At 66.2% G+C, this 54,120-nt stretch carries 59 protein-coding genes, 3 tRNA genes and 1 riboswitch (2 of these 63 cut by a window edge); of the genes, 28 read left to right on the top strand and 34 right to left on the bottom strand.

The genetic code is table 11. From position 1 onward, the window contains the following. Positions 1–278 carry the 3' portion of a DUF6434 domain-containing protein gene (locus ITX31_RS11660; RefSeq protein ID WP_194783497.1) on the top strand. It extends 274 nt beyond the left edge of the window, so only the last 278 of its 552 coding nucleotides appear in the window; its start codon lies beyond the left edge, outside the window; the stop codon is at positions 276–278. Positions 279–299: 21 nt separating this feature from the next. On the opposite strand, the gene ITX31_RS11655 is transcribed toward ITX31_RS11660, so the two are convergent. The 4 genes from ITX31_RS11655 to ITX31_RS11640 all read right to left on the bottom strand — a co-directional run bounded on the left by ITX31_RS11655 (position 300) and on the right by ITX31_RS11640 (position 3,437). Beyond that, positions 300–716, bottom strand: a complete 417-nt coding sequence (locus ITX31_RS11655; protein WP_194783496.1) for a CoA-binding protein — start codon at positions 714–716, stop codon at positions 300–302. Positions 717–800: 84 nt separating this feature from the next. Next, entirely contained in the window at positions 801–1,574 is a 774-nt protein-coding gene (locus ITX31_RS11650; protein ID WP_194783495.1) for an alpha/beta fold hydrolase, read from the bottom strand. Positions 1,575–1,655: 81 nt separating this feature from the next. Then, on the bottom strand, positions 1,656–2,018 hold the full coding sequence (locus tag ITX31_RS11645) for a hypothetical protein (RefSeq protein ID WP_194783494.1): 363 nt from the start codon (positions 2,016–2,018) through the stop codon (positions 1,656–1,658). A 27-nt stretch (positions 2,019–2,045) separates the two neighbouring features. Further along, the gene (locus tag ITX31_RS11640; RefSeq protein ID WP_194783493.1) at positions 2,046–3,437 is read right to left on the bottom strand and encodes an LLM class flavin-dependent oxidoreductase; all 1,392 of its coding nucleotides are present in this window, start codon (positions 3,435–3,437) and stop codon (positions 2,046–2,048) included. A 33-nt stretch (positions 3,438–3,470) separates the two neighbouring features. Further along, a riboswitch (SAM riboswitch) is annotated at positions 3,471–3,586 on the bottom strand. A gap of 398 nt (positions 3,587–3,984) precedes the next feature. Here ITX31_RS11640 and ITX31_RS11635 point away from each other — a divergent pair. The 4 genes from ITX31_RS11635 to acs all read left to right on the top strand — a co-directional run bounded on the left by ITX31_RS11635 (position 3,985) and on the right by acs (position 8,815). After that, complete coding sequence (locus ITX31_RS11635) at positions 3,985–4,812, top strand: ABC transporter ATP-binding protein (RefSeq protein ID WP_194783492.1); 828 nt, start codon at positions 3,985–3,987, stop codon at positions 4,810–4,812. A gap of 117 nt (positions 4,813–4,929) precedes the next feature. Beyond that, positions 4,930–5,976, top strand: coding sequence for an aliphatic sulfonate ABC transporter substrate-binding protein (locus tag ITX31_RS11630; RefSeq protein WP_194783491.1), 1,047 nt, complete (start codon positions 4,930–4,932; stop codon positions 5,974–5,976). Further along, positions 5,976–6,845 (top strand): ABC transporter permease, encoded by an 870-nt coding sequence (locus tag ITX31_RS11625; RefSeq protein ID WP_194783490.1) that lies wholly within the window; start codon positions 5,976–5,978, stop codon positions 6,843–6,845. The genes ITX31_RS11630 and ITX31_RS11625 overlap by 1 nt, the downstream gene beginning before the upstream one ends. Beyond that, a complete protein-coding gene (acs, locus tag ITX31_RS11620; protein ID WP_323745662.1) occupies positions 6,836–8,815 on the top strand; it encodes an acetate--CoA ligase in 1,980 nt (659 codons plus the stop codon). The genes ITX31_RS11625 and acs overlap by 10 nt, the downstream gene beginning before the upstream one ends. Here the strand turns inward: acs and ITX31_RS11615 are convergent. Then, positions 8,812–9,141: a hypothetical protein gene (locus ITX31_RS11615; RefSeq protein ID WP_194783488.1), complete on the bottom strand. Its 330-nt coding sequence runs from the start codon at positions 9,139–9,141 to the stop codon at positions 8,812–8,814. The two genes, acs and ITX31_RS11615, sit on opposite strands and share 4 nt — an antisense overlap. 64 nt (positions 9,142–9,205) lie before the next feature. Here ITX31_RS11615 and ITX31_RS11610 point away from each other — a divergent pair, with 64 nt between their 5' ends. Together ITX31_RS11610 and ITX31_RS11605 are read left to right on the top strand one after the other, a co-directional pair. Next, on the top strand, positions 9,206–10,567 hold the full coding sequence (locus ITX31_RS11610; protein WP_194783487.1) for an O-acetylhomoserine aminocarboxypropyltransferase/cysteine synthase family protein: 1,362 nt from the start codon (positions 9,206–9,208) through the stop codon (positions 10,565–10,567). Further along, positions 10,560–11,051 (top strand): CoA-binding protein, encoded by a 492-nt coding sequence (locus ITX31_RS11605; RefSeq protein ID WP_194783486.1) that lies wholly within the window; start codon positions 10,560–10,562, stop codon positions 11,049–11,051. The genes ITX31_RS11610 and ITX31_RS11605 overlap by 8 nt, the downstream gene beginning before the upstream one ends. Before the next feature lie 99 nt (positions 11,052–11,150). Here ITX31_RS11605 and ITX31_RS11600 read toward each other — a convergent pair whose 3' ends face one another. Together ITX31_RS11600 and ITX31_RS11595 are read right to left on the bottom strand one after the other, a co-directional pair. Beyond that, a complete protein-coding gene (locus ITX31_RS11600; protein WP_194783485.1) occupies positions 11,151–11,906 on the bottom strand; it encodes a hypothetical protein in 756 nt (251 codons plus the stop codon). Further along, positions 11,866–12,450: an RNA polymerase sigma factor gene (locus tag ITX31_RS11595; RefSeq protein WP_194783484.1), complete on the bottom strand. Its 585-nt coding sequence runs from the start codon at positions 12,448–12,450 to the stop codon at positions 11,866–11,868. The genes ITX31_RS11600 and ITX31_RS11595 overlap by 41 nt, the downstream gene beginning before the upstream one ends. 331 nt (positions 12,451–12,781) lie before the next feature. On the opposite strand from ITX31_RS11595, the gene ITX31_RS11590 reads away from it, so the two are divergent. Next, positions 12,782–14,203, top strand: coding sequence for an amino acid permease (locus ITX31_RS11590; protein WP_194783483.1), 1,422 nt, complete (start codon positions 12,782–12,784; stop codon positions 14,201–14,203). Here the strand turns inward: ITX31_RS11590 and ITX31_RS11585 are convergent. The 3 genes from ITX31_RS11585 to ITX31_RS11575 all read right to left on the bottom strand — a co-directional run bounded on the left by ITX31_RS11585 (position 14,200) and on the right by ITX31_RS11575 (position 16,712). Then, on the bottom strand, positions 14,200–15,000 hold the full coding sequence (locus tag ITX31_RS11585; RefSeq protein WP_194783482.1) for a carbon-nitrogen hydrolase family protein: 801 nt from the start codon (positions 14,998–15,000) through the stop codon (positions 14,200–14,202). The genes ITX31_RS11590 and ITX31_RS11585 overlap by 4 nt on opposite strands. Before the next feature lie 40 nt (positions 15,001–15,040). Then, the gene (locus ITX31_RS11580; RefSeq protein ID WP_194783481.1) at positions 15,041–16,159 is read right to left on the bottom strand and encodes an NAD(P)-dependent alcohol dehydrogenase; all 1,119 of its coding nucleotides are present in this window, start codon (positions 16,157–16,159) and stop codon (positions 15,041–15,043) included. Between the two features lie 103 nt (positions 16,160–16,262). Then, a complete protein-coding gene (locus ITX31_RS11575) occupies positions 16,263–16,712 on the bottom strand; it encodes an Hsp20/alpha crystallin family protein (RefSeq protein ID WP_194783480.1) in 450 nt (149 codons plus the stop codon). Positions 16,713–16,902: 190 nt separating this feature from the next. Here ITX31_RS11575 and ITX31_RS11570 point away from each other — a divergent pair, with 190 nt between their 5' ends. The 3 genes from ITX31_RS11570 (at position 16,903) to ITX31_RS11560 (ending at position 19,101) form a co-directional block, all read left to right on the top strand. Further along, positions 16,903–17,544 (top strand): hypothetical protein, encoded by a 642-nt coding sequence (locus ITX31_RS11570; protein ID WP_194783479.1) that lies wholly within the window; start codon positions 16,903–16,905, stop codon positions 17,542–17,544. A gap of 11 nt (positions 17,545–17,555) precedes the next feature. Then, positions 17,556–18,548 (top strand): DUF2804 domain-containing protein, encoded by a 993-nt coding sequence (locus ITX31_RS11565; RefSeq protein WP_194783478.1) that lies wholly within the window; start codon positions 17,556–17,558, stop codon positions 18,546–18,548. Positions 18,549–18,738: 190 nt separating this feature from the next. Further along, the gene (locus tag ITX31_RS11560) at positions 18,739–19,101 is read left to right on the top strand and encodes a VOC family protein (protein WP_194783477.1); all 363 of its coding nucleotides are present in this window, start codon (positions 18,739–18,741) and stop codon (positions 19,099–19,101) included. A gap of 73 nt (positions 19,102–19,174) precedes the next feature. On the opposite strand, the gene ITX31_RS11555 is transcribed toward ITX31_RS11560, so the two are convergent. After that, positions 19,175–20,464 carry an adenylosuccinate synthase gene (locus ITX31_RS11555; RefSeq protein WP_194783476.1) on the bottom strand — a complete coding sequence of 430 codons (1,290 nt, stop codon included), beginning with the start codon at positions 20,462–20,464 and terminating at the stop codon, positions 19,175–19,177. A gap of 197 nt (positions 20,465–20,661) precedes the next feature. Between ITX31_RS11555 and ITX31_RS11550 the strand changes: the two genes are divergently transcribed. Beyond that, complete coding sequence (locus ITX31_RS11550) at positions 20,662–21,390, top strand: hypothetical protein (RefSeq protein WP_323745661.1); 729 nt, start codon at positions 20,662–20,664, stop codon at positions 21,388–21,390. Then, positions 21,282–21,767, top strand: coding sequence for a DUF427 domain-containing protein (locus tag ITX31_RS11545; RefSeq protein ID WP_194783475.1), 486 nt, complete (start codon positions 21,282–21,284; stop codon positions 21,765–21,767). The genes ITX31_RS11550 and ITX31_RS11545 overlap by 109 nt, the downstream gene beginning before the upstream one ends. Before the next feature lie 68 nt (positions 21,768–21,835). On the opposite strand, the gene ITX31_RS11540 is transcribed toward ITX31_RS11545, so the two are convergent. The 3 genes from ITX31_RS11540 to ITX31_RS11530 all read right to left on the bottom strand — a co-directional run bounded on the left by ITX31_RS11540 (position 21,836) and on the right by ITX31_RS11530 (position 24,026). Beyond that, positions 21,836–22,255, bottom strand: coding sequence for a DUF3151 domain-containing protein (locus tag ITX31_RS11540; RefSeq protein ID WP_194783474.1), 420 nt, complete (start codon positions 22,253–22,255; stop codon positions 21,836–21,838). After that, a complete protein-coding gene (fbaA, locus tag ITX31_RS11535) occupies positions 22,255–23,274 on the bottom strand; it encodes a class II fructose-bisphosphate aldolase (RefSeq protein WP_194783473.1) in 1,020 nt (339 codons plus the stop codon). The genes ITX31_RS11540 and fbaA overlap by 1 nt, the downstream gene beginning before the upstream one ends. Positions 23,275–23,411: 137 nt before the next feature. Beyond that, positions 23,412–24,026, bottom strand: coding sequence for a TrmH family RNA methyltransferase (locus ITX31_RS11530; protein WP_194783646.1), 615 nt, complete (start codon positions 24,024–24,026; stop codon positions 23,412–23,414). 208 nt (positions 24,027–24,234) lie between these two features. Here ITX31_RS11530 and ITX31_RS11525 point away from each other — a divergent pair, with 208 nt between their 5' ends. Further along, on the top strand, positions 24,235–24,987 hold the full coding sequence (locus ITX31_RS11525; RefSeq protein WP_228529316.1) for an HAD-IIA family hydrolase: 753 nt from the start codon (positions 24,235–24,237) through the stop codon (positions 24,985–24,987). 9 nt (positions 24,988–24,996) lie between these two features. On the opposite strand, the gene ITX31_RS11520 is transcribed toward ITX31_RS11525, so the two are convergent. Together ITX31_RS11520 and pyrE are read right to left on the bottom strand one after the other, a co-directional pair. Beyond that, a complete protein-coding gene (locus ITX31_RS11520) occupies positions 24,997–26,004 on the bottom strand; it encodes an alpha/beta fold hydrolase (RefSeq protein WP_194783471.1) in 1,008 nt (335 codons plus the stop codon). Between the two features lie 24 nt (positions 26,005–26,028). After that, positions 26,029–26,598, bottom strand: a complete 570-nt coding sequence (gene pyrE, locus ITX31_RS11515; RefSeq protein WP_194783470.1) for an orotate phosphoribosyltransferase — start codon at positions 26,596–26,598, stop codon at positions 26,029–26,031. A 114-nt stretch (positions 26,599–26,712) separates the two neighbouring features. Between pyrE and nadE the strand changes: the two genes are divergently transcribed. After that, a complete protein-coding gene (gene nadE, locus ITX31_RS11510; RefSeq protein WP_194783469.1) occupies positions 26,713–27,534 on the top strand; it encodes an ammonia-dependent NAD(+) synthetase in 822 nt (273 codons plus the stop codon). Positions 27,535–28,036: 502 nt separating this feature from the next. Here the strand turns inward: nadE and ITX31_RS11505 are convergent. Together ITX31_RS11505 and ITX31_RS11500 are read right to left on the bottom strand one after the other, a co-directional pair. After that, entirely contained in the window at positions 28,037–28,717 is a 681-nt protein-coding gene (locus ITX31_RS11505; protein ID WP_194783468.1) for a CoA transferase subunit B, read from the bottom strand. 4 nt (positions 28,718–28,721) lie between these two features. Then, on the bottom strand, positions 28,722–29,369 hold the full coding sequence (locus ITX31_RS11500; RefSeq protein WP_416354815.1) for a CoA transferase subunit A: 648 nt from the start codon (positions 29,367–29,369) through the stop codon (positions 28,722–28,724). A 201-nt stretch (positions 29,370–29,570) separates the two neighbouring features. Between ITX31_RS11500 and ITX31_RS11495 the strand changes: the two genes are divergently transcribed. The 3 genes from ITX31_RS11495 to ITX31_RS11485 all read left to right on the top strand — a co-directional run bounded on the left by ITX31_RS11495 (position 29,571) and on the right by ITX31_RS11485 (position 32,504). After that, the gene (locus ITX31_RS11495) at positions 29,571–30,350 is read left to right on the top strand and encodes an IclR family transcriptional regulator (protein ID WP_194783466.1); all 780 of its coding nucleotides are present in this window, start codon (positions 29,571–29,573) and stop codon (positions 30,348–30,350) included. A gap of 493 nt (positions 30,351–30,843) precedes the next feature. Next, a complete protein-coding gene (locus ITX31_RS11490) occupies positions 30,844–31,647 on the top strand; it encodes an exodeoxyribonuclease III (RefSeq protein ID WP_194783465.1) in 804 nt (267 codons plus the stop codon). Positions 31,648–31,649: 2 nt separating this feature from the next. Continuing rightward, complete coding sequence (locus ITX31_RS11485; protein ID WP_323745660.1) at positions 31,650–32,504, top strand: hypothetical protein; 855 nt, start codon at positions 31,650–31,652, stop codon at positions 32,502–32,504. 60 nt (positions 32,505–32,564) lie between these two features. Here the strand turns inward: ITX31_RS11485 and ITX31_RS11480 are convergent, their stop codons facing one another. The 6 genes from ITX31_RS11480 to ITX31_RS11455 form a co-directional block, all read right to left on the bottom strand. Next, a complete protein-coding gene (locus ITX31_RS11480; RefSeq protein WP_194783464.1) occupies positions 32,565–33,176 on the bottom strand; it encodes a hypothetical protein in 612 nt (203 codons plus the stop codon). Continuing rightward, positions 33,173–33,775 (bottom strand): DUF6286 domain-containing protein, encoded by a 603-nt coding sequence (locus ITX31_RS11475; protein ID WP_194783463.1) that lies wholly within the window; start codon positions 33,773–33,775, stop codon positions 33,173–33,175. Before ITX31_RS11475 ends, ITX31_RS11480 begins: the two co-directional genes overlap by 4 nt. Then, positions 33,772–34,167, bottom strand: a complete 396-nt coding sequence (locus ITX31_RS11470; RefSeq protein ID WP_194783462.1) for a hypothetical protein — start codon at positions 34,165–34,167, stop codon at positions 33,772–33,774. The genes ITX31_RS11475 and ITX31_RS11470 overlap by 4 nt, the downstream gene beginning before the upstream one ends. After that, the gene (locus tag ITX31_RS11465; protein ID WP_055242076.1) at positions 34,164–34,355 is read right to left on the bottom strand and encodes a DUF2273 domain-containing protein; all 192 of its coding nucleotides are present in this window, start codon (positions 34,353–34,355) and stop codon (positions 34,164–34,166) included. Before ITX31_RS11465 ends, ITX31_RS11470 begins: the two co-directional genes overlap by 4 nt. Before the next feature lie 80 nt (positions 34,356–34,435). After that, positions 34,436–34,972 (bottom strand): Asp23/Gls24 family envelope stress response protein, encoded by a 537-nt coding sequence (locus ITX31_RS11460; protein ID WP_416354814.1) that lies wholly within the window; start codon positions 34,970–34,972, stop codon positions 34,436–34,438. Between the two features lie 271 nt (positions 34,973–35,243). After that, complete coding sequence (locus tag ITX31_RS11455; RefSeq protein ID WP_194783460.1) at positions 35,244–36,200, bottom strand: ketopantoate reductase family protein; 957 nt, start codon at positions 36,198–36,200, stop codon at positions 35,244–35,246. 80 nt (positions 36,201–36,280) lie between these two features. Between ITX31_RS11455 and ITX31_RS11450 the strand changes: the two genes are divergently transcribed. Beyond that, positions 36,281–36,880: a TetR/AcrR family transcriptional regulator gene (locus ITX31_RS11450; protein ID WP_194783459.1), complete on the top strand. Its 600-nt coding sequence runs from the start codon at positions 36,281–36,283 to the stop codon at positions 36,878–36,880. 116 nt (positions 36,881–36,996) lie between these two features. On the opposite strand, the gene ITX31_RS11445 is transcribed toward ITX31_RS11450, so the two are convergent. The 3 genes from ITX31_RS11445 to ITX31_RS11435 form a co-directional block, all read right to left on the bottom strand. After that, a tRNA-Phe gene (locus ITX31_RS11445) sits at positions 36,997–37,072 on the bottom strand. Between the two features lie 57 nt (positions 37,073–37,129). After that, a tRNA-Asp gene (locus ITX31_RS11440) sits at positions 37,130–37,203 on the bottom strand. 61 nt (positions 37,204–37,264) lie between these two features. Continuing rightward, positions 37,265–37,337 (bottom strand) — tRNA-Glu (locus ITX31_RS11435). Positions 37,338–37,494: 157 nt separating this feature from the next. Between ITX31_RS11435 and ITX31_RS11430 the strand changes: the two genes are divergently transcribed. Next, a complete protein-coding gene (locus tag ITX31_RS11430) occupies positions 37,495–37,854 on the top strand; it encodes a metallopeptidase family protein (protein WP_194783644.1) in 360 nt (119 codons plus the stop codon). A gap of 13 nt (positions 37,855–37,867) precedes the next feature. Further along, entirely contained in the window at positions 37,868–38,797 is a 930-nt protein-coding gene (locus tag ITX31_RS11425; RefSeq protein ID WP_194783458.1) for a cation diffusion facilitator family transporter, read from the top strand. A gap of 8 nt (positions 38,798–38,805) precedes the next feature. On the opposite strand, the gene ITX31_RS11420 is transcribed toward ITX31_RS11425, so the two are convergent. Continuing rightward, positions 38,806–39,801: a universal stress protein gene (locus ITX31_RS11420; RefSeq protein ID WP_323745659.1), complete on the bottom strand. Its 996-nt coding sequence runs from the start codon at positions 39,799–39,801 to the stop codon at positions 38,806–38,808. A gap of 193 nt (positions 39,802–39,994) precedes the next feature. Here ITX31_RS11420 and ITX31_RS11415 point away from each other — a divergent pair, with 193 nt between their 5' ends. The 3 genes from ITX31_RS11415 to ITX31_RS11410 all read left to right on the top strand — a co-directional run bounded on the left by ITX31_RS11415 (position 39,995) and on the right by ITX31_RS11410 (position 42,882). Beyond that, positions 39,995–41,428 carry an NCS2 family permease gene (locus ITX31_RS11415; protein ID WP_194783457.1) on the top strand — a complete coding sequence of 478 codons (1,434 nt, stop codon included), beginning with the start codon at positions 39,995–39,997 and terminating at the stop codon, positions 41,426–41,428. Positions 41,429–41,542: 114 nt separating this feature from the next. Beyond that, entirely contained in the window at positions 41,543–42,031 is a 489-nt protein-coding gene (locus tag ITX31_RS15880; RefSeq protein WP_228529132.1) for a helix-turn-helix domain-containing protein, read from the top strand. Between the two features lie 44 nt (positions 42,032–42,075). Further along, positions 42,076–42,882: an IS3 family transposase gene (locus ITX31_RS11410; protein WP_228529133.1), complete on the top strand. Its 807-nt coding sequence runs from the start codon at positions 42,076–42,078 to the stop codon at positions 42,880–42,882. Positions 42,883–42,967: 85 nt separating this feature from the next. On the opposite strand, the gene ITX31_RS11405 is transcribed toward ITX31_RS11410, so the two are convergent. From ITX31_RS11405 to ITX31_RS11395, 3 genes are all read right to left on the bottom strand, one after another. After that, positions 42,968–43,861, bottom strand: a complete 894-nt coding sequence (locus tag ITX31_RS11405) for a spermidine synthase (RefSeq protein WP_194783456.1) — start codon at positions 43,859–43,861, stop codon at positions 42,968–42,970. Between the two features lie 146 nt (positions 43,862–44,007). Continuing rightward, positions 44,008–44,358 (bottom strand): thiamine-binding protein, encoded by a 351-nt coding sequence (locus tag ITX31_RS11400; protein ID WP_194783455.1) that lies wholly within the window; start codon positions 44,356–44,358, stop codon positions 44,008–44,010. A gap of 61 nt (positions 44,359–44,419) precedes the next feature. Further along, the gene (locus ITX31_RS11395; protein ID WP_194783454.1) at positions 44,420–45,952 is read right to left on the bottom strand and encodes an amino acid permease; all 1,533 of its coding nucleotides are present in this window, start codon (positions 45,950–45,952) and stop codon (positions 44,420–44,422) included. 157 nt (positions 45,953–46,109) lie between these two features. Between ITX31_RS11395 and pta the strand changes: the two genes are divergently transcribed. The 4 genes from pta to ITX31_RS11375 all read left to right on the top strand — a co-directional run bounded on the left by pta (position 46,110) and on the right by ITX31_RS11375 (position 51,195). Continuing rightward, the gene (pta, locus tag ITX31_RS11390; protein ID WP_194783453.1) at positions 46,110–48,182 is read left to right on the top strand and encodes a phosphate acetyltransferase; all 2,073 of its coding nucleotides are present in this window, start codon (positions 46,110–46,112) and stop codon (positions 48,180–48,182) included. After that, positions 48,183–49,319 carry an acetate/propionate family kinase gene (locus ITX31_RS11385; RefSeq protein ID WP_194783452.1) on the top strand — a complete coding sequence of 379 codons (1,137 nt, stop codon included), beginning with the start codon at positions 48,183–48,185 and terminating at the stop codon, positions 49,317–49,319. Between the two features lie 154 nt (positions 49,320–49,473). Next, positions 49,474–49,869, top strand: a complete 396-nt coding sequence (locus ITX31_RS11380; protein WP_194783451.1) for a hypothetical protein — start codon at positions 49,474–49,476, stop codon at positions 49,867–49,869. A 141-nt stretch (positions 49,870–50,010) separates the two neighbouring features. Next, positions 50,011–51,195, top strand: coding sequence for a zinc-dependent alcohol dehydrogenase (locus ITX31_RS11375; protein ID WP_194783450.1), 1,185 nt, complete (start codon positions 50,011–50,013; stop codon positions 51,193–51,195). Between the two features lie 112 nt (positions 51,196–51,307). Here ITX31_RS11375 and ITX31_RS11370 read toward each other — a convergent pair whose 3' ends face one another. The 3 genes in view from ITX31_RS11370 to ITX31_RS11360 are tightly spaced (at most 32 nt apart) and all read right to left on the bottom strand, a layout consistent with a single transcriptional unit that may run on beyond the window. After that, positions 51,308–51,703, bottom strand: a complete 396-nt coding sequence (locus tag ITX31_RS11370) for a hypothetical protein (RefSeq protein WP_228529146.1) — start codon at positions 51,701–51,703, stop codon at positions 51,308–51,310. A gap of 9 nt (positions 51,704–51,712) precedes the next feature. Further along, positions 51,713–53,527, bottom strand: coding sequence for a glycoside hydrolase family 15 protein (locus ITX31_RS11365; protein WP_194783448.1), 1,815 nt, complete (start codon positions 53,525–53,527; stop codon positions 51,713–51,715). Between the two features lie 32 nt (positions 53,528–53,559). After that, positions 53,560–54,120, bottom strand: partial view of a glycerophosphodiester phosphodiesterase gene (locus ITX31_RS11360; RefSeq protein ID WP_194783447.1) — the 3' portion only. The gene runs 339 nt beyond the window's last position; the window shows 561 of its 900 coding nt (coding positions 340–900); its start codon lies off the right edge, out of view — the gene reads right to left on this strand; its stop codon occupies positions 53,560–53,562.

Genomic DNA, 54,120 nt, shown 5'->3' with positions numbered 1-54,120 from the left:
TGCTGCGGGAATTCTTCGTCAATGCCCTGGGTCCCGGATTCAGGTTCGATGCGCCCATGCGGGAGTTCTTCGCTGCCAACGACGGAACGGCAACACTGGCCGCCGCGCTGGACCACTGGCACGCCACCCGGGACGCTGCCACGCGGCCGATCGGCCCGCAGTTTGAACTCAACCGCTTCTCGCGGGACTGGCATGCAGCCCATCCCGGCGGCACGAGGGACCAGATGCTCCATGCTTGGAAGACGCACCGGTCCCTTCCGGCGGACCTGCGAAACTAGCCCACCCGCGGGCTTCGGGCACTAGAGCCCGAAGCGCCCGGCCTCGATGACCGGGCAGGTATTCATGACGACGTCGAGTCCGGCACGCACGGCGCGCGCCGCGGCATCTTCGTCCACCACTCCCAGCTGCAGCCAGACGGCCTTGGCACCTATCGCCATGGCCTGGTCCACGATGCTGCCCACCTTGGCCGAGTTCACGAAGCAGTCCACAACGTCCACCTGGCCGGGGATCTCCGCCAGCTTCCGGTAGCCCTGCTGGCCGTCAAAGGCCTGGCCGGAGAGGTTCACGGGAATGATCTCCATGCCCAGGGAATCCCGGACAAACCGTGAAACGCCCACCGCGGGCCGGGCCGGGTTGTTCGAGAGACCCACTACCGCCCAGCGGCCTTTGGACGTGAGCAGCCGGGCAATAACCTCGGGATCGTTGCGGTGCGCCATGCGGTACCTCCTCAAGTCGATGCAGGGCTCCCAGCCTACGCTCTGGGGGAAACGCGCCCGGCGCCGGGCCTATTCCAGCCGCGCTTATTCCAGGAAAGCGTCGACGGCGGCGGCCAGGGTCTGGTCATCCAGGCCGTGCCAGCTTCCCTCCAGCAGCTGGAACGAGCCCCCGGGCAGCAGTTCGGCAGTCTCGCGCGCCCATTCACGCAGCCGGTCATCGCTTCCGGAACTCGCCAGCACCAGCACCGGCACGCGGATCCCGGTCAGGGACCGCACATCGGTTTCCAGCAGCAGGGTCAGGTCATAGGAGATGGTGTGCGCCGCCGGCTCGAACGGACCCGTGTCCGAGGACTCGATGATCTCCGCCGGCACTCCGATGGACTCCTGGAACAACCGGACGGCGGCGGCCCGGTCCCCTGCCGCAAGCAGCTCATCCAGCTCGGGGCGGATGTCCGGATCTTCGGCAGAGTCCTCGGTGAGCGGCGGCTCCACGGCGATCACGCTCGAAATGACGGCAGACTCCGAGGCTGCCCTCAGCGCCAGGACCGCACCGGAGGAGGTTCCCAGCAGGGCCGCCGTACCGCCCGCGGTCTCCACCACCGCCAGCAGGTCGTCCACCTCGGATTCGGGGGTGTACTGCTCCCCGTCCCCGCTCTCCCCCTTGCCCCGGCGGTCATAGGTGTAAACGGTGTGCCCGGCGGCCAGCAGTTCGGCAACACCGGCCATCCCCGAAGTGGTCCGGTCCAGCATCACAGGGTCCACCACCACCAGCGGCGGGCCTTCCCCACGGCGCTGCCACGCGATGGGTGTTCCGTCGGCGGAAAGCACACGTCCTGAAGCTTCGGCTGATGGATCCATGGGGTTCTCCTTAGCTGGAAGCTGCGGGTCCCTCAACGGTAGGAGCGCCGGGGAACCCGGTCAATGGCCGCCCGCCGGGGCTCACAGTTCAGCCGCAACAGCTGTGAGGACCGCCGTGATGTCTGCCTTGCCCTGCCCGTAGTCGAAGATGGTGGTGGCAACGTGCGGTTTGGACACGGCTACCACCCGGGTGGTGGACTCATCTGCAGGTTCAAACGTCAGCACGATGTCCTCGCCGAAGGTTTTCCACGTGGTGCCGGCCATCAGCTCGGCCCGTTCCTGCCACACCCCGGTCAGCGTCATGCGCGGGAGTCTGGCGACGGCCCTTTCCACGGCGGGCGGCAGCTGGAATACGGGGACCCCCACCACCATCTCACCGCGGGCGCGCGCCCGCTTGGCGGTGACGTTGAGGCTGAGGAGACGTGCGTTCGGCTTGTTCATCATGCAGACGAGGGTAGCCGCCCCTGGCTGCTAGCCGGTGACGGCGGCCAGCCGGAACTTCGCGCCGCGGTGATCTTCCGGCAGCTTGTCACCGGCACCGAAGAGCTTGTTCCGCAGCGTTCCCGGAGCGTACTCCGTGGGGTAGGCACCGCGTTTCTGCAGTTCGGGCACCACAAATTCCACCACGTCCTCGAAGGTGCCGGGTGTGACGGCGTAGGCGAGGTTGAAACCGTCCACGTCGGTTTCCTCCACCCAGCGGATCAGCTCCTCCGCGACCTCCGCGCCGGAGCCGACCAGGCGGGGACCCAGGCCGCCGATTCCCGCGCTGGCGGCGATGTCCCGCACCGTCCACGGCGCGCCGTCGTCGTTCACCTTCTGGAAGTTCGCAGCCGCTGACTGGATGGCATTGGACTGCACGGCTCCCAGGGGCTCGTCGAGGTTGTACGTGGAGAGGTCAACGCCCATCCAGCCGGACAGCAGCGCCAGGGCGCCTTCGTCGCTGGTGTAGCGCTGGTAGTCCTGGTGTTTGGCCTCTGCTTCCTCGGCCGTGGCGGCGGTGATGATGGTCAGCAGGGTGTAGATCCGGATTGAGTGCCGGTCCCGGCCGGCAGCCTCAGCGGCGTCCCGGATCCTGGTGACGGTCGCTTTCAGCTTCTCCGGGGTGGGAGCGCCCACGAACACCGCTTCGGCGTTCTCCGCTGCGAAGGCGACGCCCCGCGGCGAAGCGCCGGCCTGGTAGATCACCGGGGTGCGCTGCGGCGAGGGCTCGGAAATGTGGATTCCGGGGACCTTGAAGTATTTGCCCTCGTGGTTGATGCCGTGGACCTTGGCGGGATCGGTGAACACTCCGGCTTCCCGGTCCCGGACCACGGCGCCGTCTTCCCAGGAGCCCTCAAGCAGCTTGTAGACCACCTCAAGGTATTCGTCCGCGTGGTTGTAGCGCTCGTCGTGTTCCAGCTGGTCTTCCTGGCCCATGTTCCGTGCCGCGGACGGCAGGTAGCCGGTCACCACGTTCCAGCCCACCCGCCCGTCGGTGAGGTGGTCCAGCGTGGAGAGCCGGCGCGCGAACGGGTACGGATGCTCGTAGGCGGTGCCGGCGGTGACGCCGAAGCCGAGGTTTTCGGTCACCAGGGCCATCGCGGAGACCAGCAGCAGCGGATCGTTGACCGGCACCTGCGTGCCCTGGCGCAGCGTCGCGTCGTTGGAGGAGCCGTAGACGTCATAGGTGCCCAGCACGTCGGCGATGAAGATCCCGTCGAACAGGCCGCGTTCGCAGGTCTGCGCCAGGTGCGTCCAGTAGCTGAGCTTGGTGTAGTCCGCGGAGCGGTCTTCGGGGTGGCGCCAGAGTCCAGGTGACTGGTGGCCAACGCAGTTCATGTCGAAGGCATTGAAGCGGATCTGGCGGGCGGGCGTGGTGGCCATGAGTGTCCTTATGCGTGCGGGACGCCGCGCGGGGCGCCGTACTTGCCGCCGGCGGTCTTGCCGGTCGACCGGATCGTCATCTGGGGCACCCCGCTACGGGAGAGGGTTGCCGCCCAACCAGCCAGAGCTTCACGTTGGGACTCATGATCCTGCGCGCCCAGTATGCGCCGGGACCACGGGGTGAGCGCAACCCACACCCGTCACGGAGCGTAACGGCCGCCGTCGTGCATCCCTCCCCTCACCACCATCGAGATGACAGAAACTGCACGTTTCAGCGCTGTAACGTGCAGTTTCTGCTATCTCGATGGAAAAGGAGCGGGATTCGAAATGTTACGCCGGACTTGCCGGAAACGGGCTCCAGGGCGTTTAGTTGGGTCTTGACCATCCCGAGCGGCTGAGAGACCTGGATCAGTGAAGCCGCAGCAACCCTGGTCGTAGTGCTTCCTCCTTGAGGCACTGCGATAGCGAGGTGGACGTCGCAGGAGGCCGGCTTTCGGCACAGGACGTTTTCCGTAGGGTGCTACTGCCAGGACCGATGGAGTGTTCAATGACTGCTGTACTGTCCTCTGGGTCCCACGCCGTGTCCGCTGCTGCGCGCACCGCTCCGGACACCGCCCTGTCCGTGACGTTCGACGGCGTTGGCCGCAGCTTCGGCTCCGGCGCAGACGCCCACGTGGTGCTCCGCGACATCAACTTCGAAGTCCGTCCCGGCGAAGTCCTGGCGATCCTGGGCTCCAGCGGCTGCGGCAAGTCCACGCTGCTGCGCGCCACTGCGGGGCTCGACGCCGCTTCCACCGGCCGGGTGCTGATCGACGGGACCGCCGTCCACGGCATTGACGACCGCTGCGCCGTCGCCTTCCAGGAACCCCGGCTGCTGCCGTGGCAGACACTGCAGGCCAATGTGGCGATCGGCCTGCCGAAGGGCACCAGCGCCTCCGAGGGCAAGGCCAAGGTCTCCGAGCTGCTCAAGCTGGTGGAGCTGGACAGCTTCGCCAAGCACCAGCCGCGCGCCGTATCCGGCGGCATGGCCCAGCGGGCCTCGCTGGCCCGGGCGCTCGCCCGTAAACCGGGTGTCCTGCTGCTGGATGAGCCGTTCGGTGCCCTCGATGCCCTGACCCGTTTGAAGATGCAGGACCTGCTGCTGGATGTGCACCGCGCGGCTCCGGCCACCGTCCTGCTGGTCACGCACGACGTCGATGAAGCCCTGCAGCTGGCTGACCGGATCATTGTGCTGGGCCGCGAGACGGGCAAACCCGGCGCCACCATTACCCAGACCATCACCGTGCCCGGTGCCCGTCCGCGGGACCGTGCCTCTGCCGAGCTTGCCCGAATGCGCGGCGAGCTCCTGGCGAGCCTCGGCGTCGACCGCCACTAGAGCGCCCACGCCTCCCCCGTCCGGGCCACATCCCGTGCTAGTCCGCGGACGCATTGTGCCCGCACCAAGCTGCACCGACCCCACATTTTCTGTTCCACCCGTCTCGAAGGAATCCCCATGAACAGCCGTTCGCGTTTCTCCCGCCGCCCGCTCACCGCACTGGCAGCCACCGCCGCCGCCGTCTCGCTGGCCCTGACCGGCTGCGTGGCCGGCGAGGATTCCTCCGGCGCAGCCGCCAATGAGGCGGCCGACGGCGGCACCCTGAACATCGACTTCGCCACGTACAACCCGCTCTCCCTGGTCATCAAGGAGCAGGGCTGGCTCGAAGCCACCCTCGACGAGCAGGGCGTGGAGGTCAACTGGGTGCAGTCCGCCGGTTCCAACAAGGCCAACGAGGCCCTGCGGGCCGGAGCGATCGACGTCGGCTCCACCGCCGGTTCGGCAGCCCTGCTGGCCCGCTCCAACGGATCGCCGATCAAGACCATCAGCATCTACTCGCAGCCGGAATGGGCCGGACTCCTGGTCTCCCCGGACTCGGACATCACCTCCGCGGCGGACCTGGCCGGCAAGTCAGTGGCAGCCACCAAGGGCACCGACCCGTACTTCTTCCTGGTCCAGGCGCTGGAGGAAGCCGGTCTGAGCACCTCCGACGTGACGGTGGAGAACCTGCAGCACGCCGACGGCCGCACCGCCCTCGAGAATGGTTCGGTGGATGCCTGGTCAGGCCTGGATCCGATCATGGCCGGAGCCGAGCAGGCCGGGGCGAAGTTCCTCTACCGGAACCTGGACTTCAACACCTACGGCTTCCTGAACGCCACCGAGTCCTTCCTCGAGGAACAGCCGGAACTGGCCCAAACCGTTGTGGACGCCTATGAGAAGGCCCGTGCCTGGGCCGCGGAGAACCCCGAGGAAACCGCGCAGATCCTCGCCGACGTCGCCGGCCTTGACCTTGAGGTGGCGCGCACCGTCATCCTAGAACGCAGCAACCTAGACGTCGATCCCGCCCCGGGCGATGCGCAGCGCAAGGTCCTGGAGAAGGTTGGTCCGGTCTTCGTCGAAACCGGCGACGTCGCCAACCAGAAGGCGATCGACGACGCCGTGGCCTCCCTGCTAGATGACACCTTCGTGCAGAAGGCCAACGCGGAAACCATCAAGGACTCCTGATGAGCAGCTCCTACCTGACCGGCAGCTCTGCCGCTCCAGGCGGCGTGCAGGGCCCCCCGGCCACGCTGCCCGCGGCGCCGGCACCTGTCCGGAAGGCCGGCTCCGGCGGCATCCTGTCCCGGTCCTGGGCCCGTGTGGCGCTGGGGTTGGTGGTTCCCGTCCTGCTGCTGGGCCTCTGGCAGCTGGTGTCCGTCCTCGGCGTGTTCAGCGCCGTGCAGCTGCCCTCTCCCGGCGCCGTGCTGACCTCCGCGGCGGACCTGTTTGAGCGCGGCGAGCTCGGCACGCACATCGCCATTTCCACCCAGCGCGTCCTCACCGGCTTCGCACTCGGTGCCGTCCTGGGGCTGATCCTCGGCGCCCTGCTGGGCCTGTCCAAATTGGCCGACGTCCTGCTCGGCCCGCTGTTCGGCGCCGTGCGTGCCGTTCCGTCCCTGGCCCTGGTGCCGCTGCTGATCCTCTGGATGGGCATCGGCGAGGATTCAAAGGTCACGCTGATCACCATCGGCGCGTTCTTCCCGGTCTTCACCACGGTCTCCCTGGCCCTGCGGCATGTGGACAAGAACCTCGTGGAAGCCGCGAGAGCGTTCGGCCTCAAGGGCCTGAAGCTGCTCACCACCGTGCAGCTGCCCGCCGTCGTCCCGGCTGTCTTTTCCGGGCTGCGGCTGGCGCTGGCCCAGTCCTGGCTCTTCCTGGTAGCCGCGGAACTGATCGCGTCCTCCATGGGACTGGGCTTCCTGCTCACCGACTCGCAGAACAACGGCCGCACCGACCGCATGTTCCTGGCGATCGTGCTGCTGGCAGTAATTGGCAAGACAACTGATGCCCTGCTGGGCGTCGCAGAAAAGTGGGCAGTGAAGAAGTGGGCGTAGGCACAGCACTCCAGAGTCCGGCCGAACCGGAGTTCGCCTCCGAGGCTGAGCGGATAGCGTTCTGGGAGGACGCAGCCCGCCGCCTGCAGTGGGATCAGCCGTGGCACACGGCCCACACCTTCAGTGCCCCGCAGCGGCTCAGCGGCCCGGAGGTTCCGGAAGCCGACGCCGAATACACCGTCCCGGAAATCGAATGGTTCGCCGGCGGCAGGCTGAACGTCGCGGTGAACTGCGTGGACCGGCACGTGGCCGCCGGGCGCGGGGACAAGGTGGCGCTGCACTGCGAGGGCGAACCGGGCGACCGCCGCAGCATCACCTATGCCCAGCTGCAGAAGGAGATCTCCAAGGCGGCCAACGCCCTGCTGGCCCTCGGCATCGAAAAAGGCGACCGGGTGGTCATCTACCTCCCCGTCATCGCCGAAACCATCATCATCACGCTGGCCTGCGCACGGATTGGAGCCATCCATTCGCTGGTCTTCGGCGGCTTCTCCGCCGAGGCCCTGAAGTTCCGGGTGGAGAACACCCGCGCCAAGCTGCTGGTCACCACGGACGGCCAGTTCCGCCGCGGCGCCGCCGTCCCGGTCAAGGACAACGCGGATGAGGCGGTTTCCGGGGACAACGCTATCGAGCATGTGCTGGTCATCCGGCGCACCGGCTCGGACATCGCCTGGACCGAGGGCCGGGACATCTGGTGGCACGAGACGGTGGACACCGCTTCCGACGTCCACGAACCGGAGGCGTTCGACGCCGAGACTCCGCTGTTCATCATGTACACCTCCGGCACCACGGGAAAACCCAAGGGCCTGGTGCACACCATGGGCGGCTACCTCACCCAGGCGTCCTGGAGCTACGAGTTCCTGTTCGCCAACCCGGACGAATCCGCCCGCGAAGCTGACGTCCACTGGTGCACTGCGGACCTGGCCTGGGTCACTGCCCACACCTACGAAATCTACGGGCCGCTCTCCAACGGCGTCACCCAGGTGATCTTCGAGGGCACGCCCAACACCCCGCACCCGGGCCGGCACTTCGAAATCATCGAACGCTATCGGGTCACCAGCTATTACACCGCCCCCACCCTGGTGCGCTCCCTGATGGGGTGGTTCCCCGACGGCGTGCCGGACACCTGGGACCTGTCCTCCATCCGGCTGCTGGGCACCGTGGGCGAAGCCGTGAACCCGGAAGCCTGGCGCTGGATGCGGGAGAACATCGGCCGAGGCGAAGTTCCCGTAATCGACACCTGGTGGCAGTCCGAAACCGGCGCCACCATCCTCTCCCCGCGCCAGACGGACACCGTCTTCAAGCCCGGCTGCGCCTCCCGCGCCCTGCCCGGCGTTTCCACCCGGATCGTCGACGAGCACGGCGGGGACGTGCCCCCGAACGTGCAGGGTTTCATTGTGGTGGACCGGATCGGCCCGTCCATGGCCCGCACCTGCTGGGGCGATCCTCAGCGCTACCTCTCCTCCTACTGGCGGCAGTACGCGCAGCAGGGCTGGTTCCTGGCCGGGGACGGAGCCCGCTACGACGACGACGGCGACACCTGGATCCTGGGGCGGGTGGACGACGTCCTGAATGTCTCCGGACACCGGCTCTCCACAATCGAGATCGAGTCCGCGCTGGTCTCCCATCCCTGGGTGGTCGAAGCCGGGGTCTGCCCGGTGGCCGATCCGAAGACCGGGCACGCCATCGCCGCGTTCGTGGTCCTCACCGAGGCCGCACCGCAGGACGCAGAAACCGTGACCGCGCAGCTGCGCGCCCACGTCGCGAAGGAGATCGGCCCGATTGCCAAGCCTGCCGCCGTCGTCACGGTTCCGGATGTGCCCAAGACCCGCTCGGGAAAGATCATGCGGCGCCTGCTGACCCAGCTGTTCGAAGGAACCACGCTCGGGGACACCACCAGCCTGCAAAACGAACCCTGCATTCCCGCGATCCATGCCGTCTGCGAGGCGCGGCGGACCGGAAGCACAGCCTAGTGCGCAGCTCCGTGAACCCGGGCAAGGGTCACCCGGTCCAGTTCCACCGCGCCGCCCATGGCGCGGTGCAGCCGCAGGAACTCAATGGGAGAGACCTCCAGGAACGATGTGTCGTGCTTCTCGGGCAGCAGTTCGGGATGCCCGCCGTCCATCATCTCGGTGAACATCTGCTCGGCTTCAAGGCGGGTCATCGGTTCGGTGGGGGTGATCTTGTGGTTCGCGGACGCCAGTTTGTATCCGGTCTCAACCACAATGACGTACTCGTCCATGCCCGCTCCCAGGATTGCCTCGCCGCAACTGTCCTCAACATTGTTGGTATCCAGCACCCAATAAAGCAACCATTGGCGAACCGCTTACCCGCGGTTCCCCCAAGGAAGGAGCACTCAGTCCATGAGTGACCGCCAGTTCGGATTCCGTACCCGCGCCCTGCACGCCGGCGGAACGCCCGACGCCATCCACGGCGCCCGTGCCGTTCCCATCTACCAGTCGACGTCCTTCGTCTTCAAGGACACCGCCGACGCCGCCAACCTCTTCTCGCTGCAGAAGTACGGAAACATCTACTCCCGGATCGGCAATCCAACGGTCGCCGCGTTCGAGGAGCGCATCGCCTCCCTTGAGGGTGGAATCGGCGCGGTGGCAACGGCGTCGGGCATGTCCGCCGAATTCGTCACCTTCGCGGCCATCTGTTCCTCCGGCGATCACATTGTGGCCGCGTCGCAGCTGTACGGCGGCACTGTCACGCAGCTGGATGTGACGCTGCGCCGGTTCGGCATCGAAACCACGTTCGTTCCCGGCACGGACCCGGCGGACTACGCGGCGGCCATCCAGGAGAACACCAAGGCCGTGTACGCGGAAGTTGTCGCCAACCCGAGCGGCGAGGTCACCGACATCGAGGGCCTGGCAAAAGTGGCGCACGACGCCGGCGTGCCGCTCATCCTCGACGCCACCCTGAGCACGCCCTACCTGGTGCAGCCGTTCAAGCACGGTGCGGACATTGTGATCCACTCCGCCACCAAGTTCATCGGCGGGCACGGCACCACCCTGGGCGGCGTCGTCGTGGAAGCCGGTACCTTCGACTGGGGCAACGGCAAGTTCCCGGCCATGACCGAGCTGGTTGCCTCCTACGGCAACATCTCCTGGTGGGGGAACTTCGGCGAGTACGGGTTCCTGACCAAGCTGCGCTCCGAGCAGCTGCGGGACATCGGGCCCACGCTTTCCGCCCAGTCCGCGTTCCAGCTGCTGCAGGGCGTTGAAACCCTGGCCCAGCGCGTGGACGAGCACCTGCGCAACGCCCAGGCGGTGGCCAAATGGCTTCAGGCGGACAACCGCGTCGCCTGGGTGTCCTACGCGGGCCTGGCATCCCACCCGCACCACGGGCGCGCCAAGAAGTACCTGCCCAAGGGACCGGGATCCGTCTTCAGCTTCGGCGTGAAGGGCGGCCGTGCCGCCGGACAGGCGTTCATCGAGGCCCTGCAGCTCGCTTCCCACCTGGCCAACATTGGTGATTCCCGCACCCTGGTGATCCATCCGGCGTCGACTACCCACCAGCAGCTCTCACCGGAGCAGCTTGCGGCCGGCGGCGTGCCGGAGGACCTGGTGCGTATCTCCGTGGGGCTGGAGGACCTGGAGGATATTCTCTGGGACCTGGACCAGGCACTCACCGCGGCCGCGGCAGGAGCGGCGCCCGCCGCCGCCGAAGACGCTGCGTCCTGCAGCATTCCGCTCGAAACCGAGGAGTCAGCCAATGTCTGAGAACCGCACCTGGGTGGGGCCCAGCGCCCCGGAACGCCTTTCACTGCTGCGTTCGGCCAAGTCGATCGCGATTGTCGGGGCCTCGGACAAGCCGTCCCGCGCGTCCTACTTCGTGGCCACTTACCTGCTCTCCTCCTCGCCGTACAAGGTCTACTTCGTGAACCCGGTAGCCAAGGAAATCCTGGGCCAGCCGGTATACGCCTCACTGGCGGACCTCCCGGAGACCCCGGACATCGTGGACGTATTCCGCCGGCATGATGACCTGCCGACGGTACTGGAAGAGGCCAAAGCCGTGGGCGCCAAGACGCTCTGGCTGCAGCTGGGCTCCTGGCATGAAGAAGTTGCCCGGAACGCCGAAGCCGCGGGAATGAATGTGGTGATGGACCGCTGCGTAAAGATTGAGCACGCCCGGTTCCACGGCGGCCTGAACCTGGCGGGCTTCAACACCGGGGTGATTTCCTCCAAGCGCCAGCTCACCGCGTAGCCTTCTTCCCTGCCCCGGAACCATCGAGAGGCCAGTTACGGCTCGTTTCACGCGTGAAACCGGCCATAACTGGCCTCTCGTTTGTAGACGAAGCGGGTGCTAGCCGCGGCCGGAAGCGTTCGCGCCGCGGTTGCCGTCCTTACCGTCCTCGCCGGCATCACTGCGGCCCGGACCGTCCTGGCCTTTGTCCCGGCCGAATCCATGCCCGTTGTTGTTGCCGGGCCCCTGCCCCTCGTTGACATTCGAACGTCCCGGGCTGTCCTGGTCTTTGGATCCCTGAAAGGAACCGTCACGGCCTGGTTCGCTTCCACGGCCGGGGATGCCGCCGTCGTTGTTCCCGGGTTCGGCTGGCTGACCGGTCTGCTGTCCGGCTTCTTCACGCGCCGGCTCGGCCGGCACCGGGGTCACCGCCGGTGCCGGGGCAGTCTCCACAGGAGCTGAGGGAAGGGCAGGAGGCGGCGCAGGTTCAGGTTCAGCCGGTGGGGCCGGTTCCGCAGCGGGAACCTGCTCGTACTCCACGGGCGCAGGCACGTCGTGGGCGTCTTCGGCAGTGATCCACAGGCCGCCGTTGCTGGCCGCGACTCCGGTGGTGCCGGCGGCCATGGCCGCGATGATCGCGCCGCCAAGCAGATAGCCCCGCCGGCGTGAGATCTTCTTGAGGGGTGTCACCCCCCGCGTGAAGAATGCGGCCAGCTCCGGGGACGGCTCAGGGGCAGGTGCGCGGGCTTCACTCCGCAGGCGCAGCAGCGCGTCGCCCAGCTCACGGGCGTCCTCTGCGCCGGATTCCGCCAGGAGGCGCCGGACTGCTTCTGCGTCACCGGGGTTGCTGGACGTGCTGTTGATCTTCCTTGTCATCTTCCGCAGCCTCCTTCCCTGCGATCTGTTCCCGAAGCGCCAGGAGCGCCCGTCTCTGAAGCTGCTTGACGGTATTGACCGTCTTCCCCATGATTTCCGCCGATTCCTGCAGCGACAGGTCCGCCACTACCCGCAGCAGGAGGACTTCCCGCTGTGCGGCGGTTAGCCCGTCCAGCATCTGCGCCGCCACCAGCCCGGATTGAAGAACCGCGTCTTCTGCCGAACCGGTGGATCTGGTGTCGAGCTGCGGATCATACGGAGCAGGTGAGGGCTGGCGCTCACGCCGGCGGTGGTCATCCACCAGCCGGGCATGGGCTACCGAAAAAGCGAACGTGCGCAGCCCAGCGGCACCGCCCCTGACCGTGGAAATCCTTGAAAAAACCGTCAGAAAAACGTCCTGTGTCAGTGCCTCAGGATCCTCGCAGCCCTTGGCCCGGAGATAACCGAGGACTGCGGGCGCCAGCGACTCGTAAACCGCCCGCAGAGCCGCCGGGTCGTTTTTCCGCGCCGCAGAGACCAGTGGCTCTGTCAGCGGGTCAGCCAAGGCGGGATCCTTCGATCTGGGACGTTGGGGCGAACCAAATCGTACCGCGCCCAGGCTGGTCCTGCTCAGGAGATGGCCGCGCCGCAGCTCGTTGGGGGGATGAGCTCCGGCGCGGCCATTACACCTACGTAATCGCCCGGAACGGCCGAAAGGTTATGCGGTTTCCGGGAAAGTTTTCCGGAAACTGTTCCCAGAGCCTTCGGAGGAGAGTGTGGAAGACTTGACGGCGGTCCGTCCTTTCCCGGCGGATCCGCTCCGGGCAGGCCATCGACACCCTCCTGCCCGCTCCCATCCAGCAATACCGGGCCCCGGAGGCCCGGCCAGGAAGATCATGCCCAGCACCACGCCTCACCACACAGATCTAAAGCGCGGCCTCTCGCTGCGGCACATTCGCTTCATCGCCCTTGGGTCCGCGATCGGAACGGGGCTGTTTTATGGGTCCTCCGAAACCATCCAGGCCGCCGGCCCCGCCGTCCTGATTGCCTACATCATCGCCGGGTGCGCTGTCTTCCTGGTCATGCGCGCCCTGGGAGAAATGGCCGTCCGCCATCCGGTGGCAGGTTCCTTCTCCCAGTACGCCGGCCGCTACCTCGGTCCGCGCATGGGTTTCCTCACCGGCTGGACCTTCGCGTTCGAGATGATCATCGTGGCGGTCGCGGACATGACAGCTGTGAGCATGTACATGAGCCTCTGGTTCCCGGATACACCGGGATGGGTCTGGATGGTCGCAGCGATGCTCCTGATCGGCGGACTGAACCTCATGCGGGTCAGCGTCTTTGGCGAGATGGAGTTCTGGTTCACGCTGATCAAGGTCTCCACCATCATCGCGATGATTGCCGGCGGGCTGTACCTGATTGTCTTCGGCGTCAGCACCGGCGGCTACGAACCCGGCGTCAACCACCTGGTAGACCATGGCGGATTCGCGCCCTTTGGTGTGTGGGGCATCGTCATGAGCCTTGGAATCGTAGTGTTCTCCTTCGGCGGGATCGAGACCCTCGGCGTCACTGCCGGCGAAACCGGGGACCCGCAGCGGGCCATCCCCAAAGCCGTGAATACCGTTCCGGTGCGCATCCTGCTCTTTTACGTCCTGTCCCTCGGCGTGATGCTTTGCCTGTTCCCGTGGGACCGGATCGGGTCTGAAGGCAGCCCCTTCGTGCAGGTCTTCGCCGGGATAGGCATCCCGTACGCCGAACACGTGATCAATGCCGTGGTGCTGACCGCCGCCCTGTCCGCGATGAACTCGATCTTCTACGCAACCTCGCGGACCATGTACGGCCTGGCCGAGCAGGGACACGCCCCGAAGGGCTTCACCAATGTCTCGCGCTACGGCGTGCCGGTGTGGCCCATAGCCATCATCATGGCGAGCCTGATCGCGGGGCTGGGCCTCTTCCTCTGGATTCCGGAACAGCTGTTCCTGGTGGTGGCCTCCACCGCCACCTTCGCCACGATCTTCACCTGGTCCTCAATCCTCCTCAGCCACCACGGGATGCGCCGTCAGATGCGGCGGAACGGTACGCCGTCGGCCGGTTTCGCGTTCCCCGGCTGGCCGGTGCTGAACTACGTCGTCCTGGGCTTCATGGCACTGGTGACGGTGATCCTTGCATTTACCGGCCCCGGACGTACCGCCCTGGCCGTTGGCGTGGTGTGGCTGCTCCTGATGCTCGCCGCCTACCGCTTCCTGGTTAAGGACGAAGGGCACAAGCCCATCGACCTGCCCGAACCGGCCGCCAACGCGGGAACGGACCGGAGCTAGGGCGCGATCTCCTCGGCCACCGAGAACCGCCGGTTGGCCAGCACCGGAAGAAACTCACGGACTTCCTCGATCCTGGTCCGCACCACCTCGGCCGTTGCCACGGCTTCGGTTTCCTGGCCGAGGAACACCTGCGGCACTCCCATCGGATCCAGGATCGCGGAGTGGCCGATGGTGTGTCCGCTTGCCGTGCCGGCCGCGGCCACCCACACCGTGTTCTCGATGGCGCGTGCCTTCAGCAGGGTTTCCCAGTGCTCGATCTTGTGCTCACCCTTGAACCAGGCTGCCGGGACGGCGAGCAGGTCCGCACCCTGCACCGCCAGCGCCCGGGCCAGTTCCGGAAAACGCAGGTCATAACAGGTCATCAGGCCAACCCGGAGCCCGCCAAATTCAACCACCTGGATACCCCGGTCTCCCGGCTTGATTCGGGTGGACTCGGAGTAGCTGAACGCATCATAGAGATGCAGTTTGCGGTACGTGGCCGCAATCCGGCCATCCGCTTCGATGGCCACCAGCGTGTTGTAGGGACGCTCCTCCCCGGAGGGTTCGTACCCTCCGGCGACGACGGCGATGCCAAGTTCCGCCGCGGCCAGGGACAGCCGCTGCACGAAGGTGCTCCATCCGGCTTCCACGGCTGCTGCCAGCGGACCGTCCACCTTGCCGATGCTGAACATCGACTCTTCCGGGAACACGATGAGTTCGGATCCTTCGGCCCGGGCCTTCTCCGCCAGTGACCGCATCACCGCCAGGTTGGCCTGGACGTCGCCGCCCGGACTGAACTGACCTACGCTGACCAACATGGGGAACCGCCTTGCCTTCGGGACCGGATTCACTCCCAGCCTAGTGCAGGTCCTCGAAGTGCAGCACGGGTTTCAGGACCTGCCCGGACTTTGCGTCCGCGGCCGCCGTATTGATGTCCCCGAATGCGTAGCGGGTGATCATTTTCTCCAGCGGGAACCTGCCCTGCTGAATCAGGTCCACCAGGGCCGGGAGGAACAGCTGCGGTGTGGCGTCCCCTTCCGTGATTCCCAGGACCTGCCTGCCGTTAAGCATGAAGTTCACGTCCAGCTGCACCGTTGACCCCGGAGCGGGGGCGCCGATCAGCCCCAGCTTCCCCAGCGGAGCCAGTGCGTCCGCTGCCGTGGCCGCAACCTTGGTGCTGCCCGTGGTTTCCAGCGCGTGGGTGACCCCGGTGCCGTTGGTCAGTTCAAACAGGGCCTGCAGCGCGTCGGTACTGCCGGAATTCACGACGTCGGTGGCCCCGAGTTCCCGGGCCAGCTCCAGGCGGGAGTCCACCAGGTCCATGACCACGATGCGCGTGGAGCCGCCCAGCGCCGCAGCCATCACCGCTGAGAGGCCTACGGGACCGGCGCCGAACACCGCAAGGATGGAACCCGGTTCGGGACGCAGGACGTTCATGACCGCCCCGGCACCCGTCTGCACCCCGCAGCCCAGCGGCGCCAGCAGGGTCAGGTCTGCCGAGGGGGCAACCTTGGTGACTCCGCGTTCGTCGGCCAGCACCAGGTCGGAGAAGGAGGACTGGGCGAAGAAGTGGCCGTGCACTCCCAAGCCGTCCTTGCTGATGGTGGCAGTGCCGTCCAGCCGCTGCCCGCCCACGAGGTTGAGCTCCAGGAAGTATGTGCAGTAGGCGGGGTGCCCGCTGCGGCAGTTCCGGCATTCCCCGCAGCTGGTGAAGCTGAGCAGCACATGGTCTCCGGGCACAACGGAGGTCACGGCGGAGCCAACGGCTTCCACGACTCCGGCTCCCTCGTGCCCCAGGACTCCGGGCAGCGGGAAGGGAATGTGCCCGGCCTGGACGCCGAGGTCGGTACCGCACACACCGGCGGCCTGGATGCGGACCAGGACCTCATCCGGCCGCGGGTCGTCCAGGACCACATCGGTGATTTCGAAGGGGTCGTTGATGCCGCGCAGGATCGCGGCGCGTGCCTGGGTAGTCATACGGCCACGCTACGCGGGCCCGTGCCCGCGCGGCAGGGGCCGGACACGGTTCGGGGCGGCCGGGGAAAAGTTCGCCGGCCGCCCCTGCACGGATATTGGCCCGTTAGGCGCTGACCGCCTCCGCGTCGTGCTCGTCTTCCGTGGCGCCAAGGGACGCGGCGGAGCCGGACTGCACCTCGATGCGGCGCGGCTTGGCCTTTTCGCTGACCGGGATGATCACGTTGAGCACGCCATTGTCATAGTGCGCGGTGATGCCCTCGGTATCGATGCCCTGTCCCAGGCTGAGCTGGCGCAGGAAGGAGCCGCCTTCGCGTTCGCGGGTGAGCCACTGGACGCCGTCCTTTCCGCGCAGGGTGCGCTCGGCACGGATGGTCAGCAGCTGCCCGTCGACGTCGATGTCCACGGACCCCGGGTCAATGCCGGGAAGGTCGACGCTCAGGACATACCGGTCATCCTGCCGGTACAGGTCCATGGGCATGCCGCGCAGGGATTCGCTGCGGACGGCCTGGGCAAGACGGTCAAATTCACGGAACGGATCAAAGCGTGTTGCCATCACAAATCAACTCCTTTACTCCGCTGTACACAGCGGGCTGATCTGCCATTTCGAATCAAAGTTGAGTTGGCTTCGCTCAACTTTCGGCAGTAGATTAGCACTTGCAACGCGAGAGTGCTAACCCAAGTTGTTGCATCGGAAAACCCGGTTCCGCCGTCTCTTCGTACCTGGCCCGAAAGGAAAGGAAGCAGTGTCCTACCCCGCGTTGTTCCGGCGTGGAAGCCGCACCGAAAGCCTGGAGAAACTCCGCACACTTCCCAGCCGGATAGCCGGCTCAGCACCGTCCCCTCCACTGGATGCGGCGGGCTGGCTCAGCGGACTGTGGGTAGCCGCCGCGCTGCTGGGTATCGGCGTGTTTTCCGGCGGAACGACGTCCCTGGTGCTGGCGGCAGCGCTGCTTTACGGCACCGGCGCGGCGCTGGCCGTCCTGGGGTGGCTGGCCTGGCGGGCGTTCAGCGGACGCATGCGCCGGCGCGCCGCATCCGGCCCCGGTGCGTCCGCGGCCCGGGACTTCCTGGCGGCAACTGCTTCCGCCCAGGAGGAGGTCCTCCGGGCACTCTTCCCCGCGGGAGCCACCGGAACTCCTGAGGTATTGCGGGCAACCGCGCCGGCACGGGCTGCCGCTGCCGCCGCTCCCAACAGCCTGCTTCCGGTCCAGGCCAGGGGTTCGGCCACCGGTCTTGCCAGCGGCCCGGTCACCCAGCACCGGCCCGCCCCGCGCCCCGGGAAATCACCGATCCGCAAGAACGCCACCTGCAAGTCCGCCATGCGTCGCCGCAGCACAAAACCGCCGGCAGGCCCGGCGCAGGATGATTTCGCCCGCGCCGCCTAGACTGGGGCGCCATGGAGGAGATTCATGAACCCGTCCAGCTGTCCCTGGCAAACGGAAAACTGAACCCCGCGGCTGCAGGCTTCACCCGCTTACCGCTGCACGCCTTCACGGACCTGCGCCGGGGGCTTCTCCATGGATGGCGCACCAAGCGCTGGGAGTACTGGGGCGTGCTGACTCCGGACCTGGTGCTCGGCATGACCATCGCGCATCTGGACTATGCCGCCACCCTCCAGCTGTACGTGTTGGAGCGCGCCACCGGCAAAGAAATCAGCATGGATCCCCTCTCGCTTCCCGCGGGCTCCACCGCGATCCTGCCCGCCACCCTGCCTCCCCTCACAGCCGTGGGCACCATGGGCGGGCTGCACCTGCGCTTCCATGACGACGACGGCGGCACGCACCTGCGCGCCGAGTCGCCGCGCGTCGGCGTCGAGCTTTATGCCCCGGCGGAAGGTGATGTGCTGGGGGTGGTGGTTCCGTGGTCGGAGACGCGGTACCAGTACACGCTCAAGGACGTTGCCCGTCGCGTCGGCGGAACCATCACGGTCGACGGGCGCGAACATGCAGTGGGCGAGGGTGCCTTCGCCGTACTGGACCGCGGACGCGGACGCTGGCCGTATTCGAGGCGCTGGAACTGGGCTGCCGGCTACGGCACGGCCAGCGGCACCCGGCTGGGCCTGCAGCTGGGCGGGCTGTGGACGGAGGGAACGTCGGCCACCGAAAACGCGCTGATCGTGGAGGGCATGCTGCACCATTACGACGGCGAACTTGAGTTCAGCTACGACCTTACTGACCCGCAGGCAGCCTGGCATGTCCGCGGGAACTGGATCGAGGCCACGCTCACACCGTTCCACCGGCGGCTGGCGGCAACCAACGCCGTACTGGTGGCCTCGCAGACGTGGCAGGCTTTCGGCGCGTGGTCCGGCTGGGCGGCCACGCCGGACGGCACGCGTTACAACCTGGACGGGGTGAACGGCTGGATCGAGGAAGCGCGCAACCGCTGGTAACCCGGGTGCGTGCCCAGTTTCCCGCACCCCGTGGACGGTGTGTGCCGGCGGGTTCCCGCCTGCCCCGCCCCTAACGGCGGCTGGGAAACCACGCACCGGCGGACTGGCTGGCCCGGTTTCCAGCCCCTTTCCCCTGCGGTGCACCACTGTTAGGTTTCTTCCAACGAAGCCCGCCCGAAGGAGCCTCACAGTGAGCAGCAGATTCTCATCCCTTGCCCTTGATGCCCTCAATGTTGAGGCGCAAACCCGGTTCTGGACCCAGGCTCTGGGCTACCAGGTGGCCGAGGAGTTCGACGGCGGCATCGCGTTGGCACCTGCCGACGGAGTACCGGGACCGCCGCTCGACATCATTCCGGTGCCGGACAAGAAGACGGCCAAACTCCGGCTGCATATGGACCTGGTTCCGTATGGCTGCAGCCAGGAGGAGGAAGTGGAGCGGCTGCTGGCGCTCGGCGCGGTGCGCGCCGACGTCGGGCAGGCCCCGGACGTGCCCTGGGTGGTGCTCGCCGATCCCGAGGGCAACGAATTCTGCGTCCTCGCCGCCCGGGATTAGGGCACCAAGAAGGGCACGAAGACGGGCAGCAAAATGCCCCGCAGCCGTCAGTTGCGGGGCATTCCCGTACGGATTATTCGCTGATCAGGTCCCGGATCACGATCGTCTGGTCCCGGTCCGGGCCGACGCCGATCGCTGAGAACCGGGTGCCGGACATCTTCTCCAGCGCCAGAACGTAGTTCCGGGCGTTCTCCGGCAGGTCCTCCAGGGTCTTGGCTCCAGTGATGTCCTCGGTCCAGCCGTCGAAGTACTCGAAAATCGGCTTGGCGTGGTGGAAGTCGGTCTGGGTCATCGGCATTTCATCGAAGCGCACGCCGTCGACGTCGTAGGCAACACATACCGGAATCCTCTCGATACCGGTAAGCACGTCCAGCTTGGTCACGAAGTAGTCCGTGAAACCGTTGACCCGGGAAGCGTGGCGCGCCAGCACGGCGTCGTACCAGCCGCAGCGGCGCGGGCGGCCGGTGTTCACGCCGAACTCGCCACCGGTCTTCTGCAGGTACAGGCCCATGTCATCGAAGAGTTCGGTGGGGAACGGCCCGGCACCAACGCGGGTGGTATAGGCCTTGATGATGCCCACGGCGCGGTTGATGCGGGTGGGGCCGATGCCGGAGCCAACGGACGCGCCGCCGGCGGTCGGGTTGGAGGAGGTGACGAAGGGGTACGTCCCATGGTCAACGTCCAGGAACGTGGCCTGTCCGCCTTCCATCAGGATGACCTTGTCCTCATCCAGGGCACGGTTGAGCTCATAGGTGGAGTCGATGACCATGGGACGCAGCCGGTCAGCGTAGGAGAGGAAGTACTGCACCATCTCTTCAACGTCCACGTCGCGGCGGTTGTAGACCTTCAGCAGCAGCTGGTTCTTCTGCCGCAGCGAACCTTCCACCTTCTGGCGCAGGATCGACTCATCGAAGATGTCCTGGACACGGATGCCAAGCCGGGCAACCTTGTCCATGTACGCCGGGCCAATGCCCCGGCCGGTGGTGCCGATGGCCCGCTTGCCCAGGAACCGCTCGGTGACCTTGTCCATGACCTGGTGGAACGGTGCCACGAGGTGGGCGTTGGCGGAAATCCGCAGCTTGGAGGTGTCTGCCCCGCGCGCTTCCAGCCCGTCGATTTCAGCGAACAGTGCCTCCAGGTTCACCACGCAGCCGTTGCCGATCACGGGAATGGCGTTGGGGCTCAGGATGCCGGCGGGCAGCAGCTTCAGTTCGTACTTTTCACCGCCGACGACGACGGTGTGGCCGGCGTTGTTTCCGCCGTTGGGCTTGACCACGTAGTCGACGCGGCCACCGAGCAGGTCGGTGGCCTTACCTTTACCTTCGTCGCCCCACTGGGCTCCGACGATGACAATTGCGGGCATGGGATCCTCCCCCATTAGTTACGCTAGGGAGCCGCGCCAGGCGCTGAACCGCTACCGTGCATGAGAACGCCCCTGCACCGTGAGACTGAAGGACACAGCTGTCCGTTATCCGGGGTGCGGGGCTCTTACCTGTCAAGTTTAGCCGATCAGCGGCTTCGCCCGTTTGGAAGCTGCGGATGTAGGCGTACGGTTTAGCCATGGAGCGCTTCCGCGGCTATATCGCCGGGCTGGGTACCGCCTCGGGAACCCGCCTCGTTGTTGGGCACTGGCCGGACTCACCGTTCGGCCCGTTCACTGATGTCATGGTGGAGAACCGGTTCGGTTCCCGCCTGCTGCTCGCGCCCAGCGAAGCGGTTGCCCGCTATGTCTCCTCCACCTACACCTTCGACGCGATCGACGTGGTTCCGGTCAGCGCTTTCCTGGCCGAGGACAGGCTGAGGGTCGACGGCGGTCCGCTGCGGCTCAGCGCTCAGCTGGGCCGGGTAACCCTGCTGGGACGTGCCCTCGAGGCCGTGCCTGCCCCGCTTGCCGTCCACCCGCTGTGGCTGCAGGCCGTGAACCCGCTGGCCAGCCTGATTGTCCGCGGAGTTCGGACCGCGGGAACTACCGGGGACCGCCGGGAGTTCTATGGAGTACGCTCCATCCGCCGCCTCGCTTCGGCGCAGTGTTCCTGGAACGGAGAGGATATGGGCTCCCTGGCGCCAGTCAGCCCTCCCGTCCGGTTTGGTTTTTCCTCCGTGCCGGCCAGGCCGCAGATTCTGGCAGTGACCACCACCATCACCGCCAGGAATCCGGTGCAGAAAGAAGGAATCCACGCATGGAAGACCGCGTTCACCCGCATGCCGAGTCAGTCTGGTCCTATCCCCGTCCGCCCCGAGTCGAACCAAGCGCTGAACGCGTCAAAGTCTGGCTGGGCGGAGAGCTGATCGCAGACACCACCGAGGCCGTGCGTGTCCTCGAAACCAGCCACCCCCCGGTCTACTACCTGCCCCTGGGCGTCTTTGCCCCGGGAATGCTGCAGCCGGTCAGCGGAGTCACGCACTGCGAGTTCAAGGGGGCTGCGTCCTATTTCGACGTCGTTGCCGGGGGCCGGCGGGCTGCCCGGGCGGCATGGACCTACCCGCATCCGTTTCCCGGCTACGAGGAGCTCGCCCACACCGCTGCCCTGTATCCGGGGCTGATGGATTCCGTCACGGTGGACGGAGAGGAGGTCCAGCCGCAGGAAGGGGACTTCTACGGCGGGTGGATCACCAGCCGGGTTACCGGGCCCTTCAAAGGCGCGCCGGGCACCTGGGGCTGGTGATACCGGCAGCCCGGAAACAGCGCAAGGCGCCCTCCAGACGGAAGGCGCCTTGCGCAGGATTGGCAGTACTAGCCCTCGATCGCTGCCTTGGCCGACGGATCTGACGCGTCCAGGAATTTGTCGATCCGGTCCACTTCCTCACTCTCGCCGATCGCAGCTGCGGCACGTCCCAGGGCGTAGAGCGAACGCAGGAATCCGCGGTTGGGCTCGTGCTCCCACGGAATGGGGCCGGTGCCGCGCCAGCCCGCGCGCCGGAGCGCGTCCAGGCCGCGGTGGTAACCCACCCGGGCGTAGGCGTAGGACTCCACCGGACGCCCGTCGGCGAAGGCTTCGTCGGCGAGCGTGGCCCAGACCTGCGAGGAGGTGGGGAACCTGGCCGCCAGGTCCACGGCCTCGTCGCCGGCTTCGAGGCGCGCGACGACGTCGGTTTCCTCCGGCAGGTAGGTGGGCTCGGGGCCGAGCAGGTTCTTGCGGAATTCGTCTGACATTAGAGGTGCTTTCCTGCCGAGCCGAGGGACTGTGCAGCTTCGACCACACGGGCGGACATGCCCTTTTCGGCCGAGGCGCCCCAGACGCGCGGATCGTACTGCTTCTTGTTGCCCACTTCGCCGTCCACCTTCAGCACGCCGTCGTAGTAGCGGAACATGTGGTCGGCAACCGGGCGGGTGTAGGCGTACTGGGTGTCGGTGTCGATGTTCATCTTCACCACGCCGTAGGACACGGCGTCGGCGATCTCCTGGGCGGAGGAACCGGAACCGCCGTGGAAGACGAGGTCGAACGGGCGTTCCTTGCCGATCGACCCGCCAACGGCGGCCTGGATCTCGTCAAGGATCTCCGGGCGCAGCTTCACGCCGCCGGGCTTGTAGACGCCGTGGACGTTTCCGAAGGTCAGGGCGGTGAGGTAGCGGCCCTTACTGCCGTCACCCAGCGCCTCAACCGTGGCCATGCCGTCAGCCACCGTGGTGTAGAGCTTCTCGTTGATCTCGTTCTCAACGCCGTCTTCCTCGCCGCCCACGGTGCCGATCTCGACTTCCAGGATGATCTTGGCTGCGGCGGTGCGGGCCAGCAGGTCCTGGGCGATCTTCAGGTTCTCCTCGAGGGTCTCCGCGGAGCCGTCCCACATGTGGGAGTTGAAGAGGGGGTCCTCGCCCCGCTTGACGCGCTCCTCGGAGGCGGCCAGCAGCGGCAGGACAAAGTCGTCCAGCTTGTCCTTGGGGCAGTGGTCGGTGTGCAGGGCAATGTTCACGTCGTAGCTCTTGGCCACTTCGCGGGCGTAGGCGGCGAAGGCCAGGGATCCGGTAACCATGTTCTTGACCGAGGAGCCGGACCAGTACGCGGCACCGCCGGTGGAAACCTGGACAATGCCGTCCGAACCGGCCTCGGCGAAGCCTGCGAGCGCTGCGTTGAGGGTCTGGGAGGAGGTGACGTTGACAGCCGGGTATGCGAATCCCCCTGCCTTGGCCCGGTCGATCATCTCTGCATAGATCTCGGGGGTTGCAATAGGCATGCTGACTCCTTAGCGAAGGTTCGAAAGTGCGGCAGGGCCGGGCCCTCTTTGGCTCCTCCCATCCTAGCCACAAGAGTCCTATGCGCATCAGAAAACACAGATTCAGGGTTTCGCACCTGGAACTACGGGCCCGTCGGTCAGTTCACCCTCTGGCCGAACACGTGCCGGCGGACCCAGCCGTGCATGGCGATGGCAGCCGCGGCCGACGCGTTCATGGAGCGGGTGGAGCCGAACTGGGCGATTGAGAGCGTGGCTTCCGCGGCCTGGTGCACCTCGGGTGTGAGACCGGGGCCTTCCTGGCCGAAGACCAGGACGCAGTTGCGCGGCAGGTCGTAGGTTTCCAGCGGCACCGAGTCGGGGAAGTTGTCGATGCCGATGATCGCCAGCCCCTCGGAACGCGCCCACTCGGTGAACTCCTCCACACTCGGGTGGTGGCGCACGTGCTGGTAGCGGTCGGTGACCATTGCGCCGCGGCGGTTCCAGCGGCGTCGTCCAATGATGTGCACTTCCTTGGCCAGGAACGCGTTGGCGGTCCGCACCACGGATCCAATGTTCAGGTCATGCTGCCAGTTTTCGATGGCCACGTGGAACTCATGGCGCTTGGAGTCAAGGTCCGCGACGATTGCATCGTGCTTCCAGTACCGGTATTCGTCCACCACGTTGCGGCGGTCTCCGGCGGCCAGCAGCTCGGGGTCCCACTGCTCGCCCTCCGGCCACGGCCCCTCCCAAGGCCCAACACCAACCTGAGGCATTTCGGCATCTGCCGGCTCTGCGGCGGGAATTGTTTCAGGGCTCTCTATCACCCTTCCAGCGTAAGGTGAAAGACTGGACCATCCCGCATCCGCCCCGGGAGGAACAGGCCTGCGCCTGGACCCCCGAATGGCTGCGGGCAGGAAGCATTACACGCACTGGAGGGTAACTGTGGGCGAGAACGAGAACATCGAGTGCTGGCTGACTGACATGGATGGTGTGCTGGTCCATGAGAACCAGGCGATTCCCGGAGCTGCTGAGCTGATCAACCGCTGGGTGGATACCTCCAAGCGGTTCCTGGTGCTGACCAACAACTCGATCTACACCCCCCGGGACCTCGCGGCCCGGCTGCATGCCTCCGGCCTGGACGTCCCGGAGGAGAACCTCTGGACGTCCGCGCTGGCGACGGCCGAGTTCCTCAAGGATCAGCTCAAGGGTTCCTCCACCCCCGGGCGGGCGTTCGTGATCGGTGAGGCAGGACTGACGACGGCGCTGCATGAGGCCGGGCTGATCCTCACGGACACCAACCCGGACTATGTGGTCCTGGGCGAAACCCGCACCTACTCCTTCGGCACCATCACCAAGGCCATCCGGCTCATCCTCGACGGCGCCCGGTTCATTGCCACCAACCCGGACGTCACCGGCCCTTCAGCGGAGGGGCCCATTCCGGCCACCGGGGCCATCGCAGCGCTGATCACGGCCGCCACGGACCGGGAGCCCTACATTGTGGGCAAGCCGAACCCCATGATGTTCCGCTCCGCCATGAACAAGATCGACGCGCATTCGGAGAGCACCGGCATGATCGGGGACCGGATGGACACGGACATCATTGCCGGAATCGAAGCGGGGCTGACCACGGTGCTGGTGCTCACCGGCATCACCCAGCGCGAGGACATTGCCCGTTACTCGTTCCGGCCCACCCAGGTGATCAATTCCGTGGCGGACCTGATCAAGACCGTCTAGCCGGCGGACCTAGAACAGCACCTTGCCCCCGCCGCCGCCCACGGCGGGCACCGGAACATAGGTGTCCAGGACCTCGTCCACCACCCGCTGGTAGATTCCCGGGTTCCACTGCGGGCTGGCATGCGCGGGACGCGCGCCGTCGGTGATGAGCGAATTCGAGACCATGTTGCCCGGAAAGATCTCGGTCCAGCGGGCCCGGGCGGTGTAGTAGTTCACCGTCTCATCACCGGGGTTTCCGATGAAGGCCAGCTCGGCGTCTCCGAGGGCACCCGCGAAGGCAGCGGCGTCGTAGTGGTAGATGTAGGAGGACTCAGACTGGATCAAGGTGCTCGACGGCGCCAGCGGGGAAAGCTGTTCAAGTGTCTGGTCCATCACCGTGCTCCAGCTGCGCTCGTCCTTGTGCAGGATCCGCTCCCCCAGCTCGTAGCCGCCGCGCAGCGCGCTGGGGATCCGGTAGCCGGCTTCGTAGAGCAGCACCACGCCGCGGATCATGTTCTGGTCCAGGACGTCGAACCGTCCGGCCGGGCTTGAGTCCAGGATGACAAGCTCTACCTGCACGCCGCGGGCCAGCAGCCTGGCCGCCAGTTCCACGGCCACCATCCCGCCAAAGCTGTGCCCGTAGAAGTACACACGGTTGAGGCGCCGGGTACGGATGTGCCGAAAGACCTCGGCCTCGATCGTGTCCAGGTTCAGGCCCCTGTTTGAATAGCCCACTGCGGCCATCTGCCCGCGCCTGGCCAGCGCCGGACGAAGCGAGTTCACGATCCAGACCGCTTCTTCCCAGCTGGTCTTGTAGCCCGGGAAGAGGAACCACATGGCGCGGGGAAACTCGGAAGCGGCTGCGTCGTCACGGACCGTGAGGATTTCAAGCTCTTCACGCTGTTCCTGGATCAGGCGCGTGACAAAAAGGTCCGCGGCCAGCGTCAGGCCGGCCGCGGCGCCCACCAGGAAGCGGCGCCGGGAAAAGCGGCCCAGGCTCTCCGCATAGCGGAGGACCTTCGCTGGGTCTTCACTCATGGGCTCCGGCAACCGGTGTGGGCGCTAGTCGAGCCCGAGCTCGTCCTTGCCGAACGCGAACAGGTACGGCACGCCGGCTTCGGCTTCAATGCGTTCCTTGGCGCCGGTGTCCCGGTCCACGATCACTGCGACGGCGACGACGTTGCCGCCCGCGTTCCGCACGCCTTCCACAGCGGTCAGCGCCGATCCGCCGGTGGTGGACGTGTCCTCAAGGACAACGACGTCGCGGCCCGCGACGTCGGGACCCTCCACCTGGCGGCCCATGCCGTAGGACTTCTGCGCCTTGCGCACCACGAACGCGTCGACGGTGCCGCCGCTGCGGGCCGAGGCGTTCATGACGGCGGTTGCCACCGGGTCCGCACCCATGGTCAGGCCGCCTGCGCTGGCGAACCGGATACCGGCTGATTCGATCATCTCCAGCATGACCTCGCCCACCAGCTGTGAGGCCTCGTGATGCAGGGTGATGCGGCGCAGGTCAATGTAGTAATCGGCTTCCTTGCCGGAAGAAAGAGTCACCTTTCCGCGCACCACTGCCAGTTCCTTGATCAGTTCCAGGAGGCGGGCACGGGACGCGGCGATCTGCGGGGAAGTCATGCCCCCAATCCTATCCGAGCGGGCCCTTTGGCCCCTCCGCGGCGGCGCGCGTACCGCGTCACAGAACGTCCGTCCCCTGCCCGGGCAAAGGGCGTGTTGTATAGGCTAAACGCCATGCGCGAACTTCAAGCCGAAATCATTGCCGAAATGGGTGTGCACCCCGCCATTGATCCGGAAGCGGAGATCCGGCGCCGGGTGGACTTCCTCAAGGACTACCTGCATGCATCCCGCACCAAGGGGTTTGTGCTGGGCATCAGCGGCGGCGTGGACTCCACGCTGGCCGGCCGCCTGGCCCAGCTCGCCGTCGAGGAACTGAACGCGGAGGGAACCGAGGCGAACTTCATTGCCGTGCGGCTGCCCTACCGGGTGCAGCACGACGAGGACGATGCCCAAGCAGCACTGGAGTTCATCCAGCCCAAGACATCCTGGACCTTTAACATCGGGGACGCCGTGGACGGTTTCGAGAAGGCCTACGCGGCCATGGAAACCGGAAGCCTCAGCGACTTCAACAAGGGCAACATCAAGGCCCGGGTGCGGATGACCGCCCAGTACGCCGTTGGCGGGGAACACAACCTGCTGGTCATCGGCACGGACCACGGAGCTGAGTCCGTGACCGGCTTCTTCACCAAGTACGGCGACGGCGGCGCGGACATCCTGCCCCTTTCCGGGCTCAACAAACGGCAGGTCCGCTCCCTGCTCAACACCCTGGGCGCCTCCGAGAAGCTTGTGGGCAAGGCTCCGACAGCCGACCTGCTGGACGGCGTGCCCGGCCAGGCGGACGAAACGGAGCTGGGCGTCACGTACAACCAGATCGACGACTACCTTGAAGGCCGGGACGTCCCCGCCGAGGCCGCCGAGAAGATCGAGAAACGCTACCTGATGACGCGGCACAAGCGGACGGTGCCGGTTTCCGTTCTTGATTCGTGGTGGAGGTAGGTTTTCCTGGGCTCGCAGGCCCGGGAGGCCGGGCGGGCGGGCCCGGGAGACCGGGAGACCGGGCGGGCACGGGAGACCGGTAGACCCGGGCGGGCCGGCGGGCCGGGCGGGCCGGCGGGCCGGCGGGCCGGCGGGCCGGCGGGCCGGAACGGCGGCAACGAAACTCCTTCGCTCGCAGGGCTCGCTTTGGAGTATTAAAGCCGCCTAACCCGGCCCGTCCGGGCCCCTGGCGACGTGCGCTCGAGAGGGCAGGTGACGGGCGAGCCGTGTAGCCCCGTCCGGCCCGGCCCGGGCCGGGTTTCCCACCCGTTGTTACTCCTGTGCCGGGTGGGACCCTGCCGGAGCGGGGATTCCCACGCGTCGTTGCTCCTGCGCACTCGTGTGACTCGCCGCAACGGGGTTTCCCACCCGTTGTGGCTGCTGTGCCAGTTGAGGCCGTGCCGGAGCGGGGATTCCCACGCGTCGTCGCTCCTGTGCGCTGGTGGGACCTCAGGAGTGAACATTAGTCACGGTGCATGGGAAGGCGGGCGGGTAAGGCGGCGGGAACGGAATCCAGGGCCACGGTGAACTTGGCGCCGGTGGTGGATTGCAGGGACTCAACGTCCTGGTCCGGAGCCATGCGGCGGAGAATTAGGGTGCCCTCGTCGACGTCGAACACTGCGCGGTCGGTGATGATGCGGTCCACGACGCCGACGCCGGTAAGGGGCAGGTCGCACTCCTGGACGATCTTCGGGCTGCCGTCCTTCGCGAGGTGGTCCGTAACCACAAGAACGCGCGGGGTACCGGCCACCAGGTCCATGGCGCCGCCCATGCCCTTGACCAGCTTGCCCGGAATCGTCCAGTTCGCCAGGTCACCGGAGGCAGAAACCTGCAGCGCGCCAAGGATCGCCGTCTGCACGTGGCCGCCGCGGATCATTCCGAAAGACGTGGCCGAGTCGAAGAAGCTGCCCCCGGGAAGAACCGTCACTGTCTGCTTGCCCGCGTTGATGAGGTCGGCGTCTTCCTCGCCCTCATAGGGAAACGGCCCCATGCCCAGCAGCCCGTTCTCGCTCTGCAGGAAGACATTCACTCCCGGCGGCAGGTGGTTCGCCACCAGTGTGGGAATGCCGATTCCCAGGTTGACGTACTGGCCGTCCTCAAGTTCTTCGGCTGCGAGCGCCGCCATTTCATCCCGTGTCCACATAGTCTTAGGCCTCCGCGCGGACCCGGACGGTCCGCTGCTCGATGTGCTTTTCAGTCTTCTCCGCAGGCACGACCCGCTGGACGAAGATTCCCGGCGTATGGATCCTGTCCGGCTCCAGGAAATCCGGAGAAATGTGCTCAGCTTCGGCAATGGTCATCTGCCCCGCGGCCGCCACGAGCGGATTGAAGTTCTGCGCCGTCATCCGGTACCGGAGATTACCTTCGGCGTCGGCCACATGCGCCCGGACCAGGGCGAGGTCCGCCACGATTCCGCGTTCCAGGATGGCCCGCCGCCCGTCGAAGACCGCTTCCGGCTTACCTTCCGCCACTGGAGTACCCACGCCGGTAGGCGTGTAGAAGGCCGGGATGCCCGCACCGCCGGCCCGAAGCCGTTCCGCCAGCGTGCCCTGTGGCACGAACTCCACCTCAAGGTCCCCGGACAAATACTGTTCGGCGAACAGCTTGTTCTCACCGACGTAGGAACCAAGCACCCTGGAGACCTGCCTGTTCTCCAGCAGCACGCCCAGGCCCTTGCCGTCCACGCCCATGTTGTTGGAGACGATTGTCAGTGAGCGGGCTCCGCTCTCACGCAGGGCGTTGATCAGGTTGACCGGAATGCCGCTCAGGCCAAAACCGCCGACGGCGATGGTCATGCCGTCCCGGACCACGCCGGCCAGCGCCTCCCCTGCACTGCCTAGAATCTTTCCCGCCACGTGCATGCTCCTCGGCTCATAATGTGGACGTCCCTCATGTCTGGACCCTGAGGCTAGACAGCGGGCTTTGGCCCGGTCAACGGAACCGGCCAAAGCGTTCGGCTGATGGCCAGATCGCCTTTTGCTGTTCATAATGTGGACATGGGTGAGGGAGTGCAGGGTGCGCAGGTGGTCCATCGGCTCGCCGGAGTGCTCCGAACCGTCAGCGCCGCGATGCCGCATGGAATAGCCACGAGCGACGTCGCCCGCGCGGTGTCCCTGCCGCGCCCCACCGCCCACCGCCTGCTTGCTTCGCTGGCCGCAGAGGGGTTCCTGGACCACGACGGGCGCTCAGGGCGCTGGCTGCTGGGTCCGGAGCTGTACCTCATGGGATCCGTGGCCGCCGAACGCTATGACATTTCCTCCCTCGCCCGGGAACATGTCCGGGCCCTCGCCGAAGCCACCGGTGAGAGCGCCTTCTTCTCGGTTCGCCGCGGGAATGAGACGGTCTGCCTGCTTCGGGAAGACGGCGCGTTCCCCATCCGCTCGTTCGTCCTGCACGAAGGCAGACGGTTTCCGCTCGGGGTTGCCTCCGCGGGGCTGGCCATCCTCGCCTTCTTGCCCGAACAAACTGTCGAGAACTACCTCGGGAGCACTGACCTGACTGCCGGCCATGGGGACGGTCACGGTTCGGACGAGATCAGGACCAGGATCCGCGACACCCGCGCCCTGGGATACGCGGTCAACCCGGGACTCATCGTCAACGGCAGCTGGGGTATGGGCGCGGCGGTCTTCGATCCTTCCGGGCAGCCGGCCTGGGCGTTGAGCCTCACGGGCATTGCTCCCCGCTTCACTGACGAGCGCCGCCCGGAACTTGGCCGTCTGCTGCTGCACCACGCCCACGAACTCTCCCGGAAACTCCGCCCCTCCCTGTCCCGCTAGATGCCAAGGAATGCGGCCGTCTCTTCCCCCAAGGTGGGGCCGGGCCTCCCTGTCGAGACACGTCGTGGAGCCAGCCTGGAGCTACTTTTCGCTCCACTTTGTGACGTTCCGGCCAGTTTGGGAGATCGCTCCGCTCCGCCGCGGCCGGAAAGTTCCAAACTGCACGAATTGTCCCAAACCGGAGCGATTCGATTCTCGTTTCACGCAAACCCACCACCCTGCGGGGGTGACCGAAGCGCGCTGGGTCCACCCGTGCGCAATCACCCAGCGGGGTTCGCCGGAGTGCCCCGGTGGGTGCCGCCCGCGCACAGAGCCAGCCTGGCGGGCCGGGTTAGGCGGCTTTAATACTCCGCAGTGAGCTCTGCGAACGAAGGAGTTTCGTTGCCGCCGTTCCGGCCCGCCCGACGGCACCCCGCCCCCCGCGGCCCCACGCACAAAAGCCAGCACCAACGAACGTAGGCCCCGCTTGCGCGGATTGGGTAACGTAGCAGGGGTGAAGATTGCTACCTGGAATGTGAACTCCATCCGTGCCCGTGCCGACCGCGTTGAGGCCTGGCTGCAGCGCTCCGACGTCGATGTCCTGGCGATCCAGGAGACCAAGGCCAAGGATGACAACTTCCCCTGGGACATGTTCGAGTCCAACGGCTACGAGGTGGCGCACTTTGGGCTGAGCCAGTGGAACGGGGTCGCCATCGCCTCCCGCGTGGGGCTCGACGACGTCGAGCGCACCTTCCCGGGCCAGCCGCACTTCGGCAAGACCGAGGAGACCACTGCAGCCGAGGCCCGTGCCATCGGCGCCACCTGCGGCGGTGTGCGGATCTGGAGCCTGTACGTTCCCAACGGCCGTGCCGTGGATGATCCGCACATGCCGTACAAGCTGGAGTGGCTGAAGGTGCTGCGTGACCAGGCCGCGTCCTGGGTCGAGGCGGATCCGAAGCTGAACCTGGCGCTGATGGGTGACTGGAACATTGCCCCGCGGGACGAAGACGTCTGGGACATCGACTGGTTCCGTGCCCAGAACGCCACGCACATCACCGAGCCGGAGCGCGCGGCCTTCCAGGCGTTCCTTGAATCCGGTTTCCAGGACCTGTCCCGCCAGTACACGGAGGGCCCCGGGGTCTACACGTACTGGGATTACACGCAGCTGCGCTTCCCGAAGAAGCAGGGAATGCGGATCGACTTCGCCCTGGGCTCCCCCGCCCTGGCCGCCCGGGTAACCGGTGCCGGCATCGACCGGGAGGAACGCAAGGGCAAGGGCGCCTCGGACCATGCGCCCGTGATCGTGGAACTGGACTAGGCGTGGCCGGGACACCGGAAGCGACCGTGTGGCGTACGTTCCCGTACGTGTCCTACCTTCGCGTCTACGAGCCGCTGGACGCCTTCGACGACGAGCAGCAGCTGCGCATCCTGAACCAGCGCTCCCGTGCCCGCCATGAGACGGAAGTGCTGGAACGAAGCGACGCCGTCCGTCGGCTGGTGCGTGCTGTCTCTGATCCGTTCCCGCACAATTCGACGGATCTGGTCCGGGTGCTTCACCATCCCGGACCGGACGGCACCACAACGCGCCTTTACTGCCCCAACCAGCTTGCCGTCCGGACATCGCTGGCGGCGGAGTCCCTGGGCGAAACGGTCCATGGGCCGCTCGTCGACGTACTGCTGCCCGAGGTTGCCCGGGAGGCGCACGCCGCGCGGATCGACCCGGATTCCTTCGCGGATTCCCTGGCCAAGCTGCATACCCGCTCAGCCACCTGGGGTGTGCCGTTCGGGTGGTTCGTGCTCATGCACGAGGATGACCAGACCGAGGTCATCGAGGAGGACGGCCGGGTACTTACGGTCCGCCTCTCAGCGCCGGTCCAGCAGTGCATTGAGCGTGCCCGGCATGCCGCGGCGGCCCTGGCCCTGGCCGCACCGGAACTGGATCTGCTGGACGAGCTCACCGACCTCGTGGCATGGATGGAGGCCTTCTCCCCCTCCGCGGTACTGGAGCTGGACTACGGCCCCGTGGCGGACCTGGTCTACCCGGATGACTCCCCGTCCGACGTGCGGCTGGGCATCGAATCGCTGGCCGACGGCGATATGACGGGCGCTGCCGCGGCGTACCGGCGGCTGGCCGGACGCTGGATTCCTATCCGGCAGCTCGCCCGCGCTTCCTGAGCAGGAACGCCCCCGGGCCTCCTGAGCAGCAGCAATCCCGCACCTCCGCCCGGGAACGGGTCAGCGGACCCGTTCCTCCCGGCCCAGCCGGTACCGCCGGCCGGCCTCCAGGCTGATCAGCACCGTTGAGCTACGGCCCAGCGCGGCGTCAAGGGCCTCAACCAGGTTCGTTGCGTCTGCCGCCACGAGATGCGGCGCGGCTCCCTGCCGGGGCACAATCCGCACCCGCAGCCCGTTGCCGTCCGCCAGGGCCCAGGTACTGACTCCCACCGAGGTCACGTCCGGGTCTTTCAGCAGGGCCTCGCGCAGTGCCTGCTCGGGCACCAGGCCGCTGATGGCAATCCGGCCGGGTGCGCCGTCGTCTTCGTATTCGGCAACCAGGGTGTCCGCCCGCCCGCGGCCCTGCGCGGCGATCCAGAGCACGAGCAGGACAGCGCAGACAACCATGGCCAGGGCCAGGGCGGGCCAGAGCCAGCTTTGGCGCTGTCCCGGAATAGCCGTGTCGCGGAGCAGGCGTCCACCGTCGGCCAGAATCGCCGGGGCGGTGTCCTGCCACCAGCGCGCGGCGGCAGGGTCGACGCTGAGCAGCAGCAGGCCTCCGCCCAGGACCAGCAGCAGCAGGCCGCCGATGCCCAGGAGGATCCGGTTGACGGAACGCGGTGTGCGGTTCACTGTCCGATCGCCCCCACGGTTGAAACGAGTACGCTGACCGCCGGCAGCGGCTGGAGACCGGTGAGCGCCAGCTCATCCTCCACCGCTGCGCGGAGCGCCTCCGGATCGACCGGGATGCCGGAGGTGGGACGTACCCGCACCTCAACGCGTGTCCGGCCGACCGTCACGAGGACCTGCTCGGAGGTGACCCCCGCGGTCAGCCGGGCGCGGCGGGCTAGCGAGGAGGCGAGGACTTCGGCATCCACGACGACGGCGGCACGCGGGTTGGGCAGGGCGTAGCGGGCGCGGCGGCCGGGCAGCACTGCCATGAGGAAAAACCAGAGTCCGGCGAGAAAGATCAGGGCGCCGGCCAGCCCGAGCATCAGGGGATCGGCGTCGCGCGGCAGGCCCGCGAGCCAGTGCGCGAAAGTTGGCGGATCGATCAGCCATTCGTCCTGCCCCAGGGACTGCAGTACTGCTTCGAGCAGGACGTACAGGCAGAACAGGATGCCCAGGACAGCGGCAATCACCGCAGGAACGGTTCGTGCGGCATGGGTTTCCCGCCGAACGATCCGTGCGGTCGATCCCGCGGTGGGCGGGGCGGCAGTTGTGTCGCTCATCTCACGCGGCTCCCTTCCTGTACCCGAATGCCGGTGACCCGGATATCAACGAGGGAGAGGATTGAACCGGTGAGGTAGGTGATGCGCTCCAGCAGCACCGGCTTAGCCGCGCGGGCACGGTCCCAGACCGAACCGCCGGTCCGGGCTACCAGCCCGGGATCCGTCGCTACTGCTCCCAGCGGCGGCATGGTGACCGGAAGCGCCAGCGACAGTGCGAGCAGCCCCTGGTCGTCACTCCAGGTGACGCGGACGGCCGATGCGGCAACCCCGAAGTGTTCGGCTGCCACGGCCTGCGCGGTGCTGGTCAGCGCCTGGGTGCTGATCCGGTTATGCCCGGCCAGCGGCGGCGCGGGGAGGGGTTTGGCTTCCCCCGGCACAACGGCTGTGCTCATGAGGACGAACGTCGCCCGGTGAGCGCGTCCCGGACGCTGCGGAAGTCGACTTTGCCCTCCGCTGCCCGGCCGAGGAACGCACCGACGGCGATGAACAGTGCCATCAGCAGGAATCCCCAGAAATCGAAGAGAAGAGCGGTGAAAGCCAGCACGGCACCCACGGCCATGCCCACGACTGTCGGTTTCATAGTTCCTGCCTTACCCGTCGTCCCCCGCGGGGAGGGATCCGCATTGATTGGTCTGTCGAAGCCCGGAAGATCCCGCATGCTCAGTCCTGGCCCGCGGCCGGCTGGCGCTTGACGGCCCGGGGATCCAGTGCCTCCGGAACATGCACGTCCGCGACGGACACGTTGACCTCCACGACGTTCAGTCCCACCAAATCCTCCACGGCCGCGTATACAGCGGAACGCACGGAGTCGGCCAGCCTGGTCAGCGGGATGCCGTAATCGGCCACCAGGGTGATGTCCACGGCAGCCTCGGTCTCACCGACCTCGACGTTCACCCCGGCTGTGGCGCTGCTGTCGGAACCGGCGACGGCGTCCCTCACCGCCCCCAGCGTCCGTCCGCCGCCGGTGCCCAGCGTATGCACGCCGGGAACTGCCCGCGCGGCGATGGCAGCTACCTTTGCCACTGCCTGCTCCGCTATGGAAGTCCGGCCGCCGGGCTCTTCGCCGGGAACGGCACCGGACGGGTTGGCGGCACCGGGGACCGGGGGTACATAGGGCTGCGCCGGGGCCGAAGCGGGCTTCGGACCGGCAGCGGGCGGCGGGGAGACTGCACCCGAACCGGCCGGCGTTGGGCTCAGTGGCTGGTTTCCGGCAGCGGCAGGACCGTTTCCCGGTGTGATCTGGGCATCTTCCATAAAAGCCAAGCCTATCCCCTCGCCTGCGTGGTTGGGCAGGGAGGCCCGGCCTCAGACCATGCGGGCGCGGGCGGAAGCGGCGGCCCGTGACCTGGGTGGGATCGATCCCCATGAACAGGTTCCGCGGCTGCCATTCAGCCTGCGGGTGACTTGCGGGATTCGCTGCGGTCCACCGGCTATCCGGGTGTCCGAAGGCTACCAGCGCCGGAGGCCTTCACGCGGATTCAGTTTCCTGCCAATATCTCCAGGCCTGCTCCAGTCTTGGGGTTGGGATGCCGAGCAGGCGGGCGGAGGCTAAGGCATCGGACATGACGGCTCGCGGCTCGGCTCCGTTCGGGTTGGCATGGGCTGCGAGACTCGCCTGCGCAATGGGGAAGAGACGGGTGGCCCAGCCTGACAACGTGCCGGCCGATCGGGGCAGACGGGCAGGCATGGAAGCTGTGCGATGTCGACTCAGGTCGATGCCTCGCGCCTCAAGGACGGGGAGCATTTCCCGGCTCGTCCTGAACGCTTCACGCAGCCCGCGCCCGTCCCCGATCATCTTCGCCAGGCCGCCGGCCTTCAGCGCCTGGGAGAACATACCGACGTCCATTGCGAAGTGCAGCCACAGCCAACCGCGGATGTCACCCTCTTCCTTGACGGCAAAACCTGCCTGTTTGAACATCCCGTGCACCAGACCCTTCCGCCAATCGGACGCGTCTCCCGCAGTACCGATGGTCACCGACCGGAAGAGTGCGCCGTGCAGGGCGCCCTCACTGTGGAATCCCCCGCCGGCTCCCGGAAATCCGAATACGACCTGGTCTGCCGGGAGGGGCAATACTGCAGTTGGCGGGTCTTCCCATATGTTGCCGAAGATCAGCACGGTGGCTTCACCGGCGTATGCAGCCACGGTCGCAGCAGCCTCGCGTAGCCGGTGGTGCCCGACGCTGAGCACGATTACGTCAAACTGCCCTCCGGGATCCGAGCTGTCCCGGAGCGCGGGGGTGAACGCAGTGCGGGTTCGTTTTCCGTAAACGGATCCGCGGCCGTCGAGGAGATCAATCGTCAAGGAGCTCCCGTACTGCGGAATGCGTGTCGAGCGAACGGCGAAGGCAACCTCATGGCCGGCGGCAATGAAGGCCTTGCCGTAGATCGTCGAGATGACACCACGGCCGAACATTAGGATTCGCACTCATCGCCCTCCGGTAAAATGGAGATAGTCTCCGCTCGCCACAATATGGAGATCATCTCCACTTGTCAAAGGAAAGCACTATGCCTGACGGAAAGCCGATGCGCAGAGACGCCCAACGCAGTCGCGACGCGATCATCACGGCGGCCCGGCTCGTATTCGACGCAGGTGAATCGATCCGTTTCGATGACTTCGCCGCCCGCGCCGGCGTCGGCGTCGGGACACTTTACCGGCACTTCCCAACGCGGGAGACACTCGCGGCCGCGGTGTATACAGCCGAACTGTCGGCACTGTGCACCCTGGCAGGCGACTCGAGCCGACCGCCCCACGAGCGGCTCGACGAATTCATCCACTCGTTCGTGGCTTACCTCATTGAGCATTCGGCGCTTGCGCGCGCGCTGTCTGCGCTCGTCGATCCTTCGACGCAGGCCGCGGGCGGAAGTGAGATCGAACGGACGCTCTCCAGCCTCATGCTCGCCGCTGCGAAAGAAGGCACGATCCGCGACGACGTGGGCCCGGGCGCCGTGCTTGTCGCCTTCCACGGTATTGGTTCAGCCTCAGACCGGCCGGAATGGGCCACAGAAGCACGGGATCTTGCCGCACTCATCATTCAGGGGCTAAGGGTGCCGAAAGCGGCACAATCCGACGGGATGCCTGGCCGCTCTCCTCGTCCAGCTCCCTGATCCCTGATCCCGGCAGCCATTTGGGGTGATCAGGCGGTGGACTGCCCATGGATACACCGGGCTGACGAACCAGAATGAAAGAAAAACCCCGCACTCGGTGAGTGCGGGGTTTTAGCTGGTGGCTCCGACCGGCGTCGATCCGGTGACCTTTCGATTTTCAGTCGAACGCTCTACCAACTGAGCTACAGAGCCGGGCATCATCGAAAAGATGATCACCGAGATCTTCCAAATCGCTTCAGAAAATCTGAGCGACCCTGACGGGACTTGAACCCGCGACCTCCGCCGTGACAGGGCGGCGCGCTAACCAACTGCGCTACAGGGCCTTGCTTTTCACGAGTGTCAACTCTACCAGCTTTTCAGCGGTGTAATTACCACTCTCGTGAGTACCCCCAACGGGATTCGAACCCGTGCCGCCGCCGTGAAAGGGCGGTGTCCTAGGCCGCTAGACGATGGGGGCTTAGAACACGCAGCGTTCAACCTGGCTGACACCGGAAATTTCCCGGTTCCAGTCGTGTTTCCCGGCTGCGGACTTATAAAACTATAGGGCCTCTTCGCGCGATCTTCAAAATCGGATTCCGGGCGCCCCCGGCTAGAGTGGAAATGTGCCGATCGAGATGAGCCCCGATGACTTCGAAGCCGCCGTCGACGACGCCCTGAACTCCATTCCCCAGGACCTGGCCAAGGCGATGAACAACGTGGCTGTCTTCATCGAGGACGAGTACGTTCCCGGCCCGCATGAAGACCCGGAAACTGAACTGCTGGGCCTGTATGACGGCACACCCCTGACCGAGCGTGACTCCTGGTGGGGCGCCGGCTCCCTCCCGGACCGGATCGTCATCTTCAGCGGCCCCCTGACCCGGATGTGTGAATCCAGGGATGAGCTGGTGGACGAAATCCGCATCACCGTCATCCACGAGGTGGCCCACCACTTCGGCATCGATGACGCCCGGCTGCACGAACTGGGCTGGGGCTAGCTAGCCTGTAAGCATGGGCGATCATTCCGGCCACAGCCATGGCCTGCCGTCAGGCACAGCCACGGGCAGGCACCGCCGCAAACTGCTGGCCGTTTTCCTCATCACCATTACCGTGGTGGTCATCCAGACCGCCGGTGCACTCGTCTCCGGTTCCCTGGCCCTGCTTGCCGACGCCGGACACATGCTTTCGGACGCCGCCGGTGTTTCAATCGCCCTGCTCGCCGCCTGGATAGCCGCCCGTCCAGCCACTGCGAAACGGACCTACGGCTACCAGCGGGCCGAGGTCCTGGCGGCTCTGGCCAACGCGGTGCTGCTGATCGTGATCGCCGTCGTCATCTTCACCGAGGCGGTCCGCAGGATCGGGGACGCCCCGGAGGTCCAGACAGGGATCATGCTTTTCGCAGCGATCCTGGGCGGACTGGCCAACCTGGTTTCTCTGCTGATCCTGCACTCCGGGCGCAAGGAGAGCCTGAACGTGCGCGGCGCGTACCTGGAGGTGCTTGGGGACCTGCTGGGCTCGGCCGCCGTGGTGGTGTCCGCCGTCGTCATCATCCTGACCGGCTACCAGCAGGCGGATGTCTGGGCTTCCTTCCTGATCGCCGCCATGATCCTGCCGCGCGCCTGGTCGCTGCTGCGCGAAGTGATCGATGTGCTGCTCGAAGCCACGCCGCGCGGCGTGGACGTCGAAATGATCCGTGAGCACGTGGTCAGCGTGGACGGGGTGCAGGACGCCCACGACATCCACATCTGGACCATCACGTCCGGAGTCCCGGTGTTCTCGGCGCATGTGGTGGTGGATGAGGAATACCTCACACCCGACGGGGTGGACACCATCCTGGACCGGCTCTCGGGCTGCCTCTCCAGCCACTTCGACACCGAACACTGCACGTTCCAGCTGGAACCTGAACGGCATGCCGTCCACGAAGGTGAACGGCACGCCTGAAACCGGCCCTAGTCTTCGGCCATGGGGCCGAACTTCGCCCGGTCCGCCAGGCGGGGATCGTCGTAGTCGGGAACCACCATGACGGGGCCCTTCGCGTGGTGCAGCACGCTCTGGCTGGTTGAACCCAGCAGCATGCCGGCGAATCCGCCGCGGCCCCGGGTGCCCAGCACCACCAGCTCAACGTTCGCCGTGCGGCCCACCATGACCTCCGCCGGCGGGCCGTCCACCAGTTCTACGGACATCTCTACATCCGGGAAGTGACTCTGCAGCCAGTTCCGTCCGGCGTTCAGCTGCTCCATGAGCTCAGCGTGCAGCGCGTCGACATCCAGCGGGGCCGGGACCCAGGCCAGGGATCCGCTGAACGGAGGCAGGGCGCAGACGATGCGCAGCGGAAGACCCGTGCTGCGGGCCTGCTCGGCGGCGACCAGGGAGGCGGCCCGTCCCTGCTCTGAACCATCGACACCGACGACGACGGCCTGGTGCACGTCGTCCGCCACCGGGGAGCCCGCCGGAGCCGGAACCCCGGCTTCGGGCAGCCGGCCGGCGGTCCGCAGCGGAACAATGACCGTGGGGCATTTTGCGTGGGCGGGAACGGCACTGGACACGGATCCAAGCAGGCGGCCAACGAAGCCGCCGCGTCCACGGGACCCAACCACCACGAGGTCTGCGTCTTCGGAGAGTTCCAGCAGCACCGCAGCGGCGTCTCCGCTCTCCACCCGGGAGACGACTTCGAGTCCGGGCTGCGAGATACGTGCCACAGCTTTTTCCTGGACGGAGCGTGCTCCGTCGCGAATCACCGCGTCATCGACGGCGGTGTACCCGGCGTCCATTGACGACGCCGCGAAGATCGGAACGGTGTAGGCAGTCACCACGTGCAGCGGGACGCTGCGGCGCCGCGCCTCCCTGGCGGCCCAGGTGAGGGCACAGATGCTCTGGTCCGAGCCGTCAACTCCCACCACGATTCCGGAGCGGACCGCGCCCGCCTCAAACTCAGCATCGAACACAATCGGCTCCCTTCGGGGTGCACACAGCCACCCTCGGCTGCGCTCCTAGGGCCAGCCTACCCGCCGGACCACCGTGACGCGCGTGCCTTTCGCGCGGACCGCCGCATTAAAAGCTGCGGGCAGTACGGGTCTAATATCGAATCTGGGGCATTCGCCCGCTCCCGCACAAACACTCACTCAGAGGAACACAGCCATGCTCAAAGAAGGTTCAAGACTGGACCGGTATTTCGAAATCTCCAAGCGGGGCTCCACTGTTGGCACGGAGATCCGCGGAGGCCTGGCCACATTCTTCGCCATGAGCTACATCGTGGTACTGAACCCGCTGATCCTCGGAGGCGAAGACGGCGCCGGCAATGTCCTGGGCGGACCTGCCATCGCTGCCGCGACGGCGCTGATCGCCGGTGTGCTGACCATCGTCATGGGCGCCTGGGCCAAGCACCCGTTCGCCATGGCAACCGGCCTGGGAGTCAACGCCTTCGTTGCGGTCACCGTTGCCACCAATGAAAACCTCACCTGGCCGGACGTCATGGGCCTGGTTGTCCTGGCCGGCATCACCATGTTCATCCTGGTGCTCACCGGCTTCCGGACCGCCGTCTTTCGGGCTGTTCCCCCCAGCCTGAAAACCGCCATCGTGGTGGGCATCGGCTTCTTCATCGCTCTGCTGGGCTTCGTAAACGCCGGTTTTGTGCGCCGCGTGCCCGATGCCGCCGGCACCACCGTCCCCGTTGAGCTCGGTTCCGGAGGGGCACTGCTGGGCTGGCCCACGCTCGTGTTTGCCTTTGGCCTGATCCTCACCATCGCCCTGATGGCCCGGAAGGTCCGCGGTGCGATCCTGATCGGCATCCTTTCCTCCACCGTGCTGGCCGTCATCATCGAGAACGTTGCCTCCCCGGGCAACCAGGGCACCGGCGCAGCCACAGGCTGGTCCCTGGTAACCCCGAGCACGCCCCAGTGGGGCGCTCCGGACCTGTCCCTGATCGGCAACTTCAGCCTGTTCGGCTCCTTCGAGAAGCTGGGGATCATCGGCGCCTCCCTGCTGGCCTTCGTGATCCTGCTCAGCATCTTCTTCGACGCCATGGGAACCATGGTGGGCCTTTCCACCGAGGCAGGAAGCATCGACAAGGACGGGAACATCCCCAACGTTGAGCGCGTACTGCTCGTGGACGCGGCCGGTGCGATCGCCGGCGGCGGCGCGAGCGTCTCCTCGAACCAGCTCTTCGTCGAATCCGGCGCCGGCATTGGCGAAGGAGCCCGCACCGGTTTTGCCTCGATCGTCACCGGCCTGCTGTTCATTGCGGCCATGTTCCTGACGCCGCTGATCTACCTGGTGCCGTTCGAAGCCGTGGCCCCGGCCCTGGTGGTCGTGGGCTACCTGATGGTCACCCAGGTGTCCAAGATCGACTGGTCGGACATCGGCCTGGCGCTCCCGTCCTTCCTCACGATCGCGCTCATGCCGTTCACTTACTCGATTGCCAACGGACTCGGAGCCGGGTTCCTTGCCTACGTCATCATCCGCACGTTCCAAGGACGGGCAAAGGAAATCCACCCGGTCATGTGGATCGTCGCCGCGGCCTTCGCCGTCTTCTTCTGCGTTGGGCCGATCGAGGCAGCGCTGGGTCTGGCATAAGACCCTTTCCGCCGGCCGCCAAGCCGCCAAAGACCTAAAAGGGTGCCCCTGCCGGTTTGAACTGCTCCCCGAAAGTTGGACTGAGAAATCAGTTCACTCTCGGGGAGCAGTTCTATGCACAGCAGCAGTTCATTGTCGGAAGAGCAGCGTGAGGCAGCGGTAGCCTTATTTGAGCTGGGTTGGGGGTACAAGTCGGTAGCCATGAAGCTTGGCGTGAGCAAGAAGGCTGCAAACGGGTTATACGACCGCTGGAGAGTGCGCGGAGGGACAACACTATTGGCCAAGCCAACCAAGCGTAAGTTTTCGTTTGAGTTCAAGCTCATGGTTGTTCAGCGCTTTCTTGCAGGAGAAACGAAGGTCGCCTTGGCTCAGGAGTTCCAGCTGTCCTCACCCAATCTCATCAAGGCGTGGGTCAGTAAGTACCGCAGCGAAGGCGAAGAGGGCTTGCGTCCTAAACCGAAGGGCCGTCCGAAAGCGCTGACCGAAGCTCCTGCGCGGCCGGTGTCGGAGCTTGAACGGTTGCGTAGGGAGAACGAGCGGCTGCGGGCAGAAGTAGCCTTCCTGGGAAAAGTTCAGGCCTTGAGGGGAAAGGAACGGCGCTAAAAGTCCGCGCTGTCATCGCCCTCAAGGCCGAGCACCGTCTGGACTTGCTCCTTGACGTGGCCGGCTTGGCTCGGTCAACGTTTTTCTACCACCAAGCCCGCTTACAGAACCCGGACCCACAAGCTGAGCTCAAAGCCGCAGTCCGGGAAATCTTCGAGAAGAACCATGCCCGGTACGGTCACCGCCGCATCCACACGGTACTGGTCAAGCAGGGTTGGACCGTGGCGAAAAAGACCGTCTTGAAGCTGATGCGCTCTCTTCGGCTGGTCTGTAAAGTCCGGCGCAGGAAACGCTACGCCTCTTACCGCGGCGAGCAAGGTGTAGTGGCGCCGAACCTGTTGAACCGGGAATTCGAAGCTGCTGCACCAAACCAGAAATGGGTTACGGACGTGACTGAGTTCAGTGTCGGTGACCGCAAGCTCTATCTTTCACCGGTGATGGATCTCTACGACCGGCAGGTAGTGTCTTTTTCGGTCGGGGACTCCCCGAACCTGGAGCTCACGAATTCGTGCCTGCGCGATGCCCTGGCCAGCCTAAGGTCTGGTGAAGCGCCGATGGTTCATTCGGATCAGGGCTTCCAGTATCAGCACCGGTCCTGGCGTGCTCTGCTCAATGATGCCGGCGCAGTCCAGTCAATGTCGCGCAAAGGTAACTGCTACGACAACGCGGTGATGGAGAACTTCTTCGGTCATCTGAAGGAAGAGCTGTTCCACCGGGTCCGGTTCCTGAACACCGATGCCCTGGCAGCGCAGCTCCGCGAGTACATCGGCTGGTACAACAATGAACGCATCTCGACAAAGCTCGAGGGCCTGAGCCCGGTGCAATACCGTGCTCAGGCCCTCGCGGCCTAGGATCTTATTTGGCCAGTCCAACTTTCGGGGAGCAGTTCAGTTTGGCAGGGGCACCCTTTTTGTTTTTGTGGACCCATGCTGCGCCTCAGGCCGGCTGCTGTTCCCCGCCGTTCCCGGCGTCGGGAATCCCCGGATCGTGGATCACCGCGGAGCCTCGCCCGAAGGACCGGACCTTCGCGTCCTCCCAGAGGCGGGCCGGCATCGCCCCGCCCAGCAGGGTACGCGGCAGCGAGGCATCCTCGGCGAAGGGCACGTCGGAACCGGCGATGATGATGTTGCCGAAGCGCCTGCCCTTGAGCATGGCTGGGTCGGCAACGATGGCGGTGTGCCGAAAGGCCGACGCGACAGTTGCTGCTTCCCGCCGCGCCGTTTTCAAGTCGGGTGAGTCTCCGCAGTTGACCACATACAGTCCGTCCACTGCCAGGACCCGCTTGGCGTGGACCAGGAACTCTGCGGAGGTCAGCGGCACCGGGGTCTTGTCCCCCGCGAAGACGTCGCGGATGATCAGGTCCCGGCTGGCTTCGCTGAGGGATTCAGTGACCTCCCGGGCTTCGCCCACGCGCAGCCGCATCAGCGGGGACCGGGGAAGGTCGAACCAGCCGCGCACCAGTTCGGCCAGTTTTCCGTCCAGTTCGACGACGACCTGCCGGGCACCGGGATAGGCGTCCGCGAAGTACCGGGCCATGGAGCACGCGCCGCCGCCCAGGTGCAGCGCCCTCAGCCTGGTGTCCGCGGGGAAGCGGGATTCCACCAGTGCGGCGATCCAGCGCATGTACTCGAAATCCAGCTCACGCGGGTCCGCCAGGTCTATATGGGAGGAATGCACGCCGTTGATCTTGAGCAGCCAGCCGGTGGAGGAGAACTGGTCCGGCAGCAGTTCGCAGGTTCCGGTGTCGATCTCATAGCGGCCGGCCACCGGGCCGCCGCCGGAAACAGCGGCTTCACCGGACGCGCCCTTGCCGGGACGCTGGCGGCCCATCAGGAAACAGCCGGGGGAAGGTGGATAGGGCTCATGGTTCCAGCTTAGGCTTCAGGCGGCCGGCTCCACGGATCCGGGCGGCCGCCGGCAGGCGGGGCCACGGGCAGTCCCGGGCGGCCGCGGGCCACCCACCGGCAGGAAAACAGCTAGGAGTGGCCCCGGTATTCGTCTTCTGCCGCCAGTACCTGTTCCAGCCGCTCAACCTTGCCGGCAAGTTCTCCGGTATGGCCCGGACGGATGTCCGCTTTGAGCACCAGGGACACCCGGCTCCCGTACCGGCCGACGGCTTCCGTGGCGCGGCGGATGACATCCATGACGTCGTCCCACTCACCCTCGATCGTGGTGAACATGGCGTCCGTGCGGTTCGGCAGGCCGGACTGGCGGACAATTTTGACGGCTGCGGCAACGGCGTCGTGCACCGACGCGTCAGCGGACGGCCCCTCGGGGGCAGTTTCGGGGCCGACACCGGACGGGGCAACTGAGAAGGCAACTAGCATGCGCCCAGTCTGCCATCGGAGGCCGCGAACCTGAACTGTTCCGCCGCGCGGCGGACCAAAACTACTGGTCCGAGGAGGTCTGCGGCGCCACCGCGGGGGCGCCGCCGGCCTCAGGCGTTTCTGCGTTCTTCGGGTTCAGCCGGGAACGGCGCCGCCCGTAGACGAAATACAGCAGGAATCCGAATGCCAGCCAGAACAGGAAGTAGATCCAGGTTTCGACGGACAGGTTGGTCATCAGGTACAGGCACAGCAGGGTTGAGAGCACCGGAAGGACCGGACCAAACGGCACCCGGAAGGCGGGCCTGAGGTCCGGGCGCTTGCGGCGCAGCACCAGCACACCCGCGCTGACGACGACGAATGCTGACAGCGTGCCGATGTTGATCATTTCCTCCAGCACGTCCACCTGGGTGAAGCCGGCCACCAGGGCAACCAGGACGCCGCAGAGGATCTGCAGGCGGGCCGGCGTGGCGTGCTTGGAGCTGGTCCGGGACAGTGCACGGGGCAGCAGCCCGTCGCGGGACATGGCCAGCACCACGCGGGCCAGGCCCATCAGCAGCACCATGATGACGGTGGTCAGGCCGATCAGCGAGCCGATGGCGATGACCTGCGCCGCGCCGGTATTGCCCACCAGGCTGAAGGCTGTAGCCAGGTTGGGTGCTTCAACTGAGGCGAGCTCAGTGTAGGAAACCATGCCGGTCAGCGCCAGGGAGACGCCGATGTACAGGGCGGTCACAACGGCCAGGCCGGCGAAGATGCCGCGGGGCAGGGTGCGTCCGGGATTCTTGACCTCTTCCGCGGAGGTGGCAACGACGTCGAACCCGATGAAGGCGAAGAACACCACTGCCGCACCGGCGAAGACACCCAGCACGCCGTACTGGGCCGGCGCTGCGCCTGTCATGAAGGAGAAGAGCGACTGCGCCATCACGCCTTCGGTGCCGGCAGATTCGGTGGAAACCGCATCCGGGATGAACGGCGTGTAGTTCTCGAAGTCGATGTAGAAGAAGCCGACCACGATCACGAACAGCACGACGCCGATCTTGATCAGGGTGAAGACGTTGCCGACGCGGGCGGAGAGCTTGGTGCCCATCACCAGCAGCACGGTGAAGAGGGCCACGATCAGGAACGGACCCCACGTCATGTCCACCGGGCCGAGGGAAATGGTGGGCGGAATGTCCCATCCAATCAGCCCAAAGACCTCGCTGAGGTAGATCCCCCAGTACTTGGCGATGACGGCCGCGGCCGTGAAAAGCTCGAGGATGAGGTTCCAGCCGATAATCCAGGCGATCAGCTCGCCCATGGTGGCGTACGTGAAGACGTACGCGGACCCGGCAACCGGGATGGCCGTGGCGAATTCCGCGTAGCACATGATGGCCAGGGCACAGGTGACGGCCGCAAGGATGAAGGACAGCGTGACTGCCGGACCGGAGAACTGGGCCGCGGCTTTGGCGCCAACGGAGAAGATGCCGGCGCCCACGGCCACGGCCACGCCCATGATCATCAAGTCCCACGTGGTCAGGGACCGTTTGAGGCGCCTGCCCTCCTCATCGGCGTCTGCGAGTGATTGCTCAATAGGCTTGGTGCGGAACAGGCTCACTTGCTCGGGTCCTTGCTGTGGGGGATGCCAGGAACAGCCATAAGAAGGCCGCGGGTATAAGTGTAAACGCAGGCTGCTGGCTAAGTGCAGTTCGCTTTGCGAGTATGGATTAAGCCTGTCTGCGCGCGGGCGCTTTCCTAACAGAACGGACATCGCGATGGCCCGAGGAATCTATGTGAGCGCCATGACTCCGGGATCCGGCAAGTCCCTGATCAGCCTTGGCCTCGCGGACATGCTCCAGCGGCACGCGGACCGGATCGGCTTCTTCCGCCCAATCGTGGAGGGCACCGACCGCGACGATGATCCAATGGTGCGGCTGATGCAGCGCCGCTTCGACCTCAGCACCGCCAACTGCCGCGGCGGCCTGACCCGACCGGAGCTGCGTGCCCTGCTGGTTGCCGGTGAACGCGGCGAGGTGGATGCGCGCTGCCTGGCGGTCTACAGCGAAATCGCGGCGAACTGTGACGTGGTGATCGTGGAGGGCACGGACCTTTCAGGGCACGACGTCGCCCTGGAGTTCGATCTCAACGCACGGCTTGCGAACAACCTGGGTGCCATGGTCATGGCGGTGGTGAACGCGCAGGACCTGGGCGTGGAAGAGGTGGCAGACGCCGTCGACGTGGCCCGCCGCGAGCTCGCGGCCGCCAAGTGCGACCTGCTGGCCGTCATGGTGAACCGGGCCGGGGAAGACGCCGTGGATGAGCTGCGCGCCCACGTCCGGCCCGGGGCTTCCAACCGGCCGGTCTACGTGCTGCCGGAACTGGCCGAAATCTCCCAGCCCTCGGTCTCGGAAGTGGCCAAGGCGCTCACCGCGCGGCAGATTGCCGGCAGCCGTTCCCTGGAACGGGACGTCACCGGGGTGAAGGTGGCGGCCATGACGGTGGGGAACTTCATTGGGCAGCTGGCCGACGGCTCGCTGGTGATCGCTCCCGGTGACCGGGCGGACGTGATGGTGGCAGCGCTGGCGTCTTCCTTCTCCTCCGAGTTCCCCGTCCCCAGCGGCATGATCCTCACCGGCGGCCTGCCGCTGGAAGCTGGAATCCTGGCGCTCCTGGCCCAGGCGCCCTTCCCGGTCTTCGCCGTCGATTCGGACACGTATGCCGCGGCGCGGGACGTCAGCAACGTCCGCGGCGAAATCGCCACGGGCCAGCCGCGCAAGGTCGCCGCGGCGCTGGGTGTCTGGTCCCGCTACGTCGACGAAAAGGAACTGCTTGAACGCCTGGAGCTCCCCCGCCCGGAGAAAACGACGCCGCTGCGGTTCCTGAACGAACTCATTGTCCGGGCCCGCACCAGCCGCCGGCACATCGTGCTCCCCGAAGGGCTGGATGTGCGGATCCTGCGTGCGGCCGAGATCCTGAGGCGCCGGGATGTCTGCGCCCTCACGCTCCTCGGGCCCGCCGACGAGGTGCGGGAACTGGCCGCCAGCGAAGGCATAGACCTCAGCGGAATAACCGTGATTAACCCGGCCACCAGCGGGATGAGGGACGATTTCGCCCGGGAATACCAGCAGCTGCGGGCCAAAAAGGGCGTCACCCTCGATGAAGCGGCCGAACGCATGCTTCAAGGGGCATACTTCGGCACCATGATGGTGAAGCTGGGCAGGGTGGACGGAATGGTTTCCGGTGCCGCGCACACCACCGCCAACACCATCCGCCCCGCACTGGAGTTCATCCGCACCAGGGAAAACGTGCAAATTGTCTCCTCGGTGTTCCTGATGCTGCTCCAGGACCGGGTGCTGGTCTACGGCGACTGCGCGGTGAACCCGGACCCGGACGCCGCGCAGCTCGCGGACATTGCCCTGGCCTCCGCAGCCACGGCCGAGCAGTTTGGAATCACGCCCCGGGTCGCCATGCTTTCCTACTCGACGGGCGTTTCCGGCAAGGGGGACTCCGTGGAGAAGGTACGCCAGGCAACCGAGATGGTCCGCAGCGCCCGGCCCGATCTGCCCGTGGAGGGCCCCATCCAGTACGACGCCGCGGTTGATGTCTCGGTGGCCGCTTCCAAGGCTCCCGGGTCCACCGTGGCCGGCCAGGCCACGGTGTTCATCTTCCCGGACCTGAACACCGGCAACAACACCTACAAGGCCGTCCAGCAGTCCGCCGGGGCAGTGGCAGTCGGCCCAATACTCCAGGGCCTGCGCAAACCGGTCAACGACCTTTCCCGCGGCTGCACCGTTGACGACATTGTCAACACCGTGGCCATCACCGCCGTCCAGGCGCAGGAGGACTGAATGCTGGTTCTTGTGGTCAACTCCGGATCCTCGTCATTGAAGTACCAGGTGCGGGACACTGCTACCCGCGAGGTAGTGGCCAAGGGGCTCATTGACCGCATTGGCGGCCAGGAGGTGCCGGACCACCACGAGGCGCTGGTGCGGCTGCACCGGGAAGTCGCCGAAGCCCTGGACGGGAAGCCGATTGACGCCGTTGGGCACCGGGTGGTCCACGGCGGCGAGCGCTTCAGCCAGCCTGTCCTGGTGGACAATGAGATCACCCGTGCCATCGAGCGGCTCAGCCCGCTGGCCCCGCTGCACAATCCAGCCAGCGCCATGGGCATCCGTGCCGTAGCGGACCTGTATCCGGGCATCCCGCAGGTGGCGGTCTTTGACACCGCCTTCCACCGCACCCTTCCCCAGCGCGCATGGCGCTACGCCATTCCGCAGTCCCTGTACCGGCGGTACGGGATCCGCCGCTACGGTTTCCACGGGACCAGCTGCGACTATGTGAGCGGGCTGGCCGCGGATTTCCTGGGTGTCCCGCTGGAGCATTTCGACGGCGTGATCGCCCATCTGGGCAACGGCGCCTCCGTGACGGCCCTCCAGAACGGCCGGAGCGTCGACACTTCCATGGGCTTCACCCCCATGGCAGGTCTGGTCATGGGAACCCGTTCCGGAGACATTGACCCGTCCATCCTGGTATTCCTGGGCCGGGAGGGTTACGGCCCGGATGACATCGATAACCTGCTGAACCGGGAATCCGGGCTGCTGGCGCTGGGCGGTGCCGCGGATATGCGCGAGGTGGAACAGGACGCCGAGGCAGGCAACGAGCAGGCCAGGCTGGCACTTGAAATCGCTGCGTACCGGCTGGCGAAATACATCGGGGCCTACCACGTAGCCGTGGGAGGTGCGCAGGCAATCGTCTTTACGGCCGGGATCGGCGAGAACGCGGGCGACTTCAGGGCGCAGGTGGTGGATCTGCTCGGCGCGCTGAACGTGCGCCTCGATCCGGAGGCCAACGCAGTGCGCTCGGAAGAGGTCCGGAGGATCAGTTCCGCGGATTCGGCGATCGAAGTGCTGGTTGTCCCGACGGACGAGGAGGAAGCGATCGCAGAGGCGACCGTGGATACGGTGCTCGCCGCGGGACACGAGTAGCCACCGCGCGCACCGGCGCACCGCAACCCTGCGGGCGGGTACCCGGTTATTCCCGCGCAGGAGTCCGCCGACGGGCGACACCGGCCTTGGTCCGCTGCTATATTCAGGTCAGGTTAAGCAGATGCCGCGGATTCTTCTTGTGCGTGGAGCTGGCATGGAGCACAACCTGCGGGTACTGGTACGAATCGACACAAAGACCTCATCCGCCTGCATAGAGGTGCGCGGATGCCTGGTCCCGGAGAACTGCGGCGATCTGGTGGGCATCCTCCGGCATACTGCCCTGCTGGGGGCAGACCTGATAGTGAACCTTTCACGTGCATCGCATCTGGACGCGCTGGCCCTGGACGAACTCCTCGCCCGCGCAGACGAAGTGCCCTCGCGGCCCGTTGCGGGCGGGCACACCACGGTTGCGGTGCAGCTCCCGGAACAGCTGCCAACATGCCTTCCGCCGGCGCCGGCGCCGGCGCGTCCGCTTCCGCTGGACAACAAGCTGGCTTTCGAACTGGCCTTCCTGCAGCGCAGCGGCAAGGTGTTCCGCCGTCCGGGATAGCGCCGCCCGCACCCGCGCAGCACGCCTCTTTCCTCCCGCCCTGCCCTCCGGGACCGCGCCGCGCCGTAGAAATTGTCAGCAGCCTTATAAATTTGGCAGGATGGGGGCAACTTATCCCTCAGCAACCAGCAGGAGGTCAGCATGAAGGCAGTTACGTGGCAGGGCAAGCGGAAGGTCAGCGTCGAAGAAGTCCCGGATCCGGTGATCCAGGAACCAACGGACGCAGTCATCCGGATCACCTCCACCGCCCTGTGCGGCTCGGACCTGCACCTCTATGAGGTTCTGGGTCCGTACATGAACGCAGGGGACATCGTGGGCCACGAACCGATGGGCATCGTGGAGGAGGTGGGCAGCGCCGTCACCAACCTCAAGCGCGGAGACCGCGTGGTGATCCCCTTCCAAATCGCCTGCGGCAAGTGCTACATGTGCCGTCAGGGCCTGCAGACGCAGTGCGAGGTTACCCAGGTGCGTGAAAAGGGTTCCGGCGCGGCACTCTTCGGCTACTCAGAGCTCTACGGCTCGGTTCCGGGCGGCCAGGCCGAGTTCCTGCGCGTCCCGCACGCCGACTACGGCCCCATCAAGGTCAGCTCCGAGGGCCCGGACGACAGGTACCTCTTCCTCTCCGACATCCTCCCCACGGCCTGGCAGGGCGTGCAATACGCCAACGTGCCCGACGGCGGCACCCTCGCCGTCTACGGCCTCGGCCCCGTCGGCCAGTTCGCCGCACGGATCGGCACCCATCTTGGCTACCGGGTCATCGGCGTCGAGCCGGAAGCTGAGCGCCGCGAAATGGCGGCCCGCCATGGTGCGGAGGTGGTGGACTTCTCCAAGGACCTTGGCGACCAGCTCCGCGACATGACCGACGGCCGCGGACCCGACTCAGTGGTGGATGCCGTGGGCATGGAGGCACACGGATCCCACGCCGGCGCCTTCGCCCAGGCTGCGGTGGGTCTGCTGCCCGACGCGCTGGCGCAGAAGGCAATGGAAACGGCGGGCACGGACCGCCTCGCCGTCCTGCACAGTGCAATCGATACAGTGCGGCGCGGCGGCACCATCTCCCTGAGCGGCGTCTACGGCGGCACTGCGAGCCCCATGCCGCTGATGACCATGTTCGACAAGCAGCTGAACTTCCGCATGGGCCAGGCCAACGTGAAGCGCTGGATCGATGACCTGCTGCCGCTGGTAGAGGACTCCGCGGATCCGCTGGGCGTCACGGACCTGGTGACGCACCGGGCAGGCCTGGAGGCCGCACCGGAGCTCTACGAGAAGTTCCAGAAGAAGGAAGACGGCTGCATCAAGGTAGTCTTCCAGCCCGGCCTGAACTAGGCCACAGCAGCAAAAGGCTGTTCCTGTCCGGTTCTCGGGCGGGAACAGCCTTTTTTGCACCGCTTTCGATACTGCGCTGCGTCTTTCAGTACTGCAGTGCAATCTGGGGGCTTTAGCCGCGCAGGCTCCAGGCCCAGCGGATGAGGGGAAGCTGCAGGGGCAGGCGCAGCGTGTGGATGACTTTGTCCCGGTCCGAACCCTTTGCCCCGTAGGCGCGCTCCAGGGCGCTGAGGTGCCCGGCGATGAACGCCACGTACATCAGGGCCGTCCCGGTGGCCGCAGCACGGCGGGTGGCAGGCAGCAGCAGCGCTCCGGCGGCGGCTGCCTCGATGACACCGCTGGCCCGGATCCACTGGCTCCGGGTCAGGACCCCGAAGCGGCCGCCCTTGTCGCGGCAGATGCTGCGGGGAACAACCCCTGCGTAGAAGCCGGGGTTATTGAAGTGGTTGAGGGCGCTGGCGGTTAGCAGGGCAGCCATGGCGGCGGCTGAAAGTCTCTGGTTGGTCATGGACATCTTTCAGTTGGTGAAACGGCTGGCCGAGCCCGATGGTATTCCCGACAGATGAATGGCATCGGCGGCGCGCACCAGGGCCAGGTGCGAGAATGCCTGCGGAAAATTGCCGGCCATCCGGTCATTGCCGGCGTCATACTCTTCGCTGAGCAGTCCTACCTCGTTTGCATACCCTACAAGCTGGTCCATCAGCGCCACGGCCTCGGCACGCCGTCCCGTGTAGGCATACTGTTCCACCAGCCAGAAGCTGCACGCCAGGAATGGATTTTCTCCGGCAGCGAGCCCATCCACTCCGGTATCCGTGCGGTACCGCAGCAGCAGGCCCGCTGAATCCCGCAGCTCCTCTTCGATGAACTTCACGGTCCCGAGCATCCGCGGATCGTCATAGTCCAGGAAACCCACGTGCGGCAGCTGCAGCAGTGATGCGTCAGCGAGGCTGCTGCCGTAGGACTGGACGAACGCGTTGCGGCCGGCGTCGAACCCCCTCCTGAGGATCTCCCTCCGCAACCCGTCCCGCAGGGCCTCCCACAGCTCCACCGGCCCTTCGAGCCCGTACTGATGGGCTGCACGCGCAGCACTGTTGAACGCCGCCCACATCATGACCCGGGAATGGGTAAAAAACCGCGGCTCGCCTCTGATTTCCCAGAGCCCGTGGTCAGGCTCTTCCAAATGCCGCTCCAGGAAGGCCAGGAGTGCCCGCTGCAGTGGCCAGGAGAAGGCATCCTCACGGACTCCGTGGTCCCGCAGGCGGGCCAGGGAAACCATCACCGTGCCGACGACATCTGCCTGGTACTGGTCTACTGCTCCGTTGCCAATGCGCACGGGGATGGCACCGCCGTGACCGGGGAACTGCGGCAGGATGCGCTCCGGAAGGTCCCGTCCGCCGTCAACGGTGTACATGATCTGCAGGTCGTCCGGATCCCCCGCTACGGCCCGCAGCAGCCAGTTCCTCCAGTGGAGGGCCTCATTCGAGTAGCCGTGGGTCATCATCGCCTCAAGCGTCAGGGCAGCGTCCCGCAGCCAGCAGAACCGGTAGTCCCAGTTTCGGGTGCCGCCTGGCTCCTCTGGAAGTGACGTGGTGGCGGCCGCAACAATGCCTCCGGTTTGACCGTGGGTCAGCGCCCGCAGCACCAGCAGGGAGCGGAGCACCGGTTCCCGGTAGCGGTCGCTCTCTACGTGCAGTCCGGACCAGTGCTGCCAGTACTCCACCGTGCTGGCCATCAGGGCATCAACGTCGGCCGGCTGGGGTGTGGGCTCGTGCGAGTGGTACCACAGAAGCTCAAGATCCACCCGCTCGCCCTGACCCACCGTGAAAGTTCCGGTATGGCGGTGATCCCTGCCATGGGGAATATTTCCCCCATGCAGCACCATGGCACTCGGCCCCGCTATGGCCAGCAGTCGCTCAACGCCGTCCTGCTTTTCCCGGCGCATCCAGGGAGCCGTCGTCCCGTAGTTGAAACGCACTTCCAGTTCCTGCCGCATCTGCACCCGACCGCTGATGCCTTCTATCCGCCGCACCACGGCAGAAGGACGTCCCTGTGCCGGCATGAACTCCGTGACCAGCACTTCTCCGCCTTCTGAACGCCAGCGCGTCTGGAGGATGAAAGTCGAATCCAGGTAATGCCTGGAGACAACAGTCGCCGTTGGATCGGACGGCTCCAGGAGCCAGCGGCCGTGCTCCTGGTTGCCCAGCAACGCACCAAAGACTGACGGGGAGTCGAACCGGGGAACGCACAACCAGTCCACGCTCCCCCTGCGCGATACGAGGGCTCCGGTACGCAGATCGGAGAGCAGGGCGTAATCCTCGATTGGAGCAGCCATAAACCTACTCAAGCACAAGCCGCGCCGGGCGCCTACGGGCGCACCGCTTCCTGGCCGCCGCCGCCGTCTCCTTGAACCATCCGGGCCAGGACGCGCCGCATCCTCGCCGGGTAATTGGTGGTGAATTCCCGGACGCCCAGGGCGTAGGCGTACTCGGCGTCCCCGGGTTCATCGACTGTCCAGGCGCGCACTGTACGTCCGGCCTTCGCCCAGTCCGAGACAAGTCCGGGATGTGCGCGGAAGAACTCAACGCCCGGACCGGCGATACCGGCCGCACCTGATGCAAGCGTCGCCTTGGCCTCGGCCAGTCCGGCCTCCAGCACGGACCGGGCGTCGGTTCCCTCCGGCAACACGGCAGCGGCTTCCGCAACGCCCCCTTCATCGACGTCGGATACCAGCTGACAGACAAACTGTGCGTCCACGGTGCGGCGCAGGTGGGCCACCGACTCCGGGCTGAAACTCATGAAACTCACCTTGATGTTGGCCAGGCGTGAGGTGCGCGCGTCCCAGCCCCGGGATACCAGCAGCTGCAGGACAGTATCCTCAAGCTTCAGGCCAAACGGGCCGGGCTGCTTGAACTCCACGGCCAGGCC

This window comes from Arthrobacter gandavensis, from assembly GCF_015355785.1.
GTDB lineage: Bacteria > Actinomycetota > Actinomycetes > Actinomycetales > Micrococcaceae > Arthrobacter_B > Arthrobacter_B gandavensis_A.
This window is presented reverse-complemented; position numbering and strand designations above follow the sequence as displayed.

What these genes read in the sequence shown, in the direction of transcription:
- ITX31_RS11655 (WP_194783496.1), bottom strand. Translation starts at nt 716, where the DNA reads ATGGCGCACCGCAACGATCCCGAGGTTATTGCCCGGCTGCTCACGTCC.
- ITX31_RS11650 (WP_194783495.1), bottom strand. Translation starts at nt 1,574, where the DNA reads ATGGATCCATCAGCCGAAGCTTCAGGACGTGTGCTTTCCGCCGACGGA.
- ITX31_RS11645 (WP_194783494.1), bottom strand. Translation starts at nt 2,018, where the DNA reads ATGATGAACAAGCCGAACGCACGTCTCCTCAGCCTCAACGTCACCGCC.
- ITX31_RS11640 (WP_194783493.1), bottom strand. Translation starts at nt 3,437, where the DNA reads ATGGCCACCACGCCCGCCCGCCAGATCCGCTTCAATGCCTTCGACATG.
- ITX31_RS11635 (WP_194783492.1), top strand. Translation starts at nt 3,985, where the DNA reads ATGACTGCTGTACTGTCCTCTGGGTCCCACGCCGTGTCCGCTGCTGCG.
- ITX31_RS11630 (WP_194783491.1), top strand. Translation starts at nt 4,930, where the DNA reads ATGAACAGCCGTTCGCGTTTCTCCCGCCGCCCGCTCACCGCACTGGCA.
- ITX31_RS11625 (WP_194783490.1), top strand. Translation starts at nt 5,976, where the DNA reads ATGAGCAGCTCCTACCTGACCGGCAGCTCTGCCGCTCCAGGCGGCGTG.
- ITX31_RS11610 (WP_194783487.1), top strand. Translation starts at nt 9,206, where the DNA reads ATGAGTGACCGCCAGTTCGGATTCCGTACCCGCGCCCTGCACGCCGGC.
- ITX31_RS11605 (WP_194783486.1), top strand. Translation starts at nt 10,560, where the DNA reads ATGTCTGAGAACCGCACCTGGGTGGGGCCCAGCGCCCCGGAACGCCTT.
- ITX31_RS11600 (WP_194783485.1), bottom strand. Translation starts at nt 11,906, where the DNA reads ATGACAAGGAAGATCAACAGCACGTCCAGCAACCCCGGTGACGCAGAA.
- ITX31_RS11590 (WP_194783483.1), top strand. Translation starts at nt 12,782, where the DNA reads ATGCCCAGCACCACGCCTCACCACACAGATCTAAAGCGCGGCCTCTCG.
- ITX31_RS11585 (WP_194783482.1), bottom strand. Translation starts at nt 15,000, where the DNA reads ATGTTGGTCAGCGTAGGTCAGTTCAGTCCGGGCGGCGACGTCCAGGCC.
- ITX31_RS11580 (WP_194783481.1), bottom strand. Translation starts at nt 16,159, where the DNA reads ATGACTACCCAGGCACGCGCCGCGATCCTGCGCGGCATCAACGACCCC.
- ITX31_RS11575 (WP_194783480.1), bottom strand. Translation starts at nt 16,712, where the DNA reads ATGGCAACACGCTTTGATCCGTTCCGTGAATTTGACCGTCTTGCCCAG.
- ITX31_RS11565 (WP_194783478.1), top strand. Translation starts at nt 17,556, where the DNA reads ATGGAGGAGATTCATGAACCCGTCCAGCTGTCCCTGGCAAACGGAAAA.
- ITX31_RS11555 (WP_194783476.1), bottom strand. Translation starts at nt 20,464, where the DNA reads ATGCCCGCAATTGTCATCGTCGGAGCCCAGTGGGGCGACGAAGGTAAA.
- ITX31_RS11550 (WP_323745661.1), top strand. Translation starts at nt 20,662, where the DNA reads ATGGAGCGCTTCCGCGGCTATATCGCCGGGCTGGGTACCGCCTCGGGA.
- ITX31_RS11545 (WP_194783475.1), top strand. Translation starts at nt 21,282, where the DNA reads ATGGAAGACCGCGTTCACCCGCATGCCGAGTCAGTCTGGTCCTATCCC.
- ITX31_RS11540 (WP_194783474.1), bottom strand. Translation starts at nt 22,255, where the DNA reads ATGTCAGACGAATTCCGCAAGAACCTGCTCGGCCCCGAGCCCACCTAC.
- fbaA (WP_194783473.1), bottom strand. Translation starts at nt 23,274, where the DNA reads ATGCCTATTGCAACCCCCGAGATCTATGCAGAGATGATCGACCGGGCC.
- ITX31_RS11530 (WP_194783646.1), bottom strand. Translation starts at nt 24,026, where the DNA reads ATGCCTCAGGTTGGTGTTGGGCCTTGGGAGGGGCCGTGGCCGGAGGGC.
- ITX31_RS11525 (WP_228529316.1), top strand. Translation starts at nt 24,235, where the DNA reads ATGGATGGTGTGCTGGTCCATGAGAACCAGGCGATTCCCGGAGCTGCT.
- ITX31_RS11520 (WP_194783471.1), bottom strand. Translation starts at nt 26,004, where the DNA reads ATGAGTGAAGACCCAGCGAAGGTCCTCCGCTATGCGGAGAGCCTGGGC.
- pyrE (WP_194783470.1), bottom strand. Translation starts at nt 26,598, where the DNA reads ATGACTTCCCCGCAGATCGCCGCGTCCCGTGCCCGCCTCCTGGAACTG.
- nadE (WP_194783469.1), top strand. Translation starts at nt 26,713, where the DNA reads ATGCGCGAACTTCAAGCCGAAATCATTGCCGAAATGGGTGTGCACCCC.
- ITX31_RS11505 (WP_194783468.1), bottom strand. Translation starts at nt 28,717, where the DNA reads ATGTGGACACGGGATGAAATGGCGGCGCTCGCAGCCGAAGAACTTGAG.
- ITX31_RS11500 (WP_416354815.1), bottom strand. Translation starts at nt 29,369, where the DNA reads ATGACCATCGCCGTCGGCGGTTTTGGCCTGAGCGGCATTCCGGTCAAC.
- ITX31_RS11495 (WP_194783466.1), top strand. Translation starts at nt 29,571, where the DNA reads ATGGGTGAGGGAGTGCAGGGTGCGCAGGTGGTCCATCGGCTCGCCGGA.
- ITX31_RS11475 (WP_194783463.1), bottom strand. Translation starts at nt 33,775, where the DNA reads ATGAGCGACACAACTGCCGCCCCGCCCACCGCGGGATCGACCGCACGG.
- ITX31_RS11470 (WP_194783462.1), bottom strand. Translation starts at nt 34,167, where the DNA reads ATGAGCACAGCCGTTGTGCCGGGGGAAGCCAAACCCCTCCCCGCGCCG.
- ITX31_RS11465 (WP_055242076.1), bottom strand. Translation starts at nt 34,355, where the DNA reads ATGAAACCGACAGTCGTGGGCATGGCCGTGGGTGCCGTGCTGGCTTTC.
- ITX31_RS11450 (WP_194783459.1), top strand. Translation starts at nt 36,281, where the DNA reads ATGCCTGACGGAAAGCCGATGCGCAGAGACGCCCAACGCAGTCGCGAC.
- ITX31_RS11430 (WP_194783644.1), top strand. Translation starts at nt 37,495, where the DNA reads ATGAGCCCCGATGACTTCGAAGCCGCCGTCGACGACGCCCTGAACTCC.
- ITX31_RS11425 (WP_194783458.1), top strand. Translation starts at nt 37,868, where the DNA reads ATGGGCGATCATTCCGGCCACAGCCATGGCCTGCCGTCAGGCACAGCC.
- ITX31_RS11415 (WP_194783457.1), top strand. Translation starts at nt 39,995, where the DNA reads ATGCTCAAAGAAGGTTCAAGACTGGACCGGTATTTCGAAATCTCCAAG.
- ITX31_RS15880 (WP_228529132.1), top strand. Translation starts at nt 41,543, where the DNA reads ATGCACAGCAGCAGTTCATTGTCGGAAGAGCAGCGTGAGGCAGCGGTA.
- ITX31_RS11405 (WP_194783456.1), bottom strand. Translation starts at nt 43,861, where the DNA reads ATGGGCCGCCAGCGTCCCGGCAAGGGCGCGTCCGGTGAAGCCGCTGTT.
- ITX31_RS11400 (WP_194783455.1), bottom strand. Translation starts at nt 44,358, where the DNA reads ATGCTAGTTGCCTTCTCAGTTGCCCCGTCCGGTGTCGGCCCCGAAACT.
- pta (WP_194783453.1), top strand. Translation starts at nt 46,110, where the DNA reads ATGGCCCGAGGAATCTATGTGAGCGCCATGACTCCGGGATCCGGCAAG.
- ITX31_RS11385 (WP_194783452.1), top strand. Translation starts at nt 48,183, where the DNA reads ATGCTGGTTCTTGTGGTCAACTCCGGATCCTCGTCATTGAAGTACCAG.
- ITX31_RS11380 (WP_194783451.1), top strand. Translation starts at nt 49,474, where the DNA reads ATGGAGCACAACCTGCGGGTACTGGTACGAATCGACACAAAGACCTCA.
- ITX31_RS11375 (WP_194783450.1), top strand. Translation starts at nt 50,011, where the DNA reads ATGAAGGCAGTTACGTGGCAGGGCAAGCGGAAGGTCAGCGTCGAAGAA.
- ITX31_RS11370 (WP_228529146.1), bottom strand. Translation starts at nt 51,703, where the DNA reads ATGACCAACCAGAGACTTTCAGCCGCCGCCATGGCTGCCCTGCTAACC.
- ITX31_RS11365 (WP_194783448.1), bottom strand. Translation starts at nt 53,527, where the DNA reads ATGGCTGCTCCAATCGAGGATTACGCCCTGCTCTCCGATCTGCGTACC.